General features: G+C 35.9%; 48 protein-coding genes. 26 read left to right on the plus strand and 22 right to left on the minus strand.

Features of this window, described 5'->3' with window-relative positions; all coding sequences use genetic code 11:
- Positions 1–32: 32 nt before the first annotated feature.
- From ACEYOS_RS07555 to ACEYOS_RS07580, 6 genes are all read right to left on the minus strand, one after another.
- The gene (locus ACEYOS_RS07555; RefSeq protein WP_373797551.1) at positions 33–1,391 is read right to left on the minus strand and encodes an IS110 family transposase; all 1,359 of its coding nucleotides are present in this window, start codon (positions 1,389–1,391) and stop codon (positions 33–35) included.
- 385 nt (positions 1,392–1,776) lie between these two features.
- The gene (locus tag ACEYOS_RS07560) at positions 1,777–2,487 is read right to left on the minus strand and encodes a hypothetical protein (RefSeq protein WP_373707734.1); all 711 of its coding nucleotides are present in this window, start codon (positions 2,485–2,487) and stop codon (positions 1,777–1,779) included.
- A gap of 361 nt (positions 2,488–2,848) precedes the next feature.
- On the minus strand, positions 2,849–4,192 hold the full coding sequence (locus ACEYOS_RS07565) for a chloride channel protein (RefSeq protein WP_373707735.1): 1,344 nt from the start codon (positions 4,190–4,192) through the stop codon (positions 2,849–2,851).
- Between the two features lie 112 nt (positions 4,193–4,304).
- A complete protein-coding gene (locus ACEYOS_RS07570) occupies positions 4,305–5,849 on the minus strand; it encodes a GEVED domain-containing protein (RefSeq protein WP_373707736.1) in 1,545 nt (514 codons plus the stop codon).
- A gap of 154 nt (positions 5,850–6,003) precedes the next feature.
- Complete coding sequence (locus tag ACEYOS_RS07575) at positions 6,004–6,756, minus strand: polysaccharide deacetylase (protein WP_373707737.1); 753 nt, start codon at positions 6,754–6,756, stop codon at positions 6,004–6,006.
- 130 nt (positions 6,757–6,886) lie between these two features.
- On the minus strand, positions 6,887–7,852 hold the full coding sequence (locus ACEYOS_RS07580; RefSeq protein WP_373707738.1) for an NAD-dependent epimerase/dehydratase family protein: 966 nt from the start codon (positions 7,850–7,852) through the stop codon (positions 6,887–6,889).
- A 235-nt stretch (positions 7,853–8,087) separates the two neighbouring features.
- Between ACEYOS_RS07580 and ggt the strand changes: the two genes are divergently transcribed.
- On the plus strand, positions 8,088–9,773 hold the full coding sequence (gene ggt / locus ACEYOS_RS07585; RefSeq protein ID WP_373707739.1) for a gamma-glutamyltransferase: 1,686 nt from the start codon (positions 8,088–8,090) through the stop codon (positions 9,771–9,773).
- An 11-nt stretch (positions 9,774–9,784) separates the two neighbouring features.
- On the plus strand, positions 9,785–10,399 hold the full coding sequence (locus ACEYOS_RS07590) for a Crp/Fnr family transcriptional regulator (protein WP_373707740.1): 615 nt from the start codon (positions 9,785–9,787) through the stop codon (positions 10,397–10,399).
- A gap of 181 nt (positions 10,400–10,580) precedes the next feature.
- Here the strand turns inward: ACEYOS_RS07590 and ACEYOS_RS07595 are convergent, their stop codons facing one another.
- The 6 genes from ACEYOS_RS07595 to ACEYOS_RS07620 form a co-directional block, all read right to left on the minus strand.
- A complete protein-coding gene (locus ACEYOS_RS07595; RefSeq protein WP_373707741.1) occupies positions 10,581–12,008 on the minus strand; it encodes an SDR family oxidoreductase in 1,428 nt (475 codons plus the stop codon).
- Positions 12,005–12,490, minus strand: a complete 486-nt coding sequence (locus tag ACEYOS_RS07600; RefSeq protein ID WP_373707742.1) for a hypothetical protein — start codon at positions 12,488–12,490, stop codon at positions 12,005–12,007. The genes ACEYOS_RS07595 and ACEYOS_RS07600 overlap by 4 nt, the downstream gene beginning before the upstream one ends.
- A 149-nt stretch (positions 12,491–12,639) precedes the next feature.
- A complete protein-coding gene (locus ACEYOS_RS07605) occupies positions 12,640–13,113 on the minus strand; it encodes a beta-carotene hydroxylase (RefSeq protein WP_373707743.1) in 474 nt (157 codons plus the stop codon).
- A gap of 1 nt (position 13,114) precedes the next feature.
- Positions 13,115–13,573, minus strand: coding sequence for a hypothetical protein (locus tag ACEYOS_RS07610; protein ID WP_373707744.1), 459 nt, complete (start codon positions 13,571–13,573; stop codon positions 13,115–13,117).
- Positions 13,573–14,418, minus strand: coding sequence for a phytoene/squalene synthase family protein (locus tag ACEYOS_RS07615; protein WP_373707745.1), 846 nt, complete (start codon positions 14,416–14,418; stop codon positions 13,573–13,575). Before ACEYOS_RS07615 ends, ACEYOS_RS07610 begins: the two co-directional genes overlap by 1 nt.
- Positions 14,419–14,420: 2 nt before the next feature.
- On the minus strand, positions 14,421–15,890 hold the full coding sequence (locus ACEYOS_RS07620; RefSeq protein WP_373707746.1) for a phytoene desaturase family protein: 1,470 nt from the start codon (positions 15,888–15,890) through the stop codon (positions 14,421–14,423).
- Between the two features lie 86 nt (positions 15,891–15,976).
- On the opposite strand from ACEYOS_RS07620, the gene ACEYOS_RS07625 reads away from it, so the two are divergent.
- From ACEYOS_RS07625 to ACEYOS_RS07660, 8 genes are read left to right on the plus strand one after another with little or no spacing between them, the layout of a single operon-like run.
- Positions 15,977–16,642, plus strand: coding sequence for a TetR family transcriptional regulator C-terminal domain-containing protein (locus ACEYOS_RS07625; protein ID WP_373797552.1), 666 nt, complete (start codon positions 15,977–15,979; stop codon positions 16,640–16,642).
- Complete coding sequence (locus ACEYOS_RS07630; protein ID WP_373707748.1) at positions 16,642–17,955, plus strand: ABC1 kinase family protein; 1,314 nt, start codon at positions 16,642–16,644, stop codon at positions 17,953–17,955. The genes ACEYOS_RS07625 and ACEYOS_RS07630 overlap by 1 nt, the downstream gene beginning before the upstream one ends.
- A gap of 41 nt (positions 17,956–17,996) precedes the next feature.
- A complete protein-coding gene (locus ACEYOS_RS07635) occupies positions 17,997–18,233 on the plus strand; it encodes a TIGR03643 family protein (RefSeq protein WP_143853845.1) in 237 nt (78 codons plus the stop codon).
- Positions 18,166–18,855 (plus strand): flavin reductase family protein, encoded by a 690-nt coding sequence (locus ACEYOS_RS07640; RefSeq protein ID WP_373748099.1) that lies wholly within the window; start codon positions 18,166–18,168, stop codon positions 18,853–18,855. Before ACEYOS_RS07635 ends, ACEYOS_RS07640 begins: the two co-directional genes overlap by 68 nt.
- A gap of 15 nt (positions 18,856–18,870) precedes the next feature.
- Positions 18,871–19,014, plus strand: coding sequence for a DUF2256 domain-containing protein (locus ACEYOS_RS07645; RefSeq protein WP_373707778.1), 144 nt, complete (start codon positions 18,871–18,873; stop codon positions 19,012–19,014).
- The gene (locus ACEYOS_RS07650) at positions 19,007–19,702 is read left to right on the plus strand and encodes an SDR family NAD(P)-dependent oxidoreductase (RefSeq protein WP_373707750.1); all 696 of its coding nucleotides are present in this window, start codon (positions 19,007–19,009) and stop codon (positions 19,700–19,702) included. Before ACEYOS_RS07645 ends, ACEYOS_RS07650 begins: the two co-directional genes overlap by 8 nt.
- Positions 19,703–19,715: 13 nt before the next feature.
- Positions 19,716–20,366 carry a MarR family winged helix-turn-helix transcriptional regulator gene (locus ACEYOS_RS07655; RefSeq protein ID WP_373707751.1) on the plus strand — a complete coding sequence of 217 codons (651 nt, stop codon included), beginning with the start codon at positions 19,716–19,718 and terminating at the stop codon, positions 20,364–20,366.
- A complete protein-coding gene (locus ACEYOS_RS07660) occupies positions 20,359–21,663 on the plus strand; it encodes a deoxyribodipyrimidine photo-lyase (protein WP_373707752.1) in 1,305 nt (434 codons plus the stop codon). Before ACEYOS_RS07655 ends, ACEYOS_RS07660 begins: the two co-directional genes overlap by 8 nt.
- Here ACEYOS_RS07660 and ACEYOS_RS07665 read toward each other — a convergent pair.
- The 5 genes from ACEYOS_RS07665 to lysS all read right to left on the minus strand — a co-directional run bounded on the left by ACEYOS_RS07665 (position 21,660) and on the right by lysS (position 27,880).
- Positions 21,660–22,511 carry a diacylglycerol kinase family protein gene (locus ACEYOS_RS07665; protein ID WP_373707753.1) on the minus strand — a complete coding sequence of 284 codons (852 nt, stop codon included), beginning with the start codon at positions 22,509–22,511 and terminating at the stop codon, positions 21,660–21,662. The genes ACEYOS_RS07660 and ACEYOS_RS07665 overlap by 4 nt on opposite strands.
- 51 nt (positions 22,512–22,562) lie before the next feature.
- Positions 22,563–23,372 carry an RsiV family protein gene (locus tag ACEYOS_RS07670; protein WP_373707754.1) on the minus strand — a complete coding sequence of 270 codons (810 nt, stop codon included), beginning with the start codon at positions 23,370–23,372 and terminating at the stop codon, positions 22,563–22,565.
- 90 nt (positions 23,373–23,462) lie between these two features.
- Complete coding sequence (locus ACEYOS_RS07675; protein WP_373707755.1) at positions 23,463–23,888, minus strand: DUF5684 domain-containing protein; 426 nt, start codon at positions 23,886–23,888, stop codon at positions 23,463–23,465.
- A gap of 142 nt (positions 23,889–24,030) precedes the next feature.
- Entirely contained in the window at positions 24,031–25,965 is a 1,935-nt protein-coding gene (gene gyrB / locus ACEYOS_RS07680) for a DNA topoisomerase (ATP-hydrolyzing) subunit B (RefSeq protein WP_373707756.1), read from the minus strand.
- A gap of 217 nt (positions 25,966–26,182) precedes the next feature.
- Positions 26,183–27,880: a lysine--tRNA ligase gene (gene lysS / locus ACEYOS_RS07685; protein WP_373707757.1), complete on the minus strand. Its 1,698-nt coding sequence runs from the start codon at positions 27,878–27,880 to the stop codon at positions 26,183–26,185.
- A gap of 219 nt (positions 27,881–28,099) precedes the next feature.
- On the opposite strand from lysS, the gene ACEYOS_RS07690 reads away from it, so the two are divergent.
- The 6 genes from ACEYOS_RS07690 (at position 28,100) to ACEYOS_RS07715 (ending at position 35,460) form a co-directional block, all read left to right on the plus strand.
- A complete protein-coding gene (locus ACEYOS_RS07690; protein WP_312819996.1) occupies positions 28,100–28,483 on the plus strand; it encodes a hypothetical protein in 384 nt (127 codons plus the stop codon).
- Between the two features lie 89 nt (positions 28,484–28,572).
- Positions 28,573–29,082, plus strand: a complete 510-nt coding sequence (locus ACEYOS_RS07695; RefSeq protein WP_373707758.1) for a hypothetical protein — start codon at positions 28,573–28,575, stop codon at positions 29,080–29,082.
- 44 nt (positions 29,083–29,126) lie between these two features.
- Positions 29,127–32,297: an efflux RND transporter permease subunit gene (locus ACEYOS_RS07700; protein ID WP_373707759.1), complete on the plus strand. Its 3,171-nt coding sequence runs from the start codon at positions 29,127–29,129 to the stop codon at positions 32,295–32,297.
- 212 nt (positions 32,298–32,509) lie between these two features.
- Complete coding sequence (locus ACEYOS_RS07705; protein ID WP_373707760.1) at positions 32,510–33,733, plus strand: TolC family protein; 1,224 nt, start codon at positions 32,510–32,512, stop codon at positions 33,731–33,733.
- A gap of 16 nt (positions 33,734–33,749) precedes the next feature.
- Positions 33,750–34,325 (plus strand): cytochrome b/b6 domain-containing protein, encoded by a 576-nt coding sequence (locus ACEYOS_RS07710; protein WP_373707761.1) that lies wholly within the window; start codon positions 33,750–33,752, stop codon positions 34,323–34,325.
- Positions 34,326–34,335: 10 nt separating this feature from the next.
- Positions 34,336–35,460 (plus strand): efflux RND transporter periplasmic adaptor subunit, encoded by a 1,125-nt coding sequence (locus ACEYOS_RS07715; protein ID WP_373707762.1) that lies wholly within the window; start codon positions 34,336–34,338, stop codon positions 35,458–35,460.
- Positions 35,461–35,501: 41 nt separating this feature from the next.
- On the opposite strand, the gene ACEYOS_RS07720 is transcribed toward ACEYOS_RS07715, so the two are convergent.
- On the minus strand, positions 35,502–35,693 hold the full coding sequence (locus ACEYOS_RS07720; protein WP_373707763.1) for a hypothetical protein: 192 nt from the start codon (positions 35,691–35,693) through the stop codon (positions 35,502–35,504).
- Positions 35,694–36,030: 337 nt separating this feature from the next.
- Here ACEYOS_RS07720 and ACEYOS_RS07725 point away from each other — a divergent pair, with 337 nt between their 5' ends.
- The 8 genes from ACEYOS_RS07725 to lipB all read left to right on the plus strand — a co-directional run bounded on the left by ACEYOS_RS07725 (position 36,031) and on the right by lipB (position 43,612).
- Positions 36,031–37,449: an anthranilate synthase component I family protein gene (locus ACEYOS_RS07725; RefSeq protein WP_373707764.1), complete on the plus strand. Its 1,419-nt coding sequence runs from the start codon at positions 36,031–36,033 to the stop codon at positions 37,447–37,449.
- Between the two features lie 12 nt (positions 37,450–37,461).
- Positions 37,462–38,031 carry an aminodeoxychorismate/anthranilate synthase component II gene (locus ACEYOS_RS07730; protein ID WP_373707765.1) on the plus strand — a complete coding sequence of 190 codons (570 nt, stop codon included), beginning with the start codon at positions 37,462–37,464 and terminating at the stop codon, positions 38,029–38,031.
- 1 nt (position 38,032) lies between these two features.
- Entirely contained in the window at positions 38,033–39,019 is a 987-nt protein-coding gene (trpD, locus tag ACEYOS_RS07735; RefSeq protein WP_373707766.1) for an anthranilate phosphoribosyltransferase, read from the plus strand.
- Between the two features lies 1 nt (position 39,020).
- Positions 39,021–39,800, plus strand: coding sequence for an indole-3-glycerol phosphate synthase TrpC (gene trpC, locus ACEYOS_RS07740; protein WP_373707767.1), 780 nt, complete (start codon positions 39,021–39,023; stop codon positions 39,798–39,800).
- Between the two features lie 14 nt (positions 39,801–39,814).
- Entirely contained in the window at positions 39,815–40,477 is a 663-nt protein-coding gene (locus ACEYOS_RS07745) for a phosphoribosylanthranilate isomerase (RefSeq protein ID WP_373707768.1), read from the plus strand.
- A gap of 29 nt (positions 40,478–40,506) precedes the next feature.
- On the plus strand, positions 40,507–41,688 hold the full coding sequence (gene trpB, locus ACEYOS_RS07750) for a tryptophan synthase subunit beta (RefSeq protein ID WP_373707769.1): 1,182 nt from the start codon (positions 40,507–40,509) through the stop codon (positions 41,686–41,688).
- Between the two features lie 198 nt (positions 41,689–41,886).
- Entirely contained in the window at positions 41,887–42,642 is a 756-nt protein-coding gene (gene trpA / locus ACEYOS_RS07755; protein WP_373707770.1) for a tryptophan synthase subunit alpha, read from the plus strand.
- Between the two features lie 247 nt (positions 42,643–42,889).
- Entirely contained in the window at positions 42,890–43,612 is a 723-nt protein-coding gene (gene lipB, locus ACEYOS_RS07760; RefSeq protein ID WP_373707771.1) for a lipoyl(octanoyl) transferase LipB, read from the plus strand.
- A gap of 182 nt (positions 43,613–43,794) precedes the next feature.
- Here lipB and ACEYOS_RS07765 read toward each other — a convergent pair whose 3' ends face one another.
- Together ACEYOS_RS07765 and ACEYOS_RS07770 are read right to left on the minus strand one after the other, a co-directional pair.
- The gene (locus ACEYOS_RS07765) at positions 43,795–44,199 is read right to left on the minus strand and encodes a peptide deformylase (protein WP_373707772.1); all 405 of its coding nucleotides are present in this window, start codon (positions 44,197–44,199) and stop codon (positions 43,795–43,797) included.
- 3 nt (positions 44,200–44,202) lie between these two features.
- Positions 44,203–44,496, minus strand: a complete 294-nt coding sequence (locus tag ACEYOS_RS07770; RefSeq protein WP_373707773.1) for a putative quinol monooxygenase — start codon at positions 44,494–44,496, stop codon at positions 44,203–44,205.
- A gap of 128 nt (positions 44,497–44,624) precedes the next feature.
- Here ACEYOS_RS07770 and ACEYOS_RS07775 point away from each other — a divergent pair, with 128 nt between their 5' ends.
- A complete protein-coding gene (locus ACEYOS_RS07775) occupies positions 44,625–45,968 on the plus strand; it encodes a dihydrolipoamide acetyltransferase family protein (protein WP_373707774.1) in 1,344 nt (447 codons plus the stop codon).
- Positions 45,969–46,175: 207 nt separating this feature from the next.
- Positions 46,176–46,646 (plus strand): N-acetyltransferase family protein, encoded by a 471-nt coding sequence (locus ACEYOS_RS07780; protein WP_373707775.1) that lies wholly within the window; start codon positions 46,176–46,178, stop codon positions 46,644–46,646.
- Positions 46,647–46,715: 69 nt separating this feature from the next.
- Here ACEYOS_RS07780 and ACEYOS_RS07785 read toward each other — a convergent pair whose 3' ends face one another.
- Both ACEYOS_RS07785 and ACEYOS_RS07790 read right to left on the minus strand, forming a co-directional pair.
- On the minus strand, positions 46,716–47,165 hold the full coding sequence (locus tag ACEYOS_RS07785; RefSeq protein ID WP_373707776.1) for a GAF domain-containing protein: 450 nt from the start codon (positions 47,163–47,165) through the stop codon (positions 46,716–46,718).
- Between the two features lie 10 nt (positions 47,166–47,175).
- Positions 47,176–48,606: a TonB-dependent receptor gene (locus ACEYOS_RS07790; RefSeq protein ID WP_373797553.1), complete on the minus strand. Its 1,431-nt coding sequence runs from the start codon at positions 48,604–48,606 to the stop codon at positions 47,176–47,178.
- Between the last annotated feature and the right edge of the window lie 51 nt (positions 48,607–48,657).

Below are 48,657 nucleotides of genomic sequence, written 5' to 3' on the forward strand. Positions count from 1 at the left end.
TTCTGACTAACGTTTTTATTTCTTACTTACAATCAGCTAGTTGCGAAACTGATATCTTCATTAGTCAGACCAAATTTAGTGATTTGCTTTTGAATCCTTTTTACTAAACCTAGCTTTCTTTTTTCGTCCAAAAATAAGTAGCCTTCAGGATTGACGTAGGATTGATTTTTAACGACCATATTCCTAATAATCATTGCTAATTTCCTTGCAGTTGCTGAGATTGCAGATACTCTGCCTTTTCTAAAATTGATTCGCTTGAAAAAATCCGATAATGGTGTGGAATCTTTTAAATTACCAATCGCATTTGCTGCATTTCTTAAGGCTATTTTTAAACGGTTACTTCCTTTTGGGATTCTATTAGAAAGTATTTTACCACCACTTATTTTATTATTTGGAGTCAATCTTAGCCAACTTGCAAAGTGTTTTGCCGTCGGGAATTTCTTGATGCCTTCCAATCCAACTTCACTCATTATAGAAAGTACGGTTGAATAGGAAACTCCTTCTATTGCCAGTAAATCTACGCCTTCAAAATATTGATAAGCCATTAAATTTAGGTCGATATTCTTAGGAGTATTCTTATTGATTTTTTTGTGCTTTTTAGGTTCTATGTGGTGTTCTTTTTTATTGTTGTCTTGATCAATTGTTGTATTTAATATTTTCTCAATTTCTACATCGCATTGTGAAATTTTACTTTGCAAGACTTCATACATTTCAAGCTCTTGATTCAGGGCAAATAAATAATCTTCTCTTCCATTGGTATGAAGTGCTTTTGCAATTTCTTTTTCGGTTTTTCTACAATTACCGTGTCTTAATTCTGCTAATTTTAAGGCATCTGTTTCTCCGTTGCAAATTGCATGAATAATGAGAAGTCCGGTTAAACCACAAATGTCATTTACCACCACATCCAATCGGAGGTTGAGTAGGCGTAAGTATTTTTGCATTTTTTTAGAAGTGCTGGCTGCAGAATCTAATAAATTTGCTCGATGACGACAATAGGTACGGAGTTTTTCGGTAGTTTCATCGGGCAGAAAACTACCTGTTAACAATCCGATACTGTGTAGTTTTTGAATCCATTGACAGTCTTGAACGTCTGTTTTTCTGCCTTTTATGTTTTTAGTAAATTTACCATTACATAAAATAACCTGGAATCCATCAGCCAATAAGATAGCATAAAGTGTTTGCCAATAGGTTCCTGTGCTTTCCATGGCAACTGTTTGAATGTTCTTTTCTTTCAACCAATTTGATAAATTTTTCAAGTCCTCATTGAAAACACCAAACTCTTTAATATCTTCCTCTTTTTGGCCAACCGCAACCCAGTGTGAGCGACTTCCAATATCAATTCCTGCTGCATTTGAATTGACAATTTCCATTGAAATTTTGTTCTCATTCATATTTTCAAAAATTAATGATTAAAAATACTCTAAGGAGATGTTCTTTAGGCTAAAAAAAATATTCTGAACGGGGTTCTGATCAATCAGACCGCCACTGAAGTCATCACATACATCTCAACCAGGATTGCACCCGTGCTATTACGCAACAGTTTTAAAATCGGCCTTGCAAAGAGCATAATAAAATTAGAAAATATTTCTCATAACTACCAAACGTTAGCTTGAGAAGTCAATTCGGTGGTATAGGGGGGATTGCCTCCAACGGTTGGGTATTTCTGCAGGTGGGATAAAAATACGAAATCTTTCTGCTTCTTAAAAACTTAATTAATCGCTAAAATCTTCAACGGAAACTTCCTACCTAAAAATATCTTTTTAACGATAGTTTCTTTTAGTAGTCATCATATGTAGTCATTCCTTTGTATTTTCCGTTTTTAATTTCGAATAGAACATTATAAGATTCCGAGCCGTCTGAATTATTTAAAATTATATACAATGTTTTCGTTTCCTTATCATAATAGCATTCTGATAAATCATTGTTTAAATCAAAAAGATTTTCGATTTCTTTTTTTGGTACATCGAAATGAATTTGTTCTATATTTCCAGTTATAGATAAATAGTTTAATTTAGGCGGAAAATTTCCCAAGGTTCCAAATGCGTATTTGTCTTTATAGGTTATATAGCCGTTAAATTTCTTGAAAAATATTTTGTTTTTTTGAAAATCAAATTTTCCAGATTTAATTTCTACTTCTACATTACAACAAATAAAAACTGTTCCTTTTTCACTATTGTCAACTGAAGGAATAAGTAAATATTCAGTAATTTGTTTCAGTTTTGAATTATGAATAAACCCTGAAATATATTTTGAGAAAACATTTTCTTTTTTTTGCTGATAGCTGATTTGAGACCAATTTTCATTTTCATTCCCTTTGCTAGAAATAAAGATAATTTGATCTGACTGAATTGTTGCAATTATTTTGCTGTTAGAATTTGCACTTGCGCGAATATTTACATAACCTTCTTTGTCAACAATTTTTGCAAACTGCGCAAATATTATTACTGGTTGTAAAAATAATAATAAGATATAAATATATTTTTTCATCTAAAATATTGAAATGTATTTTTTGTTCTGTTTTTAGTTGAAAGCAGACGTATCTAAAATTGATGCTAACTCCCAAATATACGCAACTATCATCATTTATAAATTTTTTCTCTAAGCGATCAGCAATTAATCAGCTGATTCTTTTTACAAACAAAATTAAAGTAATGTTGGTCAAGGTAAATGTACGGTTTCATTTTATCCCTAATTTATTTCCAACTAAAGAACTGCCCGAGATGGTAGCGCCGATCGGAACGACATCCTTTTTGTGGAGAAACAACGGAAAAAAACATGATTGTCGGCAGGCAAATACAGTAGATAGCTGGTGTAAAGGTGGAAGAAAGAACGGAATTATGGCTCCCTATTATTTCCGTAATTCATCCAGATACATCAATTTTAACTGGTCATAAAGTGAATGTTTGCTGACTAAAACAGAAATTAGTGAAGAAACCATACCAGCCAGCATCAGGTAAAAAATCAAACTGTGGCGATCGGTCATTTCTAAAACAATGATGGAAGAAGTAAATGGTGCACGGGTAATCCCGGTTAGAAAGGCAACCATTCCTGCTAAAATAACAACGTTGGTTTCATGTGGCGTTAAATTGATCCAGCCTGCAATCACCGCTCCCATACTTGCACCTGCGGCTAAAGCTGGAGCGAAAATTCCGCCCGCGCCACCTGAGGTAAACGATAAAGCCGGACCGATCATTCGAAATAGTGGCATGTACCAGGCTTCGTTTTTATTATCGGTGAATAATACTCTTTGCATAATTCCTTTTCCGGAACCTAAGATTTCTTGATTGATAAAATAGGCGAGAGAAGCGATGATTAAAGCGGAGATTACCAAAAAGATAATATTGGAACGATCCGTTTTCAGTCTTTTTTTCCAGTTACTAATGCTGATCATTATTCGCGATAGCTGACTGGCGAAAATGCCGGAAACGGCAGAAGTCAAAATCACTGGAAAGATGATCATCATGCTGATGTCACTTGTTTTCGGATATCCTAAATATAGATAAGAGCCTGCAAAGGTTTGGGCGGTTAAACCTGCGATGATGACCGCCGTAAATAAAGCGGTTTTAAAATAATTGATATGCGTTTTTGAAAGTTCCTCTACGGCGAAAACAATCCCACCCAATGGCGTATTGAACGCCGCGGAAAGTCCGGCCGCAGCACCGGTCATGATCATATTCTTCTTAGAGATCTTGGGCCACCATTCGGGTAAATATTCATTCACTTTCCTAAAGACGGATCCTGCAATCTGTATCGTCGGACCTTCCCGACCAACCGCGCCACCACCAATGACTAAAACAATGGAGGACAAGACTTTGAAGATGATGATCTTGATACTCAGTAATTTAGAGATCTTATAATGTTCCTTTGGATTTGCTAATTCTACGGCAGCCATTACTTGCGGAATTCCGCTTCCCTTACCATACGGAGCAAATCTTTTCACCAACCACCAGGACAGAACGAATGCAACTGGAGATACGATGAAGATAAGCCAGCTGTGCCAGTTCATCATAGCATGCATCAGATTTTCTCCCCACTGAAAAAGTTGTGCATAAAAAACGGCGAAAACTCCGGTGATGAAGGAACCGATCCAAAATGGGATTGCCTGGAGCAAATTGTGCTTCAGGTTTTCGTTGTGAATGTTATCAAAAGAATTTTTGATGGATTGGCGAATAAGAATAAAGAGACTTCGCATACTGCAAAAATATAATTTTTTAACGGTTTATTTCGCTTAATCGGCTTTAATTTTAGTCATCAAAAAAGGTCTGCACGAGTGCAGACCTTCCTATAATTGAAATTGATCAGTATTATTTTTTAACAATTTTCACTGACTGAATTCCTTTTTCAGTTTGAATGTTAACAACATAAACTCCTGGAGTTAATTTGCTAAGATTCACTTGGTTTTTCACAGCATTTAAAGCATGTGAAGAAACTACTTTACCAGTGAGGTCAAATACTTGAACCGTGCTAACTTTAGAGTCAGCTTCGATATTTAATACATCAACTACTGGGTTAGGATATACCTTAACTTGAGCTTTGTTTACATTAGAAACTGCTAATGAAGTAAGGTTTAAAGTATAGTCTTCAACTTGTCCAAAACTAGAAGTTCCACAAGGAGTTACGTTAGGAGTTAATGAAGAATCATGCATTCTAACTCTCATTCTTACCTGACCGGAAGCAACATTTGCTGGAATGGTAATCGATCCTGTCCACGGTGATGCTTTTTTCGGAGTTACCAAAACTTCTTCGCCTGCATCATTAAAGTCTTTATCGTTGTTATAGTCGATCCAAACCAGTACTTGATCATCTGAGTAAGAGTTACCAGAGAAGCTAGCGGTAAACGTGTAAGTTTCACCTGCTGTAACATTACCTACCACTTGGGTGAAATCTTCGTAACCTGCCGGAGAAGTAGAATTATTGTTGATATCCGCAAAAGTTACGTTGGATATTTTTTCGAAACTGGTCGATGTTGCACCTGCGCTACAGTAAATTGCACCAGAAGTTGCAAATGAACTGATTGCACAACCAGTTGCAGAACCAGCCGTGTTTTTAGGAACTACCTGCCAGTAATAGGTTGACGACGCATCTAAATTAGTTGCTGTGAAGCTTAGTCCAGAAGAATTACCAACCAGCGTTGTAGGTGTTGGATTTTTATCCAAATAAATATCATAAGAATCTACAGAAGCTCCAGCCGTTGGCGCAGTCCAGGTTAAGTTGACAGAATTATACGCAACTTCAGTTGAACCGTTTGCTGGTGCTACCGGAGCTGCACAGTCAGGAGCGATCGTTGCTGGTGCAGCAACTTTAACATCATCAATCGAAATAAAATCTTGATCTGTAACATCATGATGACGGAACGCAACATAGATCGTTTGACCTACCAAACTGCTAACATCCAGCATTCTTAAATAGGAAGTTCCCTCATTTGCCGGATCATCATAAACTTCTGAGAAAGTAACTGGAGAGGCCATCAAAGTAGCCATATCACTTGAGGTAGAAACATATACCGAGTACTTTTCGGTATCCCATGTTTGGGCGGCACATTGTACTTTCCAGGAAAGATTGACAACGCCCGTGGCAGCGGTAAGGTCGATCGCCGGTGATACAATCCAGTTGTTAGGGGTCAAAGGTGAACCTTGCCAAGATCTGGAAATCATTGAAACTGGTGTTACGGGCGTTCCATCAGTATCAGTTACTTGAAAGATATCTGCCCATTGATTCCCATCGCCATCAACATCATACCGAGTCCAATTGGAGACATCTTTGTCATTAAAATCATCATAAAAATAGGTTTGTCCGTACGCGGTAAAAGGCAATGCCAGCAAGGAACCGAAAAGTAAAAGTTTTTTCATAATAGTATAATTTAGTTAAACGTATTTCAAAAATAGGTTAAATAAACTTATTATGCAAAATTTTGTACGTATTTTTAATTAGTCTTTATTGAATTTAACTTTTAGGTAAGCATTTCATAATATGAAAAAAATAGATATAGAAAGCATTGACACACTAAAATGCAAAATCTTTGACCCGAGCATTGGCGAGTTCATTTTCAATCATCCAGTTGCAAAAATCATCTAATTTGTCATGCAGTTTTTTACCGGAATTGTATTTTTTATAAAATGAAACGTCAAATGATTTTTTCTCAAAATCAGTGAACTGCCACGAGTTCAGATAAACAAACACAAACTCATCTTTTTTAATGGTTTCAATCACCATGCTTTCATAAAAAGAAAGAGGAGTGATCTGAAAAATAAAATCATTGTACGGAATTTGGGAATAACGGGAAATGCTCTCATGCAGAATACTCAATCCATTTTGCTCAGTGAAAGATGCTTTTCGCTCAAACCTTTTAAAGGGAAAAATCAAAGCCGTATCTTCATCCAGAGAAACATAACTGAACCGTAAATTATGGATCTCACTTAAAAGAAAGTCGTTTTCTTTCATTCTAATTCCGCGGATCTGTTTGCCGATAAGATCTTCGGTCCACTTTTTAATTTCCTCCAATTGACTTAAAGTAGAATCGATATTATAGAAGGAGATTTCATGACCGTCAGCAATTATTTTTTTTATTAATTTCTCCAGGTTAGAAACGAGCGAAATTTCAATGAAGAAGGTCGCACGAATTTCTTTATTATCTAAACTTCGTAAGATCGCTTTGGTGTTCTGAATGGTAAGTTCTAAAAGTTCCTCGTCGCTTAGCCCTGCAACATTTTTAAATGCCCGATCAGGATTAATAATATTAAAAGTCAGTAGAATCATTTCGTTATAAGAATGTTTGGTGAAAGTATAAAAAAAATCTGCAAAATCCAGAAACGCTATTTCCTTTGATTTTACAGATGATTATTGAACTGAACTTTCTTTCCTTGTTAATAAAGAAGAAACGTTCTTTTTAATTTTTTGCCAACTTCACTTTTAAATTGGTCAACATATCTTGCGTCATTTCGGTAATGCCGTAGTCGTAAGAAAGTCCCCAATCTTTTTTGGCTACCGAATCATCGATCGAGGCTGGCCACGAATCCGCAATTTGCTGACGGAAATCGGGCTTATAATCAATCGTAAATTCAGGGATCTCTTTCTTAATTTCTTCGGCTAATTCTTTCGGTGTGAAAGACATTCCACCTAAGTTATAGGCAGTGTGAACGGTTAAGCTTTCTTTTGGAGCTGCCATCAGATCAAGCGTTGCTTTGATTGCATCACTCATATACAACATCGGCATTCCGGTATTTTCAGAAATAAAACTGGTGTATTTTCCTTCTTCCACAGCTTCGTAAAAAATCTCTACTGCGTAATCAGTTGTTCCACCGCCAGCTGGCGTTTTCCAGGAAATCAAACCGGGATAACGGATGCTTCGTACATCAACACCGAATTTAGTGTTATAATATTCGCACCATTTTTCGCCCGCCATTTTCGAAATTCCATAAACAGTTGTTGGATTCAAAACCACTTCTTGTCCTACATTTTCTTTCGGAATTCCTGTTCCAAAAACGGCGATAGAACTTGGCCAGAAAATTTTCTTAAGCAAACCTTCCTTCGCCATTTCACAAAATTGCAGCAAAGGTTCTATATTGAGTTTCCACGCAAAAAGCGGCTGTTTTTCAGACGTTCCAGATAGGAGAGAAGCCAGGTGATAAATGGTCGTAATGCCGTAATCTTTGATGACCTGTCGAACCAGTTGCGTATTGGTCACATCCATTCTTTCATAGAATCCAGCGGAAGTCAGGTTTTTATCCCAACGGTCAAGGCCGGAAGCGACCACATTTTCGGCGCCATGAATTTCAACTAATCGATTGGTGAGTTCGGTACCAATTTGTCCGAGGGCTCCGGTGATAAGAATTTTTTCCGTTTGCGATTCCATTTTTAGATTTTAGATTTGACGCAAATTTAATAAAATCGAGTCTGAAAAGAAATACTATTCACAAAATAATTTTTTGGGCGACTTTTTCCGCCTTCCATTCCCGCTATTTTTTTGCCTTTCTAGTTCCAGCGCTAAAAAAATGAGCTTCATTCAAGTCGGGTCGTGACTCAGGACTTCATTATAAATCTCCGTTTTTATATTAGAATTCCTTATTTTTGATAAAATTATTTTCCAAATGAAAAAACTGTTTCTATCCTTCTTAGTTGTTTCCCAGTTTGCCTTTGCGCAATTCACCGATATTAATATCATAAAAGAGATTCACACCAAAAATAAAGGTTTGGTCGTTTCTGCACATCCATTAGCGAGTGAAGCTGGCGCAAAGATCATGAAAATGGGCGGAAATGCTTATGATGCAGTGATTGCTACCCAATATGCTTTAGCGGTCGTTTATCCACAAGCTGGAAATATTGGTGGTGGCGGATTTCTGGTCGGCGTTAAAAATAATGGCGAAAAATTCACCATTGATTTCCGGGAAACGGCTCCAGAGAAATCATCCCGAGATATGTACCTCGATAAAAAAGGAAATGCCAATACGGATCTTTCTCAAAATGGAAGATTAGCGGTGGGAATTCCGGGTTCCGTAGCTGGATTTTTTGCTACCTTAAAGCATGCAAAACTTCCGATGGACCAATTGATTCAGCCCGCGATTGATTTGGCAGAACAAGGATTTGCGGTTACTCAAAGAGAAGCCAGCTTACTCAACAATCAAATGGATTATTTTCATCAACATAATAAAAACAAAACCGTCTTTCAAAAATCAACGCCCTGGAAACAAGGTGATCTTTTAATTCAAAAAGAATTGGCAGCGACTTTAAAGTTAATTCAGAAAAATGGCGCAAAAGGTTTCTATGAAGGAAAAACCGCTCAACTTATTGTGGATGAAATGAAACGCGGAAACGGAATCATCACTTTAAATGATTTGAAAAACTACAAAGTAGTCGAAAGAAAACCGATCTCTTTTAATTATAAAGGAACCGAGATCGTATCGATGCCTTTGCCTTCAAGTGGTGGAATTCTGTTAGCGCAAATGTTGAAAATGAGCAGTTTTGAAAATTTAGAAAAATACCAGCAAAACTCAACTCCAGCCGTGCAAATTATGGTCGAAGCTGAACGTCGTTCTTTCGCAGACCGAGCAGAATATATGGGCGACCCTAATTTCATTAAAGATCAAACGGAAATGTTAATCTCTGATCAGTATCTGAAAAGCCGCTGGAAATCGTTCACGATGAATAAGGCAACACCAAGTTCAGCTGTTGGGAAAATAATTTCGCAACCCAGAGAATCTACTGAGACTACACACATTTCAATTATCGATAAAGAAGGAAATGCGGTGTCGGTTACCACAACCATCAATGGTTTATACGGAAGTAAAGTGGTGGTTTCAGGAGCAGGATTTTTACTAAATAATGAGATGGATGACTTCTCCGTAAAGCCTGGAGTTCCTAATATGTTTGGAGCAGTTGGTGGTGAAGCCAATGCCATTCAACCGGGGAAAAGAATGTTAAGTTCGATGACGCCGACGATTGTGATGAAAAATAACAAGCCGTATATCATCGTCGGAACTCCTGGTGGAACTACAATTCCTACGGCTGTTTACCAGTCGATCGTGAATATTATCGATTTTAAACTGAGTCCAAATATGGCCGTCAATTCGCCGAAATTTCACCACCAGTGGTTGCCTGAAAGTGTTTTGGTAGAAAAAAACTTTCCTGAAACTACGATTTTGGATTTAGAAAAAAATAATTATACCATCGAGAAAACGGCGCAAATAGCCAGAACAGAAATGATCGTCATCGATGAAAACGGAAACGCCACCGCTGTTGCAGACGGACGTGGCGACGATTCAGTTGGAGTTGAATAAAATTTAAGAAAATGGCAAGTACCAGATTCAAGCAGAAGCTTAGAGAGAAAATATTATCCTATAAACCAGATTTCAATATAGAGGTTTTAAATATAGGTTTAGATCAATTTAAATTATCGGACTGCAAGGCGGGTGAGAATATTGTGAGATCAGGAGAAGTTTGCAAAAAAGTCTTTTTTGTCGAAAAATCGATCAGTCGGTGTTATTTTCTGGACGAAGATGGTGAAGAGAAAACACTTTGGTTAGAGCCGGAAATGAGTTTTATGACCGATTACGAAAGTTTTAATTTACAATTGGCAAGTAAATGCAATATTCATATTTATGAAGATTCCCTTATTTGTTCTATTGACAGGGAAATTCTCGTTAATCTTTATATGACCCATCACGAATGGGCCTTGTTAGGTATTGCAATTATGGAGGATCATTTTCTCAATTTATTCAAAATTACAACCAACATTCATTTTAACAATGCCAGCACGAATTATGAACATGTGGAAAGTTATTTTAAGAAATACTTAGAGGTGGTTCCTCTGAAGCATATTGCATCCTGGTTCAATATCTCTGCAGTTCATCTTTCGCGAATCAGGGCAGAGCGATTTAAAAAGGACGAAATTAACATATGTTAATTTTAAAATAGAGTAGTACCATTATCTTTGCACCCGATTCTAAGACACATGATGAAAAGAGATCAGTCTCTTATACTTGCCTTTGTTGTATTGATTACTTTAACGGGTTGATTTTTTAACTTTAGGTAATTTAACCAAAATGATGCAGCAAAGTGGCAAGTTTTTATTTTCCTGAATACGATTATTTCCCAGCTAATTTCTTTAGCATTCCATTGAAGATCAATCCGTGAAAAGGCAATACAGAATACCAATACAGTCTTCCCGATAAACCAAGCGGTCGAAAAGTTGCTTCCTGATGGAGTACGCCATCTTTTATTTTAAACTCTAACCAGGCTTCCCCCGGAAGTTTCATCTCAGCGAAAAGCAGTAATCTTTTTTCTTCACGATTCGCATAAAGAACGCGCCAAAAGTCGACAGAATCGCCAGCTTCTAAACTGTTCATATTTCGTCGTCCTCTTCTTAGGCCAACGCCACCAAAAAGTTTATCTAAAAAGCCGCGAATTCTCCACAGAAAATCGGCATAATACCAACCTGTTTTTCCACCAATGCTGAAAACACGATCAAATGCTTTTTCTTCATCATCCACTTTTTCGTCGCGAATATCTTTAAAGCAACCTTCTTCGGGAACTTCTAGATATTGCCAAACTTTTCGGCTGTGAAACTGATTGCTAAACGAATCAAACCAACTGGACAAAACATCATTTTGTTTAATTTTATCGAAAGCCAAACGAATTGCTTCCTGATAAGAAAAAAGATGAATATCTAATTTTTCGGCTAGATTGTTTTTGTAGGCAACAACGTCAATCTTCATACTGTCAACCAGGTTTACGGCGAGAAAATAACTCGTTGAAGTAACGAAGTATAACCAGTAAGAAGATAATCTGGGCGTCATTACAGGAACAATGAAAATATGACGTTTCAAGCCACGTATTTCCGCATATTGCAGCAACATCTGCTTGTAGGTAACGACGTCAGTTCCGGAAATATCATAATTTTGATTATAGGTAAATTCCTTTCCTAAAACACCCACCAAAAACTGGATGACATTTCGAATTGCAATAGGCTGACATTTCGTATTCAACCATTTCGGCGTTATCATTACCGGTAATTTCTCTACCAGATCGCGAATGATCTCAAAAGAAGCACTTCCGGAGCCAACGATAATTCCAGCTCGCAGGCTTGTTAAACCGTAGATGGAACTGGCTAAAGCTGCTTCAACCGCTTTTCTTGATTCTAAATGTTTGGACAGCTTTTCTTCATTGATAATTCCAGTTAGAAAAATCACCTGTTTAACATTGGTGTTTTCTAAAGCTACGCGGAAATTATCGGCTGAAGTTTTTTCTTTTTCCTTAAAATCTCCGTCACTGGAAGACATAGAGTGAATAAGATAATAAGCGGTATCAATATCTTTTGGAATATTATTTAAAGTAGATTCATCTAAAAAATCATTCTCAATAACTTCGATTTGGTTGAGCTTTTCTTTAAATAAATTAAGACCAAATCTATTTTTATCTCTTACAGAACATACGATATGATGACCTTCTTCTAATAATTGTATGAGAAGTCTTTTGCCAATGTAGCCGGTAACGCCTGTAAGTAATATTTTCATGAAGTAAGGAATTTTTCTAAAATGGTATAACGGCTTTCAAAAATAAATTTCACTTTATTGGTTACTAATTTACCACCAAATAAATCTCCTAAAATGCCAAATGGCATCTTATAATTCACGATATCCGTCATCAAAACTTCATTTTCTGAAATTTCTTTAAAGTGATGTTCATGGTGCCACATTGCGTAGGGTCCAAATCTCTGTTCATCTACGAAGAACTGTCGATCTTCTAAATGCGTAATTTCGGTAACCCAATTGGAACTGATTCCGGGTAGAATTCCGATTTTGTAAGTAATGATTTGTCCTTTATACGTTTTGTTGGGTGGATTATTGGTAATACGAAACTCCATTTCACCCGGAGTGATTTTATCTAAATTGGTAGGCAACGTAAAAAACTCCCACGCTTTTTCTAATGAAAGAGGTAAAATTTGTTCGGAAGTTAAAGTGTAAATTCCAGATTGTTTAGTGATGTTAATTTTCATTGATAGTGGAGAGATTTCGTTATTTTAACAATAACTATTGAATCGTAATTCATCATCTGGTGAAGCAATTCTATAATACGAAATGCTTCCAGACGATTCAATTTTTTTTTATTTAAAGTTTTGAGAAAAATGCTATCAGATAAAAGACCTTATTTTCTAACAGTTGACATGCGCGCCTCTTTAAAATATTTCATTGGAACGTACAACATTCCAAAACATTCGCCTTCTTCTTTTCCCAAATGCTTGTGGTGCATTTTATGCGCTTTTCTTAACCCTTTTAAATACCAGTTATTGGTTTTATCAAACCATTTGAAACGGCGGTGAATTAGCACATCATGAACTAAAAAATAAAGAGTTCCGTAAATTAAAATCCCTAATCCGATAAAGAACAAATAGTTGATTCCACCTCTTGTTCCAAACCAAAAGAGCAGAATGCTGGGGATTGCACCAACGATGAAAAAAGCATCGTTCTTTTCAAAAACATGCGGGTAACCTGGCTGATGATGATCTTCATGCAAATACCATCCGAAACCATGCATTATAAATTTATGAGTAAGCCAAGTTGCCGCTTCCATCAGAACTACGACAATTGCTGTTAATAATAAATATCCTATAATTTCCATTTTATAATTTTAAATAATCTTTGATGTAAACTTTTAAATCTTCATCGGTTGTGTTTTTGTAGGAACGCGTCAAGTACGTTCTGTCCTCTGAAATATTTTGAGAATATCCTAGAATTTTTGGGACACTTTCTTGCGTAATGAGACGCATCAATCTAACCTCCAGATTGTCTGGCTCTGCTTTTAAAGAGTTTTCCATTAATTTTTTTCCTTCATTAAAATACGACATTTTCTTTAAAGGATTGAAGGCATGTTTTGCCATAAAAAATTTTCCCACTGCTAGAAATCCCAGATAGACTGGTTCTTTCGAATTTTTGTAAGCCGTAGTTGATTTGTCAATCAAAGTTTTAGCTGACTTTTCTGATTTTTCACCTGTTTGTAACAAGGCTCGATATTCTTTTAAATTTTGAGAAAACATCAGAGTAGAAATTATTAGTAGTAATAGGAAGGTAAGTCTTTTCATTAAAGTAAATTCAAATTTTTATTGAGAATCATTTCTCCAAAAAGATACATTTTTCTAGCGTTAGAAACGCGTATTCTTTTTGTTAAGAGTAATTCTGGTTTTGTTTTTCTGATTTTTTTAAATAAATTGAAGTAATATTTATAAGCCATAAAAACTGCTAATTTACAAGAAATTGGTAACATTTTAATTCCGGTTTTTGCGTGGGCAAAATCTCTGGCAATGTCTTTCTCAATTTCCATCTTATCCTGTGCCGAAAAGTTATTGAAATCAACCCCTGGAAAATAAGTTCGGTTAAGATCAATAAAATCAGCGCTGATATCTCTTAAGAAGTTAATTTTCTGGAAAGCTGCACCCAAACTTTGAGCGTAAGGTTTCAATCTTTCGTATTCTGGAACATTGCCATCAACAAAGACTTTAAGACACATCAATCCAACAACTTCGGCTGAACCATAAATGTATTCGTTGTATTTTTCGTCATTCAGATCTTTGATTTCACCCAGGTCCATTTTCATAGAATGTAGAAAGGCATCTACCAAATCCTGTGGAATATTTTTTTCCCTTTGAGTCAAACAAAACGAGTGTAAAATTGGATTTAATGAAATACCATTTTCTTTTGCAGAATGATAGTTTCTTTCAAATTCCGCCATTAATTTTACTTTGTCGTAATCGTGGAAAGTATCTACAATTTCATCCGCCAAGCGTACAAAACCATAAATATTATAAATGTGCTGACGAATTTCTGGCTGAAATAGGGAAGACGCCTTGTAGAAAGAGGTGCTGTATTTTTCGGTAACCATCTTGGAAGATTGTCCACAAAATGCGTTAAAAATTTCTAAATTATTCATGGTTAGAATATTTTGTTTTGATGTTGAATAATGTAATCTGTCACTACCTTTCCAGAGATTAAAGCTGGCGGAACTCCGGGTCCCGGAACGGTCAATTGACCCGTGTAGAAAAGATTTTTTATTTTTTTATTACTGATGCTCGGTCGTAAGATAGAAGTCTGTAATAAAGTGTTGGCAAGGCCATAAGCATTACCACGGCAAGAGTTGTACCGCTCTTTAAAGTCCTGTACGCCAAAACTTTTTTTGAAGAGAACTGAACTGCGTAAATCTACGCCAATGTTTTTTTGTACCCGATCCATTATTAATTCGAAATATCGATCATGGATATCCTGGTTGTCCTCTAGATCTACGGCTACCGGAATTAAGAAGAATCCAACTTCCTTGCCTTCTGGACACAGATCTAAATCTGTTTTAGAAGAAAAATTAGCGTAGAACAAAGGTTTCTTTGGTAATTTAGGTTCATCGTAAATATCAACTGCGTGCTGTCCGAAGTCGGTATCGAAAAATAAATTGTGATGTTGAAGTTCCGGAACTTTCTTATCAAAGGCTACATAATATAAGAACGACGAAGGCGCGAAAACTTTCTTCTGCCAATAGTCATCGCTATAATTTTTCTCCTCCTTTTTTAATAATTTCTCGGTATGAGCGTAGTCTGCTCCAGAGATTACCAAATCAGCTTCGAACGAATCAGTACTTGTTTTAACTCTTTTTGCTTTATTATTTTCAGTTTCAATTTCAAGAACATTTTGATTGACATGAAATTCAACCCCTAATTCTTTAGCGAGTTTCACAATTCCTAAAGCAACAGCATTAAATCCACCTTTCGGATACCAGGTTCCTAATCCAAAATCAGCGTGATTCATAAAGTTATAGAACGCTGGCGTATTCTGAGGTTTTGCACCTAAAAATAAAACAGGAAACTCTAAAATACTTTGAAGCTTTGGATTTTTAATATTCTTGCGAACGGTTTGAGATATATTTTGAACAAATAAATTTAATCGGGTAGCCGTTTCTAAACTGACTAATTCTAACAAAGATTTTCCAGGATTATAAACCAAATCTTTCATCGCGATATCATAATTCTTACGGGAATCTTCCATGAATTTTCGAAGATGTTTACCACTTCCTGTCTCAACTTCTTCGAATTTTGCGATGATTTTTTCAGGTTCGTCAGAGATATCAATGTAATCATCTTTACCAAAAACCACTCTGTACCCTGGCGATAACTTCTTTAACTGATAATATTCTGAAACTTTTTTACCAAAATCTGCGAAAAACCGCTCGAAAATATCTGGCATCCAATACCAACTTGGACCCATATCGAATTTAAACCCATCAATTTCTAATAGGGAAGCACGACCTCCCAACTGTTCGTTTTTTTCTAAAACCTGAACAGAATAGCCTGCCTTAGCCATATAACAGGCAGAAGCGAGTGCTGAAAATCCGGATCCTATAATGACTACTTTTTTCATGTTTTAAATAATGGAACAAAAATATACTTTTATTTTGAAAATAGAAAATATTTTTACTAAATTTGTACTTTAATTTAAACCAAGATATGAAAAATACAGAATTAACTCAGGAAAAAATATTAGATCTTTATTCAAAGTATGTTCTTAGAAATAATAAGAAGCCACTCAATGTATTTACCTTCTGTGACGACCATGATTTAACTGAATCAGAATTTTATTCTTTCTATGCTAATTTCGACCAGCTAGAAGCAGATTACCTTAGATTTTTCATGGATCAAAGTATCATGTTGATCACGGCAGAAGATTCCTATTATATGGATCATGCTAAAAACAAATTGCTTTCTTTTTATTATACTTTTTTCGAGCAACTTACTTTAAATAGAAGTTTGGTGATCTACCTCATTGGGCAAGACAAAAACAATTTAGAAAACGTGAAAAAATTGTGGTCTTTGAAAAGAGAGTTTCAGCGTTTTATTAGGTCACTAAATATTTCTGAACCACTAATGGACAATGTTAATGACCGAATGGAGAAAATGGAACGCTTCAAAAATAAAGGCATTGAAGAATTATATTGGGGTCATTTTATGGCAACCTTAAAATTTTGGATTGAAGATACCAGTCCCAACTTTGAAAAAACCGATATATTTATTGAGAAGTCCGTTGATACGAGTTTTGAACTATTTGAGGTCAAACCGTTGAAGAAGTTAATCGATTTAGGAAAATTTCTTTTTAAAGAAGCAAAAAGCAAATAATGAAAACATTAGATAAAATACCTACAAGTAAAATTCAACGCGCCAGTAAATTAATTTCTACCGGAGCTAAAGTTGGCGTGAATTACTTAAAATATTACGGTGAAAAAATTACCAAAAGCGAAGAGGAAGCCAAGGTAAACCTAAATAATAATAATGCAACTGATATTTATGACGGGTTAAAAGAATTGAAAGGAAGCGCTCTAAAAGTTGCCCAAATGCTCAGCATGGAGAAAAATATTTTGCCAGCTGCTTATGTGGAGAAATTTTCCTTATCTCAGTTCCAGGTGCCGCCTTTGTCTGCGCCTTTGGTAGCCAAGATTTTCAAAAATTATTTTGGCAAAAGACCCAGCGAATTATTTGATCATTTCGAACCTGATTCTACCAACGCTGCGAGTATTGGACAAGTTCATAAAGCGATGAAAGATGGCAAAGAACTGGCTGTGAAAATTCAGTATCCTGGAGTTTCAGATTCTATTTCGTCTGATTTAGCGATGGTGAAACCTATTGCGATGAAAATGTTTAATATTAAAGGAAAAAACTCGGATCAATATTTCAAAGAAGTTGAAGATAAATTATTGGAGGAAACCGATTATAATTTAGAGATCACGCAAAGTTTAGAAATCAGACAAAGTTGTGAAAACTTGCCTAATCTTGCTTTCCCAAATTACTATCCAGAATTTTCTAATGATCGAATTATTACGATGGACTGGATGCATGGCAAACATTTATCCACTTTTTGCGAGGAAAATAAAAACCCGTATTTAGCTAATCAGGTTGGGCAGGCTTTATGGGATTTTTATATGTTCCAGATTCATAAGTTGCGCAAAGTGCACGCTGATCCACATCCGGGGAATTTTTTAGTTTCTGAAGAAGGAACTTTAATTGCCATTGATTTTGGTTGTATGAAAAGCATTCCAGAAGATTTTTATATCCCATATTTTGAACTGTCGGTTCGGGAAAACTTAGATAACAAAGAATTTTTGGATGCCAAATTGTTGGAATTAGAGATCATCAGATTAGATGATTCTGAAGACGAGAAGCAATTTTTTACGGAAATATTTTATGAATTGCTGTATTTATTCACCACGCCATTTCAGGAAGAAAACTTTGATTTCTCTGATGGAAAATTTTTCGAGGCGATTGCAGATCTCGGACAGAAATATGCGAAGAACACTCAGATGAAAGGTAGAAATGCCAACCGTGGATCAAGACATTTCATTTATATGAATCGAACATTTTTTGGTTTGTACAATTTGATGCACGATCTTCAATCTGAGAATATCATCATTAATAATTATAAAAACTTTCAATAAAATTGAGTTTCACAGAAGTACAAATTGACCGGATCATTGAAATGGCTTGGGAGGACCGAACCCCTTTTGAAGCGATCACTTACCAGTTTGCATTGGCAGAAAAGGACGTGATCGCTTTGATGAGAAAAGAACTGAAAAGAAGTTCATTTAATTTGTGGCGGGCACGCGTTAATTCGGGTGTAAGTCAAAAGCATTTGTTCAAAAGAAATAGTGAGATTGATCGGTTTAAATGTACCCGACAAAGAACGATTTCTGGAAATAAAATTAGCAAAAGATAAAATGCATCAGGATGAAATTTTGACATTCGGTCAGGAAAATATTTTGGAAAGTGAAAAATTGTTTCGCACCAAATTGATCAATTCTTTAGCGGGAATTCGTCAGGTTGCTTTGATTGGAACAAAATCCAAAGATGGTCAGGAAAACGTTGCGATCTTTAATTCGCTAATTCATTTGGGAGCGCATCCTCCATTGTTTGGATTTATCTCCCGACCGCATTCTGTCGAGCGTGATACTTTAGAAAATATCAAAGAAACTAGAAGTTACACGCTTAATTATTTGGATAAAAAATGGATGAAAGAAGCGCATCAAACTTCCGCAAGATATCCGAAGGAGCAATCTGAATTTGAAGCTACAGGTTTAACACCCCAATATTTAGAACATTGTTTTTCTCCGTTCGTAAAAGAAGCTGAAATTAAAATTGAAATGAAATTTCAGCAAATTGTAGATATTGAAATTAATAATACCAAAATGGTGATTGGAAGTATTGAGCGAATTCATATTCCCAAAAATAGATTGGCGGAAGACGGTTTGGTGAAACCATTTGATTTGCTGCTCAGCGGTGGTTTAGATGCTTATTATACCAGTGATTTTTTGAGTCAACTGCCTTATGCAAAGCCTTAAACAGTTTTGAAAAATATAAAAAAAGAACATCTTCCAACGAAGATTTGTTTGACTTGCGAAAGACCTTTTTCGTGGCGAAAAAAATGGGAAAAAGATTGGGAAGCAGTAAAGTACTGTAGTGAGAAATGTAAGAAGATAAAAAATAAAAAACATGAATAACATATTGATTGTTGGCGCCGGAAAAGGTATTGGACTGGAGACTGCACGACTTTTACGAAATGAAAATCTGTATACGATTTCTAGAAATACAACTCCTGAATTAGACGAGTTAAATACGCAATTTTTTGAATTGGATGTTGCTAAAGATGACCTTAATGAGATATCTTTGCCCGATGAATTGCACGGAATTGTTTTTTGTCCAGGTTCCATTAATTTGAGACCTTTTAATCGCTTAACAGAAGAAGATTTCTTAGCAGATTTTAATCAAAATTTTATGGGAGCGGTAAGGATTATTCAGAAATGTTTACCGGCTTTAAAAAAATCGAAATCAGCGAGTATCGTTTTATTCTCAACGGTTGCAGCAAAAGTAGGAATGCCATTTCATACCTCAATTGCGGCGAGTAAAGGAGCTATTGAAGGTTTTGCTAAAAGTCTGGCAGCTGAACTGGCAGCGGCAAATATCCGCGTTAATGTAATTGCACCTTCGCTTTCAGATACTTCGCTCGCAGCTCAATTGCTTTCAACAGATGAAAAGAGTGCGGCTTCGGCGAAAAGACATCCATTGCAAAGAATTGGTACACCGCAAGACAGCGCCCAATTGGTAGCGTTTCTTTTATCAGAAAAAAGTTCCTGGATGACAGGACAAATAATCGGCCTTGACGGTGGCTTAGGAAATATAAAACTTTAAAAAATATCCAATCATGGAATTAAATTTAATCATAGATATCTTAACAGAATTAGATACGTTTCAAAAAATTCAGCCGAGTACTCAAACAAGTTTAGAGGATTTTAGATTGTATCTGAATCAGAAGGCCTACGAAAAAGAAACGCCCAGAAACCTTTCGGATAAATTTGAGTTAGAAGTAAATGATCTTGAAAATGAAATCGCAAAACAAGTGATTATGTTGGGCAGGTATTCTAAACATTTAATTAAAAAATCTTTGGAAAATCATCGCGATTTGGTCAATGAGGATTTTACTTATCTTTTCAGGTTGATGGATTATCCATCTTTAACCAAAATGCAGCTCATCGAAAAAAATGCCCACGAAAAACAGTCGGGCATCGAGATTATCAAACGACTGGTTCGAAATGGACTCTTCGAAGAAACGCCTGACAAAGACGATAAAAGAAGTACCCGAATTTCTGTTACAGAAAAAGGGAAAAAAGTATTCACGGAATCGATGAAAGACATCACCATGGTTTCTAAAATTATGTGTGGTAAACTAAATGAAAATGAAAAGGAGCACTTGTTGATTTCTCTGAAAAAACTCAACACTTTCCATCACACCATTTATACCAATTTGCGTGATGAAGAACCAACAAATCTTTTGAAAATGGTTTCAAATGCCTGATAAAATATCAGTTTTTTGGTTTCGGCGCGATTTGCGTTTAGCCGATAATCATGGACTTTTTAAAGCTTTAGAATCTTCTGAAAAGGTTGTGCCTGTTTTTATTTTTGATACCGAAATTTTATCAAAATTAGAAAATAAAGAAGATCGCCGAGTTGATTTAATCGTTCAGGTCTTAAATATTTTAAATCAATTTTTAGAAAAATCAGGAAAGTCGATCAAGATTCTTCATGGGAAACCACTAACTGTCTTTAAAGAACTTTCGGAAAAATATACGATTGAAAAAGTGTTCTGCAATGAAGATTACGAACCTTCAGCAATTAGAAGAGATTTAGAAATAGAAGAGTTTTTAAATCAAAAGAATATTGAATTTCATTCTTTTAAAGATCAGGTTCATTTTCATAAAGATGATATTTTGAAATCCGATGGAACGCCGTATTCTATTTACACGCCTTATTCAAAACAATGGCTCAGTAAGTTTAATGGTGAAAAAGTGCAGTTTTATGCCAGTGAGAAACTCCTCCATCATTTAGTTGATGTTGAAAAACAGGAATTATCTTTAGATCAAATTGGATTTAAAGAAACTTCTTACCAATTTGAGATTCCGCAAATTAACCGCAATATTTTAAAGACTTATCACGAAACCCGAAATTTTCCCACGACGCCAACTTCTGAAATGAGTGCTCATCTTCGATTTGGAACGATCAGTGTGCGTAAACTAGCTGCAGAAGCAAGTCAGCTTAATGAAACTTATTTAAAAGAGTTGATCTGGCGAGAATTTTTCATGCAGATATTATATCATTATCCAAAAGTGGTCACCGAATCGTTTAAACGGAAATATGATCATATTGACTGGCTTTACGACGAAGAGCTTTTGACAAAATGGCAGGAAGGAAAAACTGGTTATCCGATTGTAGATGCAGGAATGCGGGAATTGAATGAAACCGGATTTATGCACAATCGTGTTCGAATGGTTTGTGCAAGTTTTTTCACCAAACATCTGTTAATGGATTGGCGGATTGGTGAAGCTTATTTTGCGGAAAAATTAATGGATTACGATTTATCTGCCAATAATGGAAACTGGCAGTGGAGTGCAGGTACAGGTTGTGATTCGGCTCCTTATTTTAGGGTGTTCAATCCAGCAGAGCAACAAAAGAAATTTGATCCTGATTTTAAATACATTAAAAAATGGGTCAAAGAATTTGGAACCAAACAATATCCAGAACCGATTGTTGAGCATAAGTTTGCGAGATTAAGAGCTTTGGAAACCTACAAAAAAGGATTGCAGGATCAGACCTAACTTAAAATCTTTAAACTTTTTGGCAGTACTTTAATTTGAATAGGAGAGGTGATTTCATTGTACTCACCGTCCAAATGCCAATCGTTCGTATCCACTGTAAATTCGATTTCGGGAACAGAAAGATAGGTGATGTATTGATCTTCTTTTAGGTTCTTAGAAAACATTCTTGCTGCAAATAAAGCTCCATAATATAACGGAAATTTCTTAACCAAAACGATCTCTACCAAACCGTCAACCGTGCTGGCGTGAGGAGCGATATAAGCGTTATTGCCGAACTGACGGGTATTTGCAATATTCAGCATCAGATATTCACCATCGTGTTTCTTAAATTCTTCGGTTTTAAATTTTACGTGGATCGGATTAAAATTAAAGAAAGTTTTGATGGATATTTTAATATAATTTTTAAAGCCACGGCTCGTTTTTTCAAATTGCTTTACTACTTTTCCGTCGAAACCAGTTCCTGAAACATTGATTGACAGTAGGTTGTTCACTTTGAAAGTGTCGATTTCACGAAATTGATTGGCTTTTATTTTTACTAAAAGTTCATCTAAATTCTTGCTAAAATTATTCTCATTAGAAAAACCATTTCCTGATCCAGCTGGAAATATGGCCAGAATTTTTCCGGTATTGATCAATTGTTTTGCGACGGACGAAATGGTTCCATCTCCGCCGACTGCCACAAAAATAACAGTGGTATCAAAGTGGTCTTTAATGAATTTTTCAGTTCCTGCTAAAGATTTAGAAATGTAGAAATTCGGTTGATCAACTTGCTCCTGAAGCGCATCTAAAAAAGGCTGATAATTTTTCTTCGCAGAAAACGGATTGATGATAAAGGCGACATTTTTCATGGGGTACAAAAATAGAAAAAGCAAGCGATAAAAGCCTGCTTTATAAAATTATTATAAACCTTGACGCTGAATGAATTCTTCGGTCAGCAAAGGTTTAATATCCGATAGTGGAATTTTAATTAAAACAGTTCCAGCTGCATAAGCGGTAATTTCATATTGATTGTAAAGGAAATAAAGAAACTCTTTGTCGAAATAAAAATTATCATTCAGCGGAATGTCTTTGACTAAAATCATTTCAGCCTGTCCTTTCTCTAAATCATTTTTTAAAAAATTGTCCATTAAAATGTTTTTCCATAAAGAAGAATCTGTATTGGAAACAACATTAGATAATTGAACGGATTTATTATTTTTAAGGTCAAACACTTTATAGTTTTCATAGTAGTAACCATGTGCTCCGCCAGTGTAACCGTCGCCGGTGTACTGAACAGTCAGGAAATCATTATCTTTTGAAAATAACTTCATATCGCCATTGTTAAACCAGTTTTGGGCGAACTCAGGACTATATTCTTTTAAAGATGCTTTTTGCTCGTCGTAGTACACTGTCTTTTTTTTATGGATATCTTCACTAAGATTTGCTTTAGAGTAATCTGTTAGTCGAATTTGCTTTGGAGCGTAAATAGAATCTAAAAGTGCTTTGTCTTTAAGACCTGGAAATACCAATAAGTTTGACTCAAAACCTAAGGTTAGATTTTTATCTATTTTCAAGGAATCTTTCACCCGAACCGAATCGATTTGGAAGCTTTGTGTTTCCGCTACGATTTCTGTATTGATAATGGTGGAATCATCTTTTGAGGTTTTATCTTTTTTACAACTTACAACTGCGATTGATAATAATAGGGAAAGTGCTACTAGATTTTTCATTCTTAAATTTAATCAAAATTTTACTGACGTAAAAATAAAACAATTAGACTGAAAAAAAAACCGTCTGACTGACGGTTTTAATATTTAATTTTATTTTCTATCATCGGGCAAAGCATTCGGATGATAAACGGCGTCGCCAAATGCAAGCACAGGCAAACCAATATACGGAAATAACACCAGTACCACAGTCATTAGCGTGTCTTTGCCGAAGAACTTTGCTAATCGATCAGCCATCATAATTCCAAAGATAATATTGATAAATGGAATCAGCAGCATGATAAACCACCAAATCGGTTTTTTAATAATATCAACCATTACGATTGTGTTATAAATTGGAATAAAGGCTGCCCAAGCATCTTCTCTACCTGCTTTTCGGAATATTTTGTAAACACAGAAGGAAAACAGCAAATACAAAATCAAAGAGAGAATCAGAGCTCCGCCCATGATCGCAAAATAAGTTGCGGCATCTCCGGAATCCATTCCGTTGTAAGGATTAGTTTGTAATAAAGTTAGCATCGTTTTAAGTTTTAATTGTATCAAATATATCGAATTTTTTATAGGAAAATGAGATTCAAATAAAATGGCTTGTTTCATTAATAATTTCATAAAAAAAGCTGCTCAAATCAATGAACAGCTTTTTTAAATTTCTTAGATATAATTAAACATCAATTTTTGCATAAACAGCATTCTTCTCGATGAATGCTCGTCGTGGTGGAACTTCGTCACCCATCAACATAGAGAATACATTGTCAGCTTCTGCTAAACTTTCGATTCTAATTTGTTTTAAGGTTCTGCGTTCAGGATTTAGAGTGGTATCCCAAAGCTGTTCAGGATTCATTTCCCCAAGACCTTTGTAACGTTGAACTTCAACTCCTTTTCCGTCTGGTGACATTTCCAGCGTAATTTCTTCACGTTCTTTTTCATTATAGGCATAAACCTTCTTATTTCCTTTTTTCAAAAGATATAAAGGTGGCTGAGCGATATAGATATAGCCATTCTCAATAAGTTCCTTCATGTATCTAAAGAAAAAGGTCATAATTAAAGTTGCAATGTGAGCACCGTCAATATCGGCATCACACATAATCACCACTTTATGGTATCTTAATTTGGAGATATTTAAAGCTTTGCTATCTTCTTCTGTTCCTACCGAAACTCCTAATGCAGTGTAAATGTTTTTGATCTCTTCGTTGTCATATACTTTATGAAGCATCGATTTTTCAACATTCAAAATTTTACCACGTAAAGGTAGAATCGCCTGGAAATGACGGTCACGGCCTTGCTTAGCCGTTCCACCTGCCGAATCTCCCTCGACTAAGAAAAGTTCAGAAATCTCTGGATCTTTAGAGGAACAGTCAGAAAGTTTTCCTGGAAGTCCACTTCCGCCCATTGGTGATTTACGCTGAACAAGTTCTCTTGCTTTCTTCGCTGCCTGTCGCGCTTTCGCTGCAAGAACTACTTTCTGTACAATAATTTTTGCTTCGTTTGGATGCTCTTCTAAGAAGTTAGAAAGCATTTCACCAACGATCTTATCAACAGCACCGGAAACTTCAGAGTTTCCTAATTTCGTTTTGGTTTGACCTTCAAACTGAGGTTCCATTACTTTAACAGAAATCACAGCAGTTAATCCCTCACGGAAATCATCACCTGTAACTTCTACTTTTTCTTTTGCCGGAAGTCCTAATTCATCAGCAAATTTCTTTAAAGTTCTTGTAAGCGCTCTTCTGAAACCTGCAAGGTGAGTTCCACCTTCGTGTGTGTTGATGTTATTTACATAAGAATGTAGATTCTCATTATAAGAAGTATTGTATCTCATCGCAACTTCAACCGGAATATTGTCTTTTTCACCTTCCATGAAAATTACATTATTCATGATGCTTTCACGGTTTCCGTCGATGTATTCTACAAACTCTTTTAATCCACCTTCCGAATGGAAAACATCACTTTTAAAACTGCCGTCTTCCTCTGTAACTCTTTCATCCGTTAGCGTGATCGTAATCCCTTTATTTAAGTAAGAAAGTTCACGTAATCTGCTTGCTAAAGTATCATAACTATAGATCAGTTCCTGAAAAATAGTATCATCAGGCTGGAAGAAAACCTCCGTTCCTCTTTCATCAGTGGTCCCGATTTCAGCAACATCAGCTAAGGCTTTTCCTTTTGAATATTTTTGCTGGTAAACTTTACCATCCTTGTAAACAGTTGCAATTAATGAATTAGAAAGTGCATTCACACAAGAAACCCCAACACCGTGCAATCCTCCGGAAACTTTATAAGAATCTTTGTCGAATTTACCACCCGCACCAATTTTGGTCATTACGACCTCCAATGCTGATTTTTGCTCCTTCTCATGCATGTCTACCGGGATCCCACGACCGTTATCTTTTACAGAAATCGATTCACCTTCGTGGATAACTACAGAAATCGTGTTGCAATGTCCGGCTAAAGCCTCATCAATCGAGTTGTCGATTACTTCATAAACTAAATGATGCAAACCTCTTGATCCTACATCTCCAATGTACATTGATGGACGCATTCTCACATGCTCCATTCCTTCTAACGCTTGTATACTACTCGCTGTATATTCTTTTTGGCTCATATTTTTTATATTCATCAAGGCGAATCCGCCTTGAATTTCTTACTACTTTTGATTAAAATTTTACTGAAAATAAAGTGATTTTCTTCTATTTCAAAATGCTAACAAATATACTGAATTTCCTCGGAATATGAAAGTTAAAGAAGTCATAAAATTGGGTTGGTTTTCCACAAAAAAATCCTCAAAATTTGAGGATTTTTATTTTTTGCAAGAATAAAATTTAGATTGTTTTCATCCAAACCACATCATCAATTTTCTCCACTTTTACTAAATTATATTTAGTTAAATTTTTCGTCGCTTTGTCCCATTTCTTTCCGGAAAGTTGAGATTTTACTTTCACAACGCCTAAAGTCATCGGTTCTTCTGAAGAATTCAAAATCTCCAAAACCAATTTCTCATCTTCATCCAGTTCGAAAGTTGGCGTTGCTTTCTCTGGTTTCATTTGAGGGAAAAATAAAACTTCCTGAATTGAAGGATTGTTGGTTAAATACATGATCAAACGGTCCATTCCAATTCCTAATCCTGAAGTTGGCGGCATTCCGTATTCCAAAGCACGCAGGAAATCCTGGTCGATGAACATTGCTTCATCATCACCTTTTTTACCTAATTCTACTTGTTTTTCAAAGCGCTCTCTTTGATCGATAGGATCATTTAATTCTGAATAAGCATTCGCGATTTCTTTTCCACAAATCATCAATTCGAAACGTTCGGTTAAACCTTCTTTGCTTCTGTGTTTTTTTGTTAAAGGCGACATTTCGATAGGGTAGTCGGTAATGAAAGTTGGCTGAATAAAGTTTCCTTCACATTTTCCCCCAAAAATTTCATCAATTAATTTTCCTTTACCCATCGTTTCATTGACGTCAATTCCGATCGATTTTGCGAAATCAAAAAGTTCTTGTTCTGATTTCCCAGTAATATCAAAACCGGTGTATTTTATAATCGCATCTGTCATTGAAATTCTCTCAAACGGTGCTTTGAAATCAATTTCCTGCTCTCCGAATTTTCCTTTCGTAGTTCCATTTACCTGAATCGCACAGTATTCCACTAATTTTTCCGTGAAATCCATCATCCAATTGTAGTCTTTGTAAGCTACATAAATTTCCATTACGGTAAATTCCGGATTGTGAGTTCTGTCCATACCTTCATTTCTGAAGTTTTTCGAGAATTCATAAACACCATCAAAACCACCTACAATCAATCTTTTCAGATATAATTCGTTGGCAATTCTTAAATATAATGGAATGTCTAAAGCGTTGTGATGCGTGATAAACGGTCTTGCAGCGGCTCCACCTGGGATTGACTGTAAAACAGGTGTTTCCACTTCAAAATATCCTGCATTATTAAAGTAAGTCCGCATCGCATTGAACAATTTTGTTCTTTTAATGAAAACTTCTTTAACTTGTGGATTTACGATTAAATCTACATAACGTTGTCTGTATCGAAGTTCTGGATCATTGAAAGCGTCGAAAGTATTTCCCTCAGCATCAACTTTTGGTAAAGGAAGTGGTCTTAATGATTTTGTTAGAATTTTGAAATCCGTAACCTTCACGGTCATTTCACCAACTTGTGTATTGAACAGTTCACCTTCAATTCCGATAATATCACCGATGTCTAAAAGGTGTTTGTAAACGTCATTGTAAAGCGTTTTATCTTCACCAGTACAGATTTCATCTCTATTAAAGTAAACCTGAATTTTACCTTCCGAATCCTGAAGTTCCGCAAAACTTGCTTTCCCCTGAATTCTACGGCTCATCAAACGACCAGCAATCGTAACTTTTTTACCTTCAACAAAATCTTGCTTAATGGTTTTAGAGGTATCTGTAATTTTATATTCTTCGGCCGGAAAAGCGTTGATGCCCATTTTTTCCAGGGTTTGTAACTTTTCTCTCCTGATGATTTCCTGTTCTGATAACTGCATTTGTCTTGCTATTTTAAGAGTACAAATTTAGTAAATTTTTCGCTAAGATTTCAATGTTGAAATTCAAGATAGATTTACAGATTGAGTAGTAATTATTTCATTTTTAAAAGTCATTTCATTTCTAAAGATTTTCCTCCAGATAAACATGATATTTATTTGGATTGATTCCAAATTTGCAACATATTATATTCTATCTACTATTTTCCGTAAATTTGTGTTGTGAAAAAATGGTTTATTTATTTCCTATTGTGTACTTATCTTACTTCTTTTAGTGAGGTCAGACAACTGGTGAAAATGCCGAGATTGGTTGAGCATTTTATTTCACACAAAATGGCGAATCACGATATGTCAATTTATGCCTTCATTAAGATGCATTATATTGATGAGCAGATTGTAGACAGTGATTACAAACAGGATATGAAACTGCCTTTCAAAACGCATGATTTTTCCCATTCGATTGTTAATCTCAATATTCCGCCAGAAAGTCCAAGTTTAAACATTTTACAACAATCCATTTATGTGGATCGTTCGACTCATTTTTCGTATTCTGAAAAATACTATCCTTCGGTTTTTTCTAAAATTTGGGAACCTCCAAAAATTTAATTTAAAATTTCAGTCTAAATAATGATGTCTGGTCTTTCGATTTTGACAGTCATTAATCTTACTTATAGTTTAATTTTAAATTAAAAAAAATGGACGAATTACATTTGCATTTGGTGGTCAACCATATGCCGATTATATTTCCTATCGTTGGAATTATAATACTTCTTATCGGAATTTTCACTAAATCCGAAGTCACTAAACGAAATGCTTATATCATTTTTATTCTTGGAGCAATTACTTCCATTGCTGCCATGGGAACAGGTGAAGGTGCCGAAGATTCTGCAACAAAAATCGCAGGCCTTTCTGAAAATCTGATAAAAAAACATGAAGAAGTCTCTGAAATATTTGCAACCTTAACGTATGTTTTAGGAGCAATTTCCTTGATTGCTCTCATTGCCAGTTTAAAAAACTCCGTCATCTCTAAATATGCCCCTTTTGTTGTTGGCATTTTCGCGGTCGTTGCATTATTTTTTGCACAGAAAGCCGGGACTACAGGCGGCGAAATTCGCCATACCGAAATCAGAACGGGCCAAGACTTCGACTATCGAAATTATGAAGGCAACGGTCCGGCTTCCAAAAGTGATAAACATGATGATTAACAATGTCAGCGTATCATGCTCTGGCAACTTTTTAAAGAAAAAATATGCTTAATAAAATAATAGAATTTTCCATAAAAAATAAACTGATCATCATTTTGATGACGCTTGGTTTAATTATTTATGGATTGTTTGAACTCAGAAATCTACCTATTGATGCGGTTCCTGATATCACTGATAATCAGGTTCAAATCATCACCGTTTCGCCAAGTTTGGGCGCGCCCGATGTCGAACGGTTTATCACCTTTCCTTTAGAACAGATCAATTACAATATTCAGGGAATCAAGGAAATGCGAAGTTTTTCGCGCTTTGGTTTATCGGTAATTACGATTGTCTTTCATGACGATATCGATTTAATGTCTGCTCGTCAACAAGTTGCAGAACGGCTTCAACAAGTCTCGAAGGATATTCCTGTAAGTTTAGGAGTTCCGCAAATGGCCCCAATTTCCACGGGTTTAGGGGAGATTTATCAATATGTTGTCCGTCCGAAAAAAGGCTACGAACATCGCTATAATCCGATGGAATTGCGTACTATTCAGGATTGGATCGTTCGCCGACAATTACTTGGAACTCCCGGAGTAGCAGACGTTGCCAGTTTTGGTGGCTATTTAAAACAATATGAAGTCGCTATAAATCCCGCCATTCTTAAATCGATGGGCGTTACGATTACCGAAGTTTTTGAGGCATTGCAAAAGAACAATCAAAATACCGGCGGTGCTTATATTGAAAAAGGACCCAGCGTTTTGTTTATAAGGACGGAAGGTTTGATGAATCAAATTCCGGACATTGAAAATACGGTTGTTAAAAACTTAGACGACGGAACTCCCGTACTTATTAAGAATATTGCGAAAGTACAGTACGGAAAAGCGATTCGTTATGGTGCGATGACCTACAACGGCGAAGGTGAAGTTGCCGGTGCTGTCGTAATGATGATGAAAGGAGCCAACTCCAATGAAGTCATCAAAGACGTAAAAACCAGAATTGAAGAAATTCAAAAAACACTTCCGGAAGGAGTGAAAATCGATGCCTTTCTTGATCGAACCAAGATGGTAAATAACGCGATCAGTACGGTAAGTAAAAACTTATTGGAAGGTGCCTTGATCGTCATATTCGTCCTGGTTTTGTTTCTCGGAAATATGCGTGCGGGATTAATCGTGGCCTCGGTTATTCCTTTAGCAATGCTTTTCGCCATTATTATGATGAACATTTTTGGAGTTTCCGGAAATTTAATGAGTTTAGGTGCGCTGGATTTTGGTTTAATTGTCGATGGTGCGGTGATCATCGTTGAAGCCATTCTGCATCGATTCAAACATTTAACTAAGTTCCAGGATAAGAAAATTTCCCAGGAATTTATGGATCGAGAAGTGTACACTTCTTCCAGTTCAATGATGAATTCGGCGGTTTTCGGACAGATCATTATTCTTATCGTTTACTTACCAATATTGACATTACAGGGAATCGAAGGAAAAATGTTCAAACCAATGGCGCAAACTGTGATTTTCGCTTTGCTGGGTGCCTTCATCCTTTCTCTGACCTATATTCCAATGATGAGTTCTTTGTTTTTATCTAAAAAAATAAATCTAAAGAAAAACTTTTCAGACAGAATGATGGAGAGGTTCGAAAGCTTTTATCATCGAACTTTAAACTTTGTATTAAAAATTCCAAATCTGGTTTTCTTTAGTGTGGTTGGCTTGTTCTTCATTTCGCTTTTTGTAATGTCAAGATTGGGTGGTGAATTTATTCCATCACTTCCAGAAGGAGATTTTGCGGTTGATACCAGAGTTTTGCCCGGAAGTAATCTGAAAACTTCTACGGATGCCGTCCAGCAATCTTCCAAAATACTAATGAAGAAATTCCCGGAAATCGAAAAGATTGTTGGAAAAACGGGAAGCAGTGAAATTCCCACAGATCCAATGCCGATCGATGCCAGTGATATGATGATCATTCTGAAACCTCGTAAAGAATGGACTTCCGCAAAAACGTACGACGATCTTGCTGAAAAAATGTCCACAGAATTAAAGAAAAATTTAGTGGGCGTTACCTATTCCTTCCAATATCCTGTTGCCATGCGTTTTAACGAATTAATGACCGGAGCAAGACAAGATGTCGTTATAAAAATTTACGGTGAAGATCTGGATACTTTAAAAGTGTACGCAGAAAAGTTAGGCGACATTTCCAAGAAGATCAATGGGGCGCAAAACATTTACGTAGAACCCATTTCCGGAATGCCGCAGATTGTCATTTCTTACAAAAGAGAAGCACTTTCGCAGTTCGGTTTAAATGTAGAAGATGTTAATAATATCGTCAACACTGCGTTTGCTGGACAATCAACAGGTTCCGTTTTTGAAGGTGAAAAGAAATTTGATCTCGTCGTTCGTTTAGATGGCGAACAAAGAAAGAATGTCGAGGATGTCAACAATCTTTTAATCGCGACACCTTCCGGAACTGAAATTCCTTTGAGCACCGTCGCTTCGGTTAAACTCAAAGAAAGCGTCAATCAAATCCAGCGCGAAAATGCACAACGCAGAATCATCGTCGGCTTTAATGTCAGAAACCGCGATATTCAGTCCACCGTCGAAGATTTACAGAAAGTAGTTGAAAAAGATTTCAAACTTCCTCCCGGATATTCCATTTCTTATGGCGGAACTTTTGAGAACCTTCAACATGCGAAATCCCGCTTAATGATCGCGGTTCCCTTAAGTTTATTGCTGATTTTATTAATGCTTTACTTCGCTTTTAATTCGGTGAAATACGGATTGCTCATTTTCTCCGCAATTCCACTTTCTATGATTGGCGGAATTATGTCGCTTTGGATTCGGGATATGAATTTCAGTATTTCTGCAGGAGTTGGTTTCATCGCACTTTTTGGAGTTGCAGTATTGAATGGAATCGTTTTAATCGCAGAATTTAACCGACAAAAATTAGTTCATTCAGATTTAAAAGAGGTCGTAAAAATCGGTGGAAGAACCAGATTACGCCCTGTTTTAATGACGGCTTTAGTAGCCTCACTCGGATTTTTACCAATGGCACTAAGTCAAGGCGAAGGCGCAGAAGTGCAAAGACCATTAGCAACAGTCGTAATCGGCGGTTTACTTTTGGCCACATTCCTCACGCTTTATTTATTGCCCTTAATTTACATTTGGTTTGAAGAACATTTCCCAGACCGACGTAAAAAAATTGTAGAAATAAGTGCCGAAGAAGATGGTTATGATGAATAGTTTTTTTTTGGGCAGACATTTCTCTCGTCCTTAAAGACGAGAGGCTGCAGATTTTCGCAAGGATAAAAAGAATGTAAAAACAAATGAAATCACACAGTTTTGTCATTCCGTAGGAATCTCAACGAATTATAGGACAGTAATTTAGATTCCTTCGGAATGACAAAAAAACCGAAACAAAATCATATAATAATTTACAGATAAATGACAAAAGAATGAAACAACTTATAAAAATAACAATAGCTTTTTCAGTTTTGATCGCCATTCAACTGAAAGCACAAACGCCGATTTCCCTGGAATCCGCCTACGAAAAAGCCTTTAAAAACAATCTGAATTTAAAGAACGGACAACTTCGGATTGATTATCAGGATAAGATCAAAAAATCTTACGCCGTTGTTGATCCGTTGAATATTTCCGGAGAAATTGGGCAGTTTGTCTCTGCTTATACCGACAATAAATTTTCGGTTAATCAAACTTTAAGATTACCCGGTTTCTACAATTCCCAAAAACAGGTTTTGATGGAAGAATGGAAAAATTCCATGTTAACTTTGGATGTTCAAAAATGGCAACTCAAACGCGAGATCGCTTTGATTTATAATGAACTCAATTATCAGAATGAAAAAGAAAGATTGCTTTCAAGAGCAGATTCCATATATACCAATTATTACAAAAGAGCAGAATTGCGACTCAAGAAAGGAGAAAGTAATATTCTGGAAAAAACCACTGCTGAAAATTACAGAAGTCAGGCAGAAATTCAATTAGCGAATCTGAAGAAAGATCGGGAAGTTTCTTTGTACCAATTTAATTATCTGATCAATGATGAAACGATGTATTCGAATGAAAATTTAAATTTCTATGAAATGAATGGGCCAAATCAAGACTTAAATTATGCTGGAAATCCAGTTGTTTTAAAACAATTGGAGCAGCAAAAAAATATTGAACTCGCCAAATTAAATGCAGAGAAATCGAAATTGCTGCCGACTTTTAATATTGGGTATAACAATTCCAGCATGTATGGAACTGGCGCAGATGACAAATTTTACGAAAGATCAGCACGTTTCCATTCCGGAATGATTGGCTTTGGAATTCCACTTTTTAATGGCGCCCAAAAATCATTGATCGAAGGTCAGAAAATCAATCAACTCATCGCGGAAAATAATTATGAACTCGGTTCCAAAAATCTTAAAAATCAATATGCGGTTCTTTTCGGTGAATATGAAAAACTAAAAAGTGAGACCGATTATTACAAATCCAAAGGTTTAAAAAATGCAGAAACCATTATGAAAACTGCAAACCGTTTGTATTATGAAGGTGAAATAAATTATCTGGAATGGTCCATTCTGATCAACCAAAGTTTAGACATTCAAAACCAACTCATCGACACCCAGAAATTGTTGAATGAAAAAATAATTGAGTTAAACAATTTAACGCAACAATAATTTAATATTTATAAAAATGAAAACATATACCGTTCTACACCGCGTCCTTCACTGGATTTTTGCAATATTTATGCTGGTTCTATTTACCACTGGATTTCTCAGAATGTACTGGATGAGCAAAACAGTCATTTCAGATGCTGTGAATAAAAATACAGCAATTCAAAGTCTCAATTTAGATAAAAAAAGTCTGCGAACCATCGTTCATTCTGTTCAGGATCCAATGTTTGAGTGGCATGTTTATGCAGCTTACATTATTACTTTTGCCTTTATTGCCAGAGTGATTTATATGTTTGTAAAAGGAATTAAGTTTCCAAACCCATTCGTTAAAACCACATCTACCAAAGCGAAATTTCAAGGGTTTATGTATCTCGGATTCTATGTTTTAATTGCAGTACAAATAATAACAGGAAGCATTTTAAAATTTGAAATCGGCTCAGAATCTCTAGCTGACCTAGCAGAAACTACGCATAAATTAGCAGTTTACTGGACGCCCGCTTTTATTCTTTTACACTTGGCCGGAATCGCTATTGCCGAAAATGCAGATCGCAAAGGAATTACTTCGAAAATGATAGGCGGTGATTCTGAAAAATAAAAATTTAACAATGAAAAATATAATTTTAATATTATTAAGTCTTACGATTTTATCTTGTTCTAAAGAAGAATCTGTTCCGGAAGAGATCGGCACCGTCGTTGGCGATCAGGTTTCTTTAACCGATTTACAAATTAAAAATTCTGGGATTGAAACGAATACTTTAAACAATCAAGACATTGCGCATAAAATTATGCTGTCTGGGCAAATTGATGTTCCACCACAGGGAATGGCAAGCGTTTCGGCACCAAGCGGCGGCTACGTAAGAGTCTCGAGATTTATGCCGGGAAATTTTGTTAAAAAAGGACAAACTTTAGCCACCTTAGAAAATCCTGAATTGGTTCAACTGCAGCAGGATTATCTCCTGGCAAAATCGAATCTTCAATACGCGCAACAGGATTATTCCCGTCAAAAAGATCTGAATGAGAATAAAGCCAGTTCCGATAAGGTGACCCAAAAAGCTTTTAATGAAAGCCAAAACCAAAACATTATGATGAAAGGAATGGCCCAAAAATTAACCGCGATGGGAATTAATCCTGGTTCTTTAAACGCTAATAATATCCGCCGGACTTTTGCCGTAACCTCGCCGATCTCAGGGTATATTTCTACCGTTAATGTCAATATTGGACAATACGTGTCGCCTATGGATAAAATCTTCGACATCGTAAATAATAGTGATCTACATTTAATTTTAAAGGTTTTTGAAAAGGATTTAGATAAAATTAAAATTGGTCAAAAAGTTTTCGCTTATACCAATCAAAATCCGACCAAAAAATACGAAGCCCGAGTTTCAATCATAGGAAAAGATTTTTCTGAAGACAGAAGTGTTTTGGTTTATTGCCGTTTTGTTGATAGCAGTTTGCAATTGCTGCCGGGAACTTTTATGAACGCAGAAATGGAAGCAGAATCTGAAGAAGGTATTGTAATTCCCGATGACGCCATCGTAACCTGGGAAGAAAAGCAGTATGTTTTTGAAGAGATCAAACCTAAAATCTACAAAATGTTTCCGGTAGAAATCGGAAACGCTGAAAATGGTTTTACAGAACTTTTAAATTTTAAAGAAGAAAATAAAAGTAAAAAGTTTGTAACCAAAGGCGCTTATCAATTATTAATGGCGCTGAAAAATGTAGAAGAGTAAAAAAAATTAGCAGTCTCAAATAGACCGCTAATTTTTTTTAATTATGGTTTGACCAATGTTGAATCCGCTGCCATCGGCTCGATTACTGCTGCAGAATCAGGAACTGGCAAGGCTTGTATTGTTGGCGTTTCTGGTTCACCTAACATCGTGTTGGATTCGGTTGCTGTTTCTTTTTTCGAACAGCTTGAGAATACTAATCCGCCAATGAATGCTATTGCTAAGAATTTTTTCATAATAATTTATTTATACAAACATCTTAATTTTTTTTCGAACTATCAAACCTTAAAATTTAAAAGAAATGTTTGCAGGTAAAAAAAACATTTATATATTTGCCTCAATGAAACGCGGAGGAAATCTTTTCAAAAAGAAAATCTACCTTAATGAGCGTTACATTTGACTTTTAAGAAAATAATTATTTTCATATGAAAACAAGAACAAACAATATTTGGTGGTGGCATTCATACTCCTTTAGGGTCTGAAGCAAATCTTGTATTCTGTTTGTAAAAACATATAAAAGACTTTGACGGGCTCCGTTGAAGTCTTTTTTTTATCTAAATTTTTAAAAATATCATGAAATTTAATCAAACTATAAAAATAAAAACAACCGTAAAATCGGTGATGAGCGATCTTTTCACGCCGGTCGGAATTTACTTGCGACTTCGTGATAAATTTCGCGATACGATTCTTCTTGAAAGCGCCGGAAATCAAAACACCGACAATAATTTCTCCTTTATCGCCATCAATGCGATTGCCGGAATTGAGATCCGAAATTATGACGAAGCAGAAATTAAATTTCCTGTTGGTAATCCTCAAAAAATCGCTTTAGAAAAAGAGAAGTTGAGTGAATTACTCAATGATTTTAGCAAAAGTTTTGTTTGCGAAGAACCTGCCAAAGAAATCGGTAAATCTGCTCAAGGATTTTTTGGTTACACAAGTTATGATGCGATTCCGTTTTTTGAAAATATCAAGTTTAAAGAACTTTCTGAAGAAAATAAAATCCCATTATTGCGGTATCGCCTTTATCAATATGTGATTGCGATCAACCATTACAACGATGAAATGTTTATTATAGAAAATAAAATCGACGGCCTGAAATCAAATACCATCGAAATTGAAAATCTCATCAATCAGAAAAACGCCCCTATTTTTCCTTTTAAAACAACTGATTATGAAACGTCCAATTTAAAAGATGAGGAATACCGAGAATTGGTGGAAACTGCAAAAAAGCACTGTTTCAGAGGTGATGTTTTTCAGTTGGTTTTGAGTAGAAGATTCGAGCAGAAGTTTAACGGTGATGAATTCAATGTTTATCGTGCTTTGCGGCATATTAATCCCTCACCTTACTTGTTTTATTTTGATTATGGCGATTATAAATTAATGGGTTCCAGTCCGGAAAGTCAGTTGATCATTAAAGATGGAAAAGCCATTATTCACCCAATTGCAGGAACTTTTAAAAGAACCGGTGAAGTTCAAAGAGATTTAGAAGCGGCAGAAGAATTAAAGAAAGATGCTAAAGAAAATGCAGAACATACGATGTTGGTTGATTTGGCGAGAAATGATTTAAGTATTTGCGGTAAAAACACAACAGTTACCAAATTGAAAGAAGTTCAGTTTTTTTCTCACGTCATTCACCTGGTCAGCGAAGTAACGGCAGATGTTAAAGAAAATCAAAATCCTTATGAAATGATCGCGACTACTTTTCCTCAGGGAACTTTGAGTGGCGCACCAAAATATAAAGCGATGGAACTAATCGATTCTTATGAGAAAACTTCGCGCTCCTATTATGGTGGTTGTATTGGTTTTGTCGGTTTTGATGGAAGTTGCAATCAGGCGATTATGATTCGAACTTTCTTAAGCAAAAACAACACGCTATATTATCAAGCCGGCGCAGGAATTGTCGCAAAATCCTCTGCTGAAAACGAATTGCAGGAAGTGAATAATAAACTGAATGCCCTGAAAATGGCGGTGAAAAAAGCAACCTCAATTTAAGAAAATATAATTATGAAAATATTAGTCTTCGATAATTACGATAGTTTTACTTACAATTTAGTTCAAATGATTGAGCAAATTAGTGGTGAAAAAGTAGAGGTCTTCCGCAATGATGAGATCACGTTGGAAGAAGTTGAAAAGTACGATAAAATTGTACTTTCTCCCGGTCCGGGAATTCCGAGTGAAGCCGGAATTTTAATTGATTTAATTAAAAAATATGCACCGACAAAATCCATTTTAGGTGTTTGTCTTGGTCAGCAAGCGATTGCAGAAGCATTTGGTGGAAGTCTGATTAATCTAACCGAAATTTATCATGGCGTTGCAACCAATGCTCAAACGGTGAAAAAAGATACACGACTTTTAAGAGATTTACCCGAAAATTTGGAAGTAGGAAGATATCACAGTTGGGCTGTAAATCCCGAAGGTTTTCCCGAAGAATTAGAAATTACTTCAGTTGATGAAAACGGAATGATCATGTCGCTTCAACATAAAACGTACGATGTTCAGGCAGTTCAATATCATCCCGAAAGTATTTTAACTCCAGACGGAAAGAAGATTATTGAGAATTTTTTAAATAATTAAAATGAAAGAGATACTACAATATTTATTCGATCATCAAACATTAAGTAAAGCCCAGGCGAAATCTATTTTATTAGAAATTTCAAAAAATATCTTTAATGAAATTGAAGTGACATCTTTCGTGACTGTTTTCTTGATGCGAAGTATTACGCTCGCCGAATTAGAAGGTTTCACGGAAGCCTTGCAACAACTCGCACCGAAAATTGATTTGGGAACAGATGATTTGGTTGACATTGTCGGAACCGGCGGCGATGGAAAAAACACTTTTAATATTTCAACTTTGGCGAGTTTGGTTGTTGCCGGAACTGGACAAAAAGTAGCGAAACATGGAAATTATGCAGCCTCAACAATTAGTGGCGCGTCTAATGTTTTGGAAACTTTGGGTTATCGATTTAAAGAAACCGAAGAAGACTTAAAAGCCGATCTAGAAAAAGGAAATTTCTGTTATTTACACGCGCCGATTTTTCATACTTCTCTGAAATCAATTGCACCGATGCGTAAAAACATCGGGTTGAAAACGTTCTTTAATTTATTAGGACCGTTGATTAATCCGGCGAAACCGCGATATACCATGATTGGTGTTGCAAACTTGGAGATTGCAAGGATTTATCAATATTTATTGCAAAAGAAAAATGCTGATTTCTTGCTCGTAAATGCTTTGGATGGTTATGATGAGATCAGTTTGACCAGCGATACGAAAATCATGGACAAGAACGGCGAGAAGATCTATTCAGCCGAAGAATTACAGTTTAGAAATATAGATCCAGAAACTATTTTTGGCGGAAACAGCATTGAAGAAGCAGCGCAGATTTTCAAAACTATTTTGGAAGGAAAAGGAACGTATGAACAGAATGCCGTGGTTTTAGTCAATGCGGCAATGGCTTTGAAGAATACCGAAAAATATGGCGATTACGAAAATTGTTTGCAGATGGCAAAACAAAGTTTGATGGAAGGAAAAGCCTTGAGTTGTTTAAATATTTTAATTGATTAAAATGAATATTCTCGACAAAATAATTGAACACAAAAAAATTGAAGTTGCTGTTGCTAAAAAGAAAGTTTCTTTAGTGCAACTGAAAGATGCAGTGTTTTTTCACCGAAAGACTTTTTCTTTAAAAGAATCCGTGAAATCGGGGAGTGGAATCATTTCGGAATTTAAAAGAAAGTCGCCGAGCAAAGGAGTTATCAATGATATATCTGCTGTTTTAGAAGTTACAAAATCCTACGAAAAATTCGGCGCGAGCGGAATTTCAATTTTGACTGATGAGCAATTTTTTGGGGGAACGCTGCAGGATCTTTTAAAAGTAAGAAATGAAATTTCAATTCCAATTATACGTAAAGATTTCATGATCGATGAATACCAGTTTTATGAAGCAAAGGCCAATGGAGCTGACGTAATTTTATTAATTGCAAGTTGTCTTTCTCCTATTCAAGTTGAAGAATTTACTGAATTGTCACACGAATTAGGCTTAGAAGTTTTGCTGGAAATTCATACCAAAGAAGAGTTGAATCACTTCAATAAAAATATCGATCTGGTGGGAATCAACAATCGAAACCTTAAAGATTTCAAAGTTGACTTGCAGCATTCAGTTAATTTGAAAAACCTTTTGCCAAATGGAACCTTGTCGATTGCAGAAAGCGGAATTTATTCCATTGAAGATTATCGATTTTTGAAAGAAAAAGGATTTGACGGGTTTTTAATGGGAGAATATTTTATGCGAAATAAAAATCCAGGAAATGCCTTCGAAGATTTTATAGTAGAAGTTAGAAATTAGATTTAGAATTTAGAATGGACCAACAATCAAAAACCAACGATCAAAAACCAAAACTAAAAGTTTGCGGTTTAACGAAACTGGATCAAATCGAAAAATTAATTTCTTTGAAAATTGATTATTTAGGTTTTATCTTCTATGATAAGTCACCGCGTTATGTTTTGAATTCTTTGACTTTAGCAGAAATAAAATCAATCAATCATAAGGGTAAAATAGGAGTTTTTGTTAATGAAACTATAGCGCAAATTCTAGAAATTTCGGAAAAAGCAGAACTCAATTTTGTTCAATTTCACGGCCATGAAAGTGATGACTTTATTTCTGAATTACGACTTAAGTTGAATAAACAAATTGGAATTATAAAGGTTTTTAGAATAGGAACTGAACTAGAAAATTTAAAATTTAAAATTCAAAATTTAAAATTGGAAGTCGATTACTTTCTTTTCGATACCGATTCGAAAGCATTTGGTGGGACAGGAAAATCTTTCGATTGGCAAATTTTAAATGAATTAAAAATTAACAAACCGTACTTTTTAAGTGGTGGAATTTCAGAAGAAAACGTTGAAAATATAAGATTGTTGAAACAAAAGCCTTTTGCTTTAGATATCAATTCAAAATTTGAAATTGAAGCTGGAAATAAAAACATAGATAAAATAAAAGAATTTAAAAACCTTCTCAATTAATCAGTTGAGAAATAATTAAAAAAGACAAAATGAAAACATATAGAAACCCAGATGAAAATGGCTATTACGGCGACTTCGGCGGCGCTTTCGTTCCAGAGATGCTCTATCCAAATGTAGAGGAACTTCAGCATAATTATTTAGATATCATTAATTCGAACGAATTCCAAGAGGAATATCAAGATCTGTTGAAGAATTATGTCGGACGTGCAACTCCTTTATATTTTGCCAAAAACTTGAGTGAAAAATATCAAACGCAAGTATATCTGAAACGGGAAGATTTAAATCATACTGGTGCACATAAAATTAATAATGCGTTAGGTCAAGCCTTGCTCGCTAAAAAATTAGGAAAGCAAAGAATTATTGCCGAAACAGGTGCTGGTCAACACGGTGTTGCCACGGCGACTGCCTGTGCTTTGCTCGGTTTAGAATGTGTTATTTACATGGGTGAAGTCGACATTGCTCGGCAAGCACCAAACGTTGGACGAATGAAAATGTTAGGAGCGACGGTTATTCCTGCTACTTCAGGTTCTAAAACCTTGAAAGATGCAGTAAACGAAGCGCTGAGAGATTGGATCAATAATGCGACTACAACGCATTATATCATCGGAAGTGTGGTTGGCCCACATCCTTTTCCGGATTTGGTCGCAAGGTTTCAAAGTGTAATTTCGGAAGAAATAAAATGGCAGTTGAAGGAGAAGATCGGACGTGAAAATCCAGATGTTGTGATTGCCTGTGTTGGTGGCGGAAGTAATGCTGCCGGGACTTTTTATCATTTCGTAGACGAGCCGAGTGTGAAAATCATCGCTGCAGAAGCGGGTGGTTTTGGAATTCATTCCGGGAAATCTGCCGCGACTACTTTTCTGGGAACTTTGGGTGTTTTGCATGGCAGTAAAAGTTTGGTGATGCAAACGGCAGATGGGCAGGTTATCGAACCTCACTCGATTTCCGCGGGGTTAGATTATCCAGGAATCGGACCTTTCCACGCCAATTTATCCATTGATAAACGAGCAGAATTTTTCAGCATTACCGATGATGAGGCCTTAAAATCTGCTTTTGAACTGACGCAAATTGAAGGGATTATTCCGGCGCTGGAATCTGCGCATGCGTTGGCGGTTTTAGAAAAGAAAACTTTTGGAAAGGATGAAGTGGTGGTGATTTGTTTGAGCGGAAGAGGCGACAAGGATATGGAAACATATTTGGCGAAATTGTAAATTTTTTGTTTGGGCGACAATTTCCGTCTTCCGCTCCCAATCTTTTTAGCCTTTGCTTTTCCAGCCGCAAAAAAAAGGATTTCCGCTCAAGCCGGGTCGCAATTTTCGTTGTACATTAAAAGGCAGATATAAAACAAAATTGATCTTGTTACGAAAGTCCCAACCGGGCGATTTAATTAAGAATAGGGTTTCAACCTTATGAAAAATAATAAAAAAATGAAAAAGAAACTCAATATATATTTCACAGCGGGAATTCCCAAGTTAAATGACACGACTGAAATTTTAAAATTAATCCAACATTCTGGCGCAGATTATATCGAAATTGGCATGCCTTATTCCGATCCTGTCGCAGATGGTCCGGTGATTCAGAAAGCACACGAAATTGCTTTGAAAAATGGAATGACCATCGCTGAACTTTTTGGTCAATTGAAATCGGTTAAATCAGAAATGGATATTCCGATTATTTTGATGGGATATATTAATCCGGTCTTAAGTTTTGGATTTGAAGAGTTCTGCAAAGAATGTAAAGAGTCTGGAGTTTCAGGATTAATCATACCCGATTTGCCACCAGTAGAGTTTGAGAAAAATTACCGTTCAATTTTAGAAAAACACAATCTGAATTTTATCTTTTTAGTAACGCCGGAAACTTCGGATGAAAGAATTAAATACCTGGATTCTTTAAGTTCTGGATTTTTATATGCAGTGTCAAGTTCTTCTACGACGGGAAATGAGGCAAAAGAAATCAACAACGAAGAATATTTGGATCGACTTTCCAATTTAGGCTTGAAAAATCCAGTGATGATTGGTTTTGGAATTAAGAATAAATCTGATTTTGATAAGGTGACCGAAAAAGCAGCTGGCGGAATTATCGGAACTGCTTTCGTGAATATTTTATTGAATAATGAAGAATGGTCAAAGAAAGGAGAAGATTTTATTCGTAGCATACAAAATTAATTTTATAAATTTGTCGAGGAAAAAATCGACGAAGCATCTGATATTATTTTTAGAACAAAAGTTGAAAAGAAGCGATATCTCGCAATATGGATAGCAGTGAAAATCCTTTTTGTTTTGTAGGAATTCGCCTCCAAGACGAATTTGGCAAATGGCGAAGGAAAACAAAAAGATTGTAACGAATAGCCCGACCCGAGTTAGCGTGGCTCAGCAAAGGCAACGAGGGGATTGCCCCAAAAAGTAAAATAAAATGACAAGCACACAGAATAGAACTTTGCAGTTTCAGGAATTAGGGTTGATGGGTTATGAACCGGCTTTTGAATTTCAGGAGAAATTGATGAAAAAAATCATCGATCTGAAACTGGAGAATCGCAATCGAACCGACGATGAACAGACAGAAACTCCTAATTATTTGTTGTTTGTTGAACATCCGCATGTTTACACGATTGGTAAATCTGGGGACGATCATAATATGCTGGCGAATGCTAAAAAATTAGAAGAAATAAATGCGACTTTTGTGAAGACGAATCGTGGTGGAGATATTACGTATCACGGTTTCGGGCAGATTGTAGGTTATCCGATTTTGGATCTGGATAATTTTAAATCTGACATTTTTCTGTATATGCGAAATTTGGAGGAAGTAATTATTCGCGTTATCGCAGAATATGGTTTGAAAGGCGAAAGAAGTGAAGGCGAAACCGGAGTTTGGCTGGATGTCGGAAAACCTTATGCCCGAAAGATTTGTGCCATGGGCGTGAAGACTTCGAAATGGGTGACCATGCACGGCTTGGCTTTAAATGTAAATACCGATTTGCGTTATTTCGAATATATTATTGCGTGTGGAATTAAAGATAAAGGAGTAACTTCTTTGCAACGGGAATTAGAACGGGAATTTTCTGAAGAGGAAATGGCTGAAGTCAAAGAGAAGATCAAAAAACATTTCTGTGACGTTTTCGAAGCGCAGATTATTTAAGATTATTTCACACAGATTTGACTCGGTCGAACTTACGTTTCACAGATTTCACAGATTTAATAAAATAGAAATCACCCGATCAAAGGTGATTTTTTTTATTTATAAAACTGAATTCATAACAAATCAATTATCAGATCATACTTTCAAAAGAATCTGTGCAAATATGTGAGATCCGTGAGCATTTATAATTCTTTATACAATTCTACTTTTTCAAAAGTTCTCATTCTCTGATCTTCAATTTTATCAGAAATCAAAATCCCAGAAAGATGACCTTCTTTATCAAAGCGTTTTGCCCAAATAACATTTCGATTAATTCCAACTTGTGGTGCAGCAATTCCAACTCCACTTCCAGTAGAAATTAGTGCTAACTTCATTCGGTTGACTAAGATCTTTGTATATTGATCTTTCGGCTTTGCATCAATCGATTGATCAACTAAAACTGCATGTTGCAAAGAATCAGAGGTTTGGAAAATAGGCAAGGCCGAATCTATATTTCCTTCGGTGATTCGGGAAACTTCTTGCTTTGTATATTTTTGAGAAAAAACGAAAACAGAAAATAATAGGAATAAAATAGAAATCCTTTTCATCTTTTAAAATGTTTTATAACCTTTATACACTTGTGCAGATTTCTCTAACATCGACGCAGATTGATTTCTGAAATTCATCAAATGATCGGTGCCATTGTGTTGGTGATGATGTTCTTCACTTTCCCAAAGTTCTATAATAAAGAAAACACCTTTATTTTCCTTGTCTTCTATCAAGTCATATTGCATACAACCATCTTCTTTTCGGGTTTCAAAAACTAATTTTTTTAATAATTCCAGAGCGTCCATCAAATCACTTTCTTTGAATTGGAACAAGGCAACGATATACAGGTTTTTCATAATTTTATTTAAAGTTCAAAGATAGAAACTGTAATCTAAACTTTTGAAATAAAATCAAAAAAATGCCCTAAAAATTCGTTTTTTCTTAATGGGAAAATTTTTTATCTTTGTGAAAATCGAAATATAAAATGGCAGAATATAAATTACTACTTCCATCGATGGGAGAGGGCGTGATGGAAGCGACGATTATCAGTTGGATGTTCAATGAAGGAGATTCCGTAAAGGAAGATGACTCCGTTGTAGAAATTGCAACCGACAAAGTTGATTCCGATGTTCCGACCCCAGTTTCGGGGAAAATTATTAAAATCCTGAAACAGAAAGATGAAGTTGCTAAGATCGGTGAAGCAATCGCAATTCTAGAAGTTGCTGGCGCTGGTGATGCAGTTGCAGATCAACCTCAAGAACCAAAATCTGCGGAAGAAGTAAAAACTGAAATTCCAAATGTAGATTCAGATGTTGTAAAAGGTTTGGAAGCAGCCATGGAAAGTTCAAAAACTTCTACGAGTTTCGAAGGTTCTGACTTATATCTATCTCCATTAGTAAAATCTATCGCACAAAACGAAAAAATTTCTGACAATGAATTGCAATCCATCAAAGGAAGCGGTTTAGATGGCAGAATTACCAAAGAAGATATATTATCATTCGTTTCAAAGAGAACTGCTCCAGCAGCGCCACAAGCTGTTTCTGCTCCATCAGTTGCATCAACTCCAAGTCCGGCTCCACAAGCTGCGGCCCCAGTTTCTTCACCAATGAAATTAAATGATGGTGATGAAGTGATTCAAATGGATAGAGTTCGTAAGATCATCGCTGATGCAATGGTGAAAAGCAAACACACTTCGCCACACGTTACGTCGTTCATCGAATCTGATGTTACGAATGTCGTAAGATGGAGAACGAAACATAAAGATATTTTTGAAAAGAGAGAAGGGGAGAAATTGACCTATATGCCGATTTTTGTTCATGCCATTGTGAAAGCAATTCAGGACTTCCCGATGATCAACGTTTCTGTAGATGGCGATAAGATCATCAAAAAGAAAAATATCAATATCGGAATGGCGACCGCACTTCCAGACGGAAATTTAATTGTTCCTGTAATTAAAAATGCTGATCAACTTTCACTTTCCGGTTTGGCAAAAGCGATCAATAATCTGGCTTACCGAGCACGTAATAAAAAATTGAGACCGGAAGATACACAAGGTGCAACTTACACGATCTCTAACGTTGGAGGCTTCGGAAACCTAATGGGTACGCCGATTATTCCACAACCTCAAGTTGCTATTCTGGCGGTTGGAGCGATTGTGAAAAAACCTGCAGTTTTAGAAACCAAAGATGGCGATGTAATTGCGATCCGTAATTTAATGTTCATGTCACATTCTTACGATCACCGTGTAGTAGACGGTTCTTTAGGTGGAATGTTCCTGAAACATGTTCACGATTATCTTCAAAACTGGGATATGAATACCGAGATATAATTAATAAGTAATTAGCAATAAATAATTTAACCTTCGAATTTTTTTCGAAGGTTTTTTTTTAGGAGCTTAATCCCGCTTTCCGCTATATCTTTTCCTCGTCGTTCCTCCTCAGAAAAGGATGTCGCTGCAATCGGGGCTAGTTGCGATAGGATTTTTAAATAAAATTCTCTTAAAATTCTTAACTTTGATTTCTAAAATTTAAAAGAAATGTTTACCATCAGAAAAGCCACGCCTGCAGATATTCCAATCATTTTTGATCTTATTAAAAAACTCGCTGTTTACGAAAAAATGGAAAACGAGGTTGTCACTTCCGTAGAAGAACTTCAGGAAAATATATTTATAAAAAATTTCGCCCATGTGATCATCGGCGAGGAAAATGGAATTCCAGCTGGATTCGCCCTGTATTTCTATAATTTTTCCACTTTTGTAGGAAAACCAGGTTTGTACTTAGAAGACCTTTACGTAGAACCGGAACACCGCGGCAAAGGATACGGAAAAACTTTGCTTATTGAACTCACGAAAATCGCCAAAGCAGAAAACTGCGGCAGAATGGAGTGGTCGGTTCTCAATTGGAATCAACCCGCTATCGATTTCTACGAATCACTGCAAGCAAAACCAATGGATGAATGGACGGTTTACCGTTTAGATGGAAAAGGAATCGCTGACTTGGCGGAATAAAAATTCTTCTAAAAACAAAAAGTGTGGACTTTCTAAAAATCCACACTTTTTTATTTTAATCAAATTTGATTACATAATCTTCGCAACTTCTGCACAAAGCCATTCTAACATTTCACGATCTTCATCGGTGAATGGATCTACTTTGTGGGAGTCAATATCAATTTGACCAAGATTTTGGCCATCTTTCATAATAGGAACTACGATTTCTGCTTTGGTGTCGATGGAACAACTTAAGTAATTATCTTGCTCATAAACATCAGGAACAACGAAAGTTTCATTTGAAACTGCTACTTGGCCACAAATTCCTTTTCCGTAAGGAATAATGGTGTGATCTGTTGCAGCTCCAACATAAGGTCCTAAAATCAATTCTTCTTTGTCTCCGTTTTTAAAATAAAAACCGGTCCAGTTAAAGTAGGAGATTTCTTGGTCGAGTAGATGACAAACTTTTTGAAGCTTCTCTTCTATATTATCTTTCGGACCTTCCAGTATGATTGAAAGACGTTTTTTTATTTCTGACATTGTATTTTATTTAAATAAATTCTTTTAATTTTAATTCTTCTTTGTAACCAAACATTCCACGTTCTTTTATTAATTCTGAAACACCTTCCGGAACTTCTTTTTCCCAGCCTGGAAGATGATTGGCGATTTTATCGAGGATTGTTCTAGAATAGATTTCAGAATAATCTGGATTGTAATTTTGAATATCGACAATTCTTTTATTGAGTTTAAAGTATTTGTACAATTCTTTTAAACTGTCATTTACTTTCAAATTATTGGCGGTTAATAACTCATGAGTTTCAGGATCTTTATACGGATAAAGATAAACCCGCATTCCTTTTCTGAAAAACTTACCAAAAGCTTCCAAAATTCCACCTGAAAGATTTTCGTAGTAATTCTCATCAAAAACATCCAGCATATTATTGACGCCCATGGCTACTCCAATTTTTCCGTTGGTGTAGGGTGCGAAATAGTCGATCAGTCGGTAGTATTCAGAGAAGTTAGAAATGATAACAGTGTATCCCAGTTTCCCTAAGACATCTACGCGGTCTAAAAAGTCCCGCTCATCAATATCACCAGCTGCTCTTAGATTGGCGATGGTGATTTCGAACAAAACTTCGGTCTCTTCTTCACTACAGCCCCAATCTTTTTTGAAAAGGTCTAATCCTTTCTCAAACATATCGGTATTGACCAAAGTTACAGGACGAAAACTTCCACGTACTGCAAAAATATTTTTTCTGTAGAGAATATCTGCCGGCAACATGTTATTTCCTTCTGAATTGAAAATCACGGCGTCGGTCATTCCGTTTTTAACCAGTTGAAGACTCATCAAACGGTTATCAACATACGAGAACGCGGGTCCACTAAAGTCGATCATGTCGATCTCAATATTGTCTTTAGAAACATCATCAAGCAATGAATTAATCATCCGGCGTGGATTATCAGCATAATTGAAAGCTCCATAAATCAAATTAACACCCAAGCTTCCTAAGGTTTCCTGCTGTAACGTTGCATCGTTTTCATTGAATTTTACATGCAGCACAATTTCGTTGTAATCTTCGTTCTCATCCAACTGAAAACGCAATCCAACCCAACCATGACCTCTCATGGTCTTATCGAAATTAATGGTCGTTACCGTATTGGCATAAGAAAAGAATTTTCTGCCCGGACAAGCCTCGCGCGAAACGCGTTCTTCTATTAACGAAACTTCATAGCGCAACATCTTGCGAAGTCTGTTTTGCGTAACATATCTGTTCTTGGCTTCTCTACCATAAATTGCATCACTGAAATCCTTGTCATAAGCAGACATGGCTTTTGCAATAGTTTGGGAAGCACCTCCCGCTCTAAAGAAATGGCGAACAGTTTCCTGACCCGCACCAATTTCGGCAAAAGTACCGTAAATGTTGGGGTCTAACTTAATCGCTAAAGCTTTTTGTCTTTGAGTAAGTTGCTGAGGAGGCACGGGCAATTCTAATTTTTTGTAAATGTACCAAAATTAAACCAACATCAAAAA

The sequence above is a fragment of the Kaistella sp. genome, from assembly GCF_041824135.1.
Classification (GTDB): Bacteria; Bacteroidota; Bacteroidia; order Flavobacteriales; family Weeksellaceae; genus Kaistella.

Excerpts from the sequence above, each read along its gene's own strand:
- trpA (WP_373707770.1), top strand. The coding sequence starts at position 41,887 with ATGAAAAATAATAAAAAAATGAAAAAGAAACTCAATATATATTTCACA.
- ACEYOS_RS07775 (WP_373707774.1), top strand. The coding sequence starts at position 44,625 with ATGGCAGAATATAAATTACTACTTCCATCGATGGGAGAGGGCGTGATG.
- ACEYOS_RS07565 (WP_373707735.1), bottom strand. The coding sequence starts at position 4,192 with ATGCGAAGTCTCTTTATTCTTATTCGCCAATCCATCAAAAATTCTTTT.
- ACEYOS_RS07605 (WP_373707743.1), bottom strand. The coding sequence starts at position 13,113 with ATGGAAATTATAGGATATTTATTATTAACAGCAATTGTCGTAGTTCTG.
- ACEYOS_RS07650 (WP_373707750.1), top strand. The coding sequence starts at position 19,007 with ATGAATAACATATTGATTGTTGGCGCCGGAAAAGGTATTGGACTGGAG.
- ACEYOS_RS07630 (WP_373707748.1), top strand. The coding sequence starts at position 16,642 with ATGAAAACATTAGATAAAATACCTACAAGTAAAATTCAACGCGCCAGT.
- ACEYOS_RS07670 (WP_373707754.1), bottom strand. The coding sequence starts at position 23,372 with ATGAAAAATCTAGTAGCACTTTCCCTATTATTATCAATCGCAGTTGTA.
- ACEYOS_RS07625 (WP_373797552.1), top strand. The coding sequence starts at position 15,977 with ATGAAAAATACAGAATTAACTCAGGAAAAAATATTAGATCTTTATTCA.
- ACEYOS_RS07725 (WP_373707764.1), top strand. The coding sequence starts at position 36,031 with ATGAAATTTAATCAAACTATAAAAATAAAAACAACCGTAAAATCGGTG.
- ACEYOS_RS07720 (WP_373707763.1), bottom strand. The coding sequence starts at position 35,693 with ATGAAAAAATTCTTAGCAATAGCATTCATTGGCGGATTAGTATTCTCA.
- ACEYOS_RS07695 (WP_373707758.1), top strand. The coding sequence starts at position 28,573 with ATGGACGAATTACATTTGCATTTGGTGGTCAACCATATGCCGATTATA.
- ACEYOS_RS07655 (WP_373707751.1), top strand. The coding sequence starts at position 19,716 with ATGGAATTAAATTTAATCATAGATATCTTAACAGAATTAGATACGTTT.
- ACEYOS_RS07785 (WP_373707776.1), bottom strand. The coding sequence starts at position 47,165 with ATGTCAGAAATAAAAAAACGTCTTTCAATCATACTGGAAGGTCCGAAA.
- ACEYOS_RS07675 (WP_373707755.1), bottom strand. The coding sequence starts at position 23,888 with ATGCTAACTTTATTACAAACTAATCCTTACAACGGAATGGATTCCGGA.
- ACEYOS_RS07560 (WP_373707734.1), bottom strand. The coding sequence starts at position 2,487 with ATGAAAAAATATATTTATATCTTATTATTATTTTTACAACCAGTAATA.
- ACEYOS_RS07575 (WP_373707737.1), bottom strand. The coding sequence starts at position 6,756 with ATGATTCTACTGACTTTTAATATTATTAATCCTGATCGGGCATTTAAA.
- ACEYOS_RS07665 (WP_373707753.1), bottom strand. The coding sequence starts at position 22,511 with ATGAAAAATGTCGCCTTTATCATCAATCCGTTTTCTGCGAAGAAAAAT.
- ggt (WP_373707739.1), top strand. The coding sequence starts at position 8,088 with ATGAAAAAACTGTTTCTATCCTTCTTAGTTGTTTCCCAGTTTGCCTTT.
- lysS (WP_373707757.1), bottom strand. The coding sequence starts at position 27,880 with ATGCAGTTATCAGAACAGGAAATCATCAGGAGAGAAAAGTTACAAACC.
- ACEYOS_RS07580 (WP_373707738.1), bottom strand. The coding sequence starts at position 7,852 with ATGGAATCGCAAACGGAAAAAATTCTTATCACCGGAGCCCTCGGACAA.
- ACEYOS_RS07715 (WP_373707762.1), top strand. The coding sequence starts at position 34,336 with ATGAAAAATATAATTTTAATATTATTAAGTCTTACGATTTTATCTTGT.
- gyrB (WP_373707756.1), bottom strand. The coding sequence starts at position 25,965 with ATGAGCCAAAAAGAATATACAGCGAGTAGTATACAAGCGTTAGAAGGA.
- ACEYOS_RS07555 (WP_373797551.1), bottom strand. The coding sequence starts at position 1,391 with ATGAATGAGAACAAAATTTCAATGGAAATTGTCAATTCAAATGCAGCA.
- ACEYOS_RS07635 (WP_143853845.1), top strand. The coding sequence starts at position 17,997 with ATGGCTTGGGAGGACCGAACCCCTTTTGAAGCGATCACTTACCAGTTT.
- ACEYOS_RS07595 (WP_373707741.1), bottom strand. The coding sequence starts at position 12,008 with ATGAAAATATTACTTACAGGCGTTACCGGCTACATTGGCAAAAGACTT.
- ACEYOS_RS07570 (WP_373707736.1), bottom strand. The coding sequence starts at position 5,849 with ATGAAAAAACTTTTACTTTTCGGTTCCTTGCTGGCATTGCCTTTTACC.
- ACEYOS_RS07620 (WP_373707746.1), bottom strand. The coding sequence starts at position 15,890 with ATGAAAAAAGTAGTCATTATAGGATCCGGATTTTCAGCACTCGCTTCT.
- ACEYOS_RS07700 (WP_373707759.1), top strand. The coding sequence starts at position 29,127 with ATGCTTAATAAAATAATAGAATTTTCCATAAAAAATAAACTGATCATC.
- ACEYOS_RS07660 (WP_373707752.1), top strand. The coding sequence starts at position 20,359 with ATGCCTGATAAAATATCAGTTTTTTGGTTTCGGCGCGATTTGCGTTTA.
- ACEYOS_RS07710 (WP_373707761.1), top strand. The coding sequence starts at position 33,750 with ATGAAAACATATACCGTTCTACACCGCGTCCTTCACTGGATTTTTGCA.
- ACEYOS_RS07730 (WP_373707765.1), top strand. The coding sequence starts at position 37,462 with ATGAAAATATTAGTCTTCGATAATTACGATAGTTTTACTTACAATTTA.
- trpC (WP_373707767.1), top strand. The coding sequence starts at position 39,021 with ATGAATATTCTCGACAAAATAATTGAACACAAAAAAATTGAAGTTGCT.
- ACEYOS_RS07765 (WP_373707772.1), bottom strand. The coding sequence starts at position 44,199 with ATGAAAAGGATTTCTATTTTATTCCTATTATTTTCTGTTTTCGTTTTT.
- ACEYOS_RS07770 (WP_373707773.1), bottom strand. The coding sequence starts at position 44,496 with ATGAAAAACCTGTATATCGTTGCCTTGTTCCAATTCAAAGAAAGTGAT.
- ACEYOS_RS07590 (WP_373707740.1), top strand. The coding sequence starts at position 9,785 with ATGGCAAGTACCAGATTCAAGCAGAAGCTTAGAGAGAAAATATTATCC.
- ACEYOS_RS07615 (WP_373707745.1), bottom strand. The coding sequence starts at position 14,418 with ATGAATAATTTAGAAATTTTTAACGCATTTTGTGGACAATCTTCCAAG.
- ACEYOS_RS07780 (WP_373707775.1), top strand. The coding sequence starts at position 46,176 with ATGTTTACCATCAGAAAAGCCACGCCTGCAGATATTCCAATCATTTTT.
- trpB (WP_373707769.1), top strand. The coding sequence starts at position 40,507 with ATGAAAACATATAGAAACCCAGATGAAAATGGCTATTACGGCGACTTC.
- ACEYOS_RS07705 (WP_373707760.1), top strand. The coding sequence starts at position 32,510 with ATGAAACAACTTATAAAAATAACAATAGCTTTTTCAGTTTTGATCGCC.
- lipB (WP_373707771.1), top strand. The coding sequence starts at position 42,890 with ATGACAAGCACACAGAATAGAACTTTGCAGTTTCAGGAATTAGGGTTG.
- trpD (WP_373707766.1), top strand. The coding sequence starts at position 38,033 with ATGAAAGAGATACTACAATATTTATTCGATCATCAAACATTAAGTAAA.
- ACEYOS_RS07745 (WP_373707768.1), top strand. The coding sequence starts at position 39,815 with ATGGACCAACAATCAAAAACCAACGATCAAAAACCAAAACTAAAAGTT.
- ACEYOS_RS07610 (WP_373707744.1), bottom strand. The coding sequence starts at position 13,573 with ATGAAAAGACTTACCTTCCTATTACTACTAATAATTTCTACTCTGATG.
- ACEYOS_RS07600 (WP_373707742.1), bottom strand. The coding sequence starts at position 12,490 with ATGAAAATTAACATCACTAAACAATCTGGAATTTACACTTTAACTTCC.